Origin of the sequence: Helicobacter sp. CLO-3 (assembly GCF_001854545.1) — a bacterium.
In the GTDB taxonomy this organism is placed as follows: Bacteria; Campylobacterota; Campylobacteria; order Campylobacterales; family Helicobacteraceae; genus Helicobacter_B.
In genome coordinates, this window is the sequence record NZ_MLQN01000022.1 from 1 (window position 1) to 42,941 (window position 42,941).

The 42,941-nt window shown below is 44.5% G+C and carries 37 protein-coding genes and 2 pseudogenes; 21 read left to right on the forward strand and 18 right to left on the reverse strand.

Annotated features, from left to right (window positions below; all coding sequences use genetic code 11):
- The 6 genes and pseudogenes from BKN38_RS06675 to mrdA all read left to right on the forward strand — a co-directional run.
- Positions 1 to 1,052, forward strand: a 1,052-nt coding sequence (locus BKN38_RS06675; protein ID WP_083329096.1) for an SEL1-like repeat protein, incomplete at its 5' end; no start/stop codon positions are given.
- A gap of 542 nt (positions 1,053 to 1,594) precedes the next feature.
- Positions 1,595 to 2,266 (forward strand): LPP20 family lipoprotein, encoded by a 672-nt coding sequence (locus tag BKN38_RS06680; protein WP_082942671.1) that lies wholly within the window; start codon positions 1,595 to 1,597, stop codon positions 2,264 to 2,266.
- Positions 2,267 to 2,290: 24 nt separating this feature from the next.
- Positions 2,291 to 2,878, forward strand: a complete 588-nt coding sequence (locus BKN38_RS06685; RefSeq protein ID WP_066458021.1) for a hypothetical protein — start codon at positions 2,291 to 2,293, stop codon at positions 2,876 to 2,878.
- A 450-nt stretch (positions 2,879 to 3,328) separates the two neighbouring features.
- Positions 3,329 to 4,015, forward strand: a pseudogene (locus BKN38_RS06690) (GTP-binding protein); the annotation flags it as partial.
- Between the two features lie 436 nt (positions 4,016 to 4,451).
- The gene (locus tag BKN38_RS06695) at positions 4,452 to 4,937 is read left to right on the forward strand and encodes a hypothetical protein (RefSeq protein ID WP_066458017.1); all 486 of its coding nucleotides are present in this window, start codon (positions 4,452 to 4,454) and stop codon (positions 4,935 to 4,937) included.
- Positions 4,938 to 5,015: 78 nt separating this feature from the next.
- A complete protein-coding gene (gene mrdA / locus BKN38_RS06700; RefSeq protein ID WP_066458014.1) occupies positions 5,016 to 6,809 on the forward strand; it encodes a penicillin-binding protein 2 in 1,794 nt (597 codons plus the stop codon).
- An 883-nt stretch (positions 6,810 to 7,692) separates the two neighbouring features.
- On the opposite strand, the gene rpsI is transcribed toward mrdA, so the two are convergent.
- Together rpsI and rplM are read right to left on the reverse strand one after the other, a co-directional pair.
- Complete coding sequence (gene rpsI / locus BKN38_RS06710) at positions 7,693 to 8,082, reverse strand: 30S ribosomal protein S9 (protein WP_066458009.1); 390 nt, start codon at positions 8,080 to 8,082, stop codon at positions 7,693 to 7,695.
- 11 nt (positions 8,083 to 8,093) lie between these two features.
- Positions 8,094 to 8,513, reverse strand: a complete 420-nt coding sequence (gene rplM / locus BKN38_RS06715) for a 50S ribosomal protein L13 (protein ID WP_066458024.1) — start codon at positions 8,511 to 8,513, stop codon at positions 8,094 to 8,096.
- A gap of 596 nt (positions 8,514 to 9,109) precedes the next feature.
- Between rplM and BKN38_RS06720 the strand changes: the two genes are divergently transcribed.
- The 9 genes from BKN38_RS06720 to lspA all read left to right on the forward strand — a co-directional run bounded on the left by BKN38_RS06720 (position 9,110) and on the right by lspA (position 16,892).
- Entirely contained in the window at positions 9,110 to 10,099 is a 990-nt protein-coding gene (locus BKN38_RS06720) for a tRNA-dihydrouridine synthase (RefSeq protein ID WP_066458330.1), read from the forward strand.
- Between the two features lies 1 nt (position 10,100).
- Positions 10,101 to 11,420 carry a hypothetical protein gene (locus BKN38_RS06725; protein ID WP_066458319.1) on the forward strand — a complete coding sequence of 440 codons (1,320 nt, stop codon included), beginning with the start codon at positions 10,101 to 10,103 and terminating at the stop codon, positions 11,418 to 11,420.
- Between the two features lie 99 nt (positions 11,421 to 11,519).
- Positions 11,520 to 12,230, forward strand: coding sequence for a riboflavin synthase (gene ribE / locus BKN38_RS06730; RefSeq protein WP_066458320.1), 711 nt, complete (start codon positions 11,520 to 11,522; stop codon positions 12,228 to 12,230).
- A gap of 24 nt (positions 12,231 to 12,254) precedes the next feature.
- On the forward strand, positions 12,255 to 12,536 hold the full coding sequence (locus BKN38_RS06735; RefSeq protein ID WP_066458321.1) for an EscU/YscU/HrcU family type III secretion system export apparatus switch protein: 282 nt from the start codon (positions 12,255 to 12,257) through the stop codon (positions 12,534 to 12,536).
- 22 nt (positions 12,537 to 12,558) lie between these two features.
- Positions 12,559 to 13,371: a C40 family peptidase gene (locus tag BKN38_RS10665; RefSeq protein ID WP_158655918.1), complete on the forward strand. Its 813-nt coding sequence runs from the start codon at positions 12,559 to 12,561 to the stop codon at positions 13,369 to 13,371.
- Positions 13,372 to 13,654: 283 nt separating this feature from the next.
- Positions 13,655 to 13,885, forward strand: coding sequence for a hypothetical protein (locus BKN38_RS06750; protein ID WP_070957746.1), 231 nt, complete (start codon positions 13,655 to 13,657; stop codon positions 13,883 to 13,885).
- A 74-nt stretch (positions 13,886 to 13,959) separates the two neighbouring features.
- Entirely contained in the window at positions 13,960 to 14,991 is a 1,032-nt protein-coding gene (locus BKN38_RS06755; RefSeq protein ID WP_104720768.1) for a BspA family leucine-rich repeat surface protein, read from the forward strand.
- Between the two features lie 337 nt (positions 14,992 to 15,328).
- Complete coding sequence (locus BKN38_RS06765) at positions 15,329 to 16,051, forward strand: BspA family leucine-rich repeat surface protein (RefSeq protein ID WP_070957747.1); 723 nt, start codon at positions 15,329 to 15,331, stop codon at positions 16,049 to 16,051.
- Between the two features lie 379 nt (positions 16,052 to 16,430).
- Positions 16,431 to 16,892 (forward strand): signal peptidase II, encoded by a 462-nt coding sequence (gene lspA / locus BKN38_RS06770; protein ID WP_066455505.1) that lies wholly within the window; start codon positions 16,431 to 16,433, stop codon positions 16,890 to 16,892.
- 557 nt (positions 16,893 to 17,449) lie between these two features.
- On the opposite strand, the gene BKN38_RS06775 is transcribed toward lspA, so the two are convergent.
- Both BKN38_RS06775 and acnB read right to left on the reverse strand, forming a co-directional pair.
- A complete protein-coding gene (locus tag BKN38_RS06775) occupies positions 17,450 to 17,647 on the reverse strand; it encodes a hypothetical protein (protein ID WP_066455506.1) in 198 nt (65 codons plus the stop codon).
- Positions 17,648 to 17,987: 340 nt separating this feature from the next.
- On the reverse strand, positions 17,988 to 20,579 hold the full coding sequence (gene acnB, locus BKN38_RS06780; protein WP_066455508.1) for a bifunctional aconitate hydratase 2/2-methylisocitrate dehydratase: 2,592 nt from the start codon (positions 20,577 to 20,579) through the stop codon (positions 17,988 to 17,990).
- Between the two features lie 235 nt (positions 20,580 to 20,814).
- Between acnB and BKN38_RS11945 the strand changes: the two genes are divergently transcribed.
- A complete protein-coding gene (locus tag BKN38_RS11945; RefSeq protein WP_256325557.1) occupies positions 20,815 to 20,946 on the forward strand; it encodes a hypothetical protein in 132 nt (43 codons plus the stop codon).
- Here the strand turns inward: BKN38_RS11945 and BKN38_RS06785 are convergent.
- From BKN38_RS06785 to frr, 4 genes are all read right to left on the reverse strand, one after another.
- Positions 20,929 to 21,600, reverse strand: coding sequence for a response regulator transcription factor (locus tag BKN38_RS06785; RefSeq protein WP_066455510.1), 672 nt, complete (start codon positions 21,598 to 21,600; stop codon positions 20,929 to 20,931). The two genes, BKN38_RS11945 and BKN38_RS06785, sit on opposite strands and share 18 nt — an antisense overlap.
- 182 nt (positions 21,601 to 21,782) lie before the next feature.
- Positions 21,783 to 22,652 carry an RDD family protein gene (locus BKN38_RS06790; RefSeq protein WP_066455512.1) on the reverse strand — a complete coding sequence of 290 codons (870 nt, stop codon included), beginning with the start codon at positions 22,650 to 22,652 and terminating at the stop codon, positions 21,783 to 21,785.
- A 65-nt stretch (positions 22,653 to 22,717) separates the two neighbouring features.
- Positions 22,718 to 23,338, reverse strand: a complete 621-nt coding sequence (gene pyrE, locus BKN38_RS06795) for an orotate phosphoribosyltransferase (RefSeq protein WP_066455516.1) — start codon at positions 23,336 to 23,338, stop codon at positions 22,718 to 22,720.
- Positions 23,335 to 23,892: a ribosome recycling factor gene (gene frr / locus BKN38_RS06800; protein WP_066455519.1), complete on the reverse strand. Its 558-nt coding sequence runs from the start codon at positions 23,890 to 23,892 to the stop codon at positions 23,335 to 23,337. Before frr ends, pyrE begins: the two co-directional genes overlap by 4 nt.
- Before the next feature lie 204 nt (positions 23,893 to 24,096).
- On the opposite strand from frr, the gene BKN38_RS11950 reads away from it, so the two are divergent.
- Positions 24,097 to 24,231, forward strand: coding sequence for a hypothetical protein (locus BKN38_RS11950; protein WP_256325558.1), 135 nt, complete (start codon positions 24,097 to 24,099; stop codon positions 24,229 to 24,231).
- A gap of 55 nt (positions 24,232 to 24,286) precedes the next feature.
- Here BKN38_RS11950 and secG read toward each other — a convergent pair whose 3' ends face one another.
- A complete protein-coding gene (secG, locus tag BKN38_RS06805) occupies positions 24,287 to 24,712 on the reverse strand; it encodes a preprotein translocase subunit SecG (RefSeq protein WP_066455522.1) in 426 nt (141 codons plus the stop codon).
- 258 nt (positions 24,713 to 24,970) lie between these two features.
- Here secG and BKN38_RS06810 point away from each other — a divergent pair, with 258 nt between their 5' ends.
- Together BKN38_RS06810 and BKN38_RS06820 are read left to right on the forward strand one after the other, a co-directional pair.
- Positions 24,971 to 26,194 (forward strand): hypothetical protein, encoded by a 1,224-nt coding sequence (locus BKN38_RS06810; RefSeq protein ID WP_066455524.1) that lies wholly within the window; start codon positions 24,971 to 24,973, stop codon positions 26,192 to 26,194.
- Between the two features lie 519 nt (positions 26,195 to 26,713).
- Positions 26,714 to 28,159: a mannose-1-phosphate guanylyltransferase/mannose-6-phosphate isomerase gene (locus tag BKN38_RS06820; protein WP_070957749.1), complete on the forward strand. Its 1,446-nt coding sequence runs from the start codon at positions 26,714 to 26,716 to the stop codon at positions 28,157 to 28,159.
- Between the two features lie 75 nt (positions 28,160 to 28,234).
- On the opposite strand, the gene BKN38_RS11490 is transcribed toward BKN38_RS06820, so the two are convergent.
- From BKN38_RS11490 to purL, 9 genes and pseudogenes are all read right to left on the reverse strand, one after another.
- Positions 28,235 to 29,008 (reverse strand): BspA family leucine-rich repeat surface protein, encoded by a 774-nt coding sequence (locus tag BKN38_RS11490; RefSeq protein ID WP_082942527.1) that lies wholly within the window; start codon positions 29,006 to 29,008, stop codon positions 28,235 to 28,237.
- Positions 29,006 to 29,113, reverse strand: a pseudogene (locus BKN38_RS11955) (BspA family leucine-rich repeat surface protein); the annotation flags it as partial. The gene BKN38_RS11490 and the pseudogene BKN38_RS11955, both read right to left, overlap by 3 nt.
- A 15-nt stretch (positions 29,114 to 29,128) precedes the next feature.
- Positions 29,129 to 31,054 carry a BspA family leucine-rich repeat surface protein gene (locus BKN38_RS06830; protein WP_066455530.1) on the reverse strand — a complete coding sequence of 642 codons (1,926 nt, stop codon included), beginning with the start codon at positions 31,052 to 31,054 and terminating at the stop codon, positions 29,129 to 29,131.
- A 53-nt stretch (positions 31,055 to 31,107) separates the two neighbouring features.
- On the reverse strand, positions 31,108 to 32,436 hold the full coding sequence (locus BKN38_RS06835; protein ID WP_066455532.1) for a BspA family leucine-rich repeat surface protein: 1,329 nt from the start codon (positions 32,434 to 32,436) through the stop codon (positions 31,108 to 31,110).
- A 367-nt stretch (positions 32,437 to 32,803) separates the two neighbouring features.
- The gene (locus BKN38_RS06840) at positions 32,804 to 33,760 is read right to left on the reverse strand and encodes a BspA family leucine-rich repeat surface protein (protein WP_066455534.1); all 957 of its coding nucleotides are present in this window, start codon (positions 33,758 to 33,760) and stop codon (positions 32,804 to 32,806) included.
- A 75-nt stretch (positions 33,761 to 33,835) separates the two neighbouring features.
- Positions 33,836 to 34,390 (reverse strand): hypothetical protein, encoded by a 555-nt coding sequence (locus tag BKN38_RS06845; RefSeq protein WP_066455542.1) that lies wholly within the window; start codon positions 34,388 to 34,390, stop codon positions 33,836 to 33,838.
- A 312-nt stretch (positions 34,391 to 34,702) separates the two neighbouring features.
- Entirely contained in the window at positions 34,703 to 35,599 is an 897-nt protein-coding gene (locus BKN38_RS06850; RefSeq protein ID WP_172798602.1) for a BspA family leucine-rich repeat surface protein, read from the reverse strand.
- Between the two features lie 266 nt (positions 35,600 to 35,865).
- Positions 35,866 to 36,909, reverse strand: a complete 1,044-nt coding sequence (locus BKN38_RS06855) for a BspA family leucine-rich repeat surface protein (protein ID WP_104720769.1) — start codon at positions 36,907 to 36,909, stop codon at positions 35,866 to 35,868.
- A gap of 17 nt (positions 36,910 to 36,926) precedes the next feature.
- Entirely contained in the window at positions 36,927 to 39,233 is a 2,307-nt protein-coding gene (gene purL, locus BKN38_RS06860) for a phosphoribosylformylglycinamidine synthase subunit PurL (RefSeq protein ID WP_082942525.1), read from the reverse strand.
- 182 nt (positions 39,234 to 39,415) lie between these two features.
- On the opposite strand from purL, the gene ppsA reads away from it, so the two are divergent.
- Positions 39,416 to 41,845 carry a pyruvate, water dikinase gene (gene ppsA / locus BKN38_RS06865; RefSeq protein ID WP_066455545.1) on the forward strand — a complete coding sequence of 810 codons (2,430 nt, stop codon included), beginning with the start codon at positions 39,416 to 39,418 and terminating at the stop codon, positions 41,843 to 41,845.
- Positions 41,846 to 41,975: 130 nt separating this feature from the next.
- Positions 41,976 to 42,599, forward strand: coding sequence for a penicillin-binding protein activator LpoB (lpoB, locus tag BKN38_RS06870; RefSeq protein WP_066455547.1), 624 nt, complete (start codon positions 41,976 to 41,978; stop codon positions 42,597 to 42,599).
- The last annotated feature ends 342 nt before the right edge of the window (positions 42,600 to 42,941 follow it).

Below are 42,941 nucleotides of genomic sequence, written 5' to 3' on the forward strand. Positions count from 1 at the left end.
AAATAACCCAGCGCACCAAAACCATAGGCAAAAATAAGCGCATAGATTATCAGTTTCTCCTAGTGCTTACAGATCTCAAAAGCGGGCGAGTGGTATGGGATACCGATGAGACTATATCGAAGCTAGCGCAGATAAATGCAGGGGCAGAATCTATCGCGGATTCTAGCGCAAATGCCAATGCTAGCGATGCAAAATCCAGCATAGATGCCTCTCTAAAAGCGCTAGAGCGCAAATGTAATGGTGGTGATGTGGATTCTTGTAGCGAGTTGGCAAGTATGTATTATGAAGGTGAAAAAATAGCGCAAGATTATGTCAAAGCGGCAGAATATACCACGAAAGCATGCGATTTGGGACACGCTAGGGAATGCAGAAGGATTGGGTATTTGTATAACTATGGACAAGGAGTAAAACAAGATTATATCAAAGCCAGAGAACTCTATCAAAAAGCGTGCGATGGTGGAGATGCCGGAGGTTGTTTTAATCTTGGCAATTTATATGCTGAAGGGCAAGGGGTAAGGCAAGATTATGCAAAAGCTAGAGAATATTACCAAAAAGCGTGCGATGGTGGAGATGCTGGCGGATGCCTCAATCTTGGCAATTTATATAATGATGGACAAGGTGTAAAACAAAATTACCCCAAAGCAAGTGAATATTACCAAAGGGGCTGCGATGATGGAGATGCTGACGGCTGCTTCGGTCTTGGCCTTTTATATAAGAATGGACAAGGTGTAAAGCAAAATTACACCAAAGCAAGTGAATATTACCAAAGGGGCTGTGATGGTGGAAATGCTGGCGGTTGTTTTAATCTTGGCAATTTATATAATGATGGACAAGGTGTAAAGCAAAACTACACCAAAGCAAATGAATATTTTCAAAAAGCTTGCGATGGCGATATTGCCGGCGGCTGCTTCAATTTTGGTGTTTCATATTACAATGGCAGAGGCATCAGACAAGACTATACTAAAGCAAAAGAATTTATGGGCAAGGCATGTGATTTTGGGTATCAGCGAGGTTGTGATATATATAAAGACCTCCAAAACTGGGGCTACTAACCCTGCCCATAAATCGTCATTGCGAGGCTTGCGCCAGCAAGGCAAAGCAAAACGAGCACAGCGAGTTTCTTTAGTAATTCAAGCCCCCTTGTCCCCCTGCAATAAGGAAGGCGACGATAGATAAGGATTGATGGCAAAAGTCTGGCGACTAAAAACCAGAATCTAAAAATCATAAAAATACAAAGTTTGGATTCTAGCTTTTAATATAGATTGCTTCGGATTTTTCAAATCCTCGCAATGACGATTTGGCGATTTGGACTACCAAAGAAGCTGGGCTTTGCTTTGTGGGAAACTCGCTCGCAATGACAAAAAAGCTTTTGTCAAAATGCAGCCTTCTTTAGCAAAGCATAGCTTCTTCTTCAAGTAATGACAAACTAGATTTTGCCAAAATAGATTGCTTTGTCGCTTTGCTCCTCGCAATGACGGAAGTGAAAAGCTCCTAAAAATGTGTCGCGGTGCGCAAGATGCGCGATTTAAGACAAGGCATAAAACTTGGCACACCTTTTGCTTCATCCTAGCTAACTTTTAAAAAAGGATGTTTAATGACGAGCATAACACACAAAATCAAGGCAATGTCAGCTACGACTATCGCCGGGCTTACTTTGGTTGCATGCGCAGCGACTCAAGAGAGTGTAGGACTCACTCCACCAAGTGCAAACTACCAGCCAACAGGCATCGAGAATCCGGGCTTTGGCGCTGGGTTTGGCGCACCGGGCGTAAATGGCAATGCTATAGGCGGAAATATAGGGATGGTAAATCCCCCTATGGCAAACCCACTCCCAACCCCCATCATCAACAACAACCCCATCATAGAGGATGATGAAGACACCCGCTCTCCGCGCGGAAATGAGCCTATCATACAAAATAGCCCAAACCTCACTCCAAGCAACATCATCGAGCTGCAAGTGACAGGCACTGGCGTAGCACCGCAAAACTCCATCTCGCCAGCGCAATCTACCGCGCTTGCCAAACGCGCAGCGATGATAGATGCCTATAAACTGCTAGGTGAAAAAATGTATGGCGTGAAACTAAACGGCCAAGACACCGTCGAAAATATGGCAATCACCAGCTCTAGCGTAAAATCCAAAGTCCAAGCACTCGTGCGCGGCGCGGATGTCGTGAATGTCGATTGCAAAGCGGGACTTTGCCAAGTGACAATGGAGCTAAAACTAGATGGACGCGTGTGGTATCGCGCTCTTGGCGGACGACAATAACCCTGCTAAACACTAAGCGATTTTATGCGTAAGCTTGTTATATTCATCGCTTTTGCGCTCGCTTTTATGCTGGCGGGCTGCGCGCAGCTAGGCATCGCTGACTTGTTTTCTGACAAGCCTGTAAGCCAAGAAGCACGCAGCGAATACAACAAACAAAAGCAAGAAAACGCCCCCAAAAAAGAGGCTGGCAAGCGCCTATTATACATCAATGCAAAGACTTTCCGCTATTATGACTATGTGACATTTAGCACTAATAAAAAGCAAGAGATTTTCATCGAGCTTTTTGCCGCTGGCAAAACCATAGGCACGCTGGATGTGACAAAGCGCAAAATCTGCATATTGAAAGACTGCGCGCGCAAATGGCCTGCGGCGAAAAACTTCTTTGGCAAAGTGAGCTATGGTGATTTGTTTGATGACATATTTTTTGCTAGGGATATTTTCGGCGGTATTGGCAAAGTCATCGAGCCCGGCGGCGCGCTCGTGCAGAGATTTCAAAAAAATGGCGAAATCATTTACTATCGGCGCACAGATTCTGGCGTGCTTTTCAAAAATATGAGTAATGGCGTCACCATCTCGCTAGATAAATACCAAGAGCCAAAGGTTGTGGAGTAAAACGCGTTTGGTGCGTTTGTGCTTTTTGGGGCGCTTGCTTTTGGGCGCGTTTTGCTTTTGGTGTTTTGTTCTTGGTGCGCTCGCTTTTGGTGCGTTTGTGCGTAAGTGTTGCGTAATGCGTTCGCGTTTGATGTGAATTTGGCGCATGATTGGCTGATGCGCGACTGGGTTTCACAGCCTTGCTAACACCAAGCTAACACCAAAGATTTAGCCTAGAATCCAGAATCTGCTTTTATCTTTTTATCACTTTGCTATCTTGCATACCCAAAAATATCTCACTAAATTTTAAAGTCTTGGATTCTGCATTTATGTGCTAGAATCTGTTTTTATTTTGACTTTGTGACGCGGCTAAATCTAGCTAGATTCTGCTTGGATTCTAGCTGGGATTTTGGCTAGATTTTGGATTCTAGCTAGATTTTAGCTTTGCGTCGCGCGAGATTTGGAGGAAGGATGATAGAGATTTTTGGGGCGCGGTTTGTGACTTCTGCCAGCAACATCGCGCAATGCCCGCCAAGCACTGCCAGCGAGATAGTGATGCTGGGGCGCAGCAATGTAGGCAAAAGCACGCTGATAAACAAGCTGCTAGGCGCAAATCTCGCCAAAAGCTCATCGACTCCGGGCAAAACGCGGCTTATAAACTTTTTTTATTCGCAATGGCGGGATTTGTCGCAGGTGCAGGATTTGCCAGCTGGTTTGTCGCAAGCGGATTCTACACAATCCGCAGAATCTACGCGAATCACAGAATCCACACAGCCCGCGCAATCCATGCGCACTACAGATTCTACACAGCTCGCAGATTCTAGCATTTGCGCGCCGATTATGCTAATCGATCTGCCCGGCATCGGCTATGCAAAGGTGTCGAAAGAGGAGCAGAGGCGCTGGGAGCGGAATCTGTGGGATTTTTTGCAAAAGCGCAGTAGCATCAAGCTTTTTTTGCATCTCATTGATGCAAGGCATCCAAATATGCCAATAGACAGCGCGCTTGATGAGAGCACTCGCGCGATTTTGCGCGGCGATCAGCGACTGCTGTATATCTACACCAAGGGCGATAAACTCAAAAAAAACGATCTGGCAAAATTGCGCCAAAAAAAAGCGCTAATTATGTCAAATCACGATACAATTACGCCCAAAAATCCGCATCATCACGCGCGACAAATGCAGGCGCAAAATGTGGCACAAGATGTAGCTCAAAATAGAGCGCGAAGTGCAGAATCTAGCGTGGATTCTGGTGTGGATTTTGGCAGAGATTCTAGCTTGGATTCTAGCGCGCAAGCACCGCGCAAAACACAGCCACAAGCGCCGATACATCGCATAAGAAAAGCGATATTTGATGCGGTGATTTTGGGCGAAGTGGATTCTGGCGAAGGTGATTTTTTGTGAAGGTGGATTCTGGGCGAAGGTGATTTTTGCGAGGCATTTTTTTGCAAGGCGGATTCTAGCAGAATCTAAACTTGCGCCAAAAATGCCAAAAAAATGGAGCGAAACTGCAAAACATAGCATTTAGAAAAATATAGCATTTGGCAAAAAATGGATTCTCAATAAGCCAAATAAGTAAGAATAAACAAGGGGAAAAATGCGCATCATCAAAGAAATAAAGCACAATGACACTTATAGAGAGATTATCAAAGCGGTGGTGTTTTGCGCGATATTTTTTGTCTGGACGATGCTTAGTCATATTTTTTTATTTTTACCGCCGATGATTGGGCTACTTTTTATTATTTTTATCGATTTGTATCAGAAAAAAAACTTCATAGGAATCATCGCGATAATGTTTTGCCTAGTCGTGTTTGAGTCGGAAAATCAGCTGCCTTTGGGCGTGCTGGCATTGGTATTTTTGATAATCAACTATATAATATCAGAAAAATTCAATCTCATCTTCGGACATAATATATTTTTTATTTTTTGGTATGTAGGATTGCTTTATTTGGGATATTTTCTCGTGATTTATATTATCAAAATGTTTGGTTCTGGGCTTGGATTTAGCCTGCATTTTATTTTTATTTTTTATTTTTTGTGTGAATCTTGCATCGGGCTGTTTTATGAAAAGTTTAAATACTAAAAATGCTAGCGCGACAAATACCGCACGCGCTGCGACTACAGCCACAATCAAGCAAAATCCCACGCCACAAGAGCGCGCATGAAAAATCTTAGCATCCCTTACAAAATTGTCCTAGTCGTTTTTGTGCTGGTGTGGCTACTGCTTATTTTAAAAATCTTTATCATCACCATACAGCGCCACGACCACTACGACAGGATCGCCAAGCGCAACACGCTAAAGCAAGAAGTTTTGGTGCCAGCGCGGGGCTTTATATTTGATAGAAAAGGCGAGCCTTTGGCGGTGAATGAGCTGTTTTTCAGCGTGTATCTAGAGCCGCTGCTTAGTGGAAAAGAGCTAGAAAAAGCTGTCAGCAAGATAGTAGAAAACCTGCAAGGACAGGAGCGCGAGGCACTCATCCAAACCTATAAAAAGCAAAATTCTGCCTATAATCACGACCTCATAAAAGTCATAGATTATGTGTATGCTAATGAAATCCAAACCGCCTATCCTATGCTAATCCAAGAGGATAATATCCATGTAAAGCCGACATTTAGGCGCTTCTACCCGCACGACTCGCTGGCATCGCATGTGATAGGCTATGTGGGGATCGCGGATAAAAACGATGTGTTTTATGACCCCATCAGTAAATACACTTCAGTGATTGGCAAAGAAGGCATCGAGCGCGAGTATAACGCTGTGCTGCAAGGGCAGCTAGGCTATCGCAATAGCATCGTAAATGCCTACAATCAGCGCGTCTCTGAAGCAGATGAGTTCCTCCCGCAAACCCAAAACAACATCATGCTAACTATTGATGCCAATCTGCAAAAAGTCATCGATGATGAATACGCGGATAAAAATGGCTCTGTCATCGTGATGGATGCCAAAAATGGCGAGATTTTGGCAGCGGGCAGCTACCCAGAATACAATCTCAACGACTTCGTGGGCGGCATCAGCGTGGCAAAATGGAGCGCGCTTATCGACAATCCGCACACGCCTCTTATCAATCGCTTTGTCAATGGGCAATATCCGCCGGGCTCTGTTATCAAAATGGGCGTGGCGATGGCGATTTTGGAGTATGGCAATATCGATGAATACACCAAAATCGACACGCCCTATGCGGTGAAAATAGGCGAGTGGCAGTTTCGCGACTGGAAAGCGGGCGGGCATGGCAGCAGCGATGTTTTCAAAGCGATTGGCGAGTCTGTGGATGTGTATTTTTACAAACTATCACAAGCGATTGGGATTGAAAATATGGCGCAGGTGCTCGAGCAAATGGGCTTTGGGCTAAAAACAGGCGTGGATTTTCCCGGAGAATCCGCTGGCATCCTTCCCACGCCAAACTGGAAAGCCCAGCGCTATGGGCTCTCATGGTATGTGGGCGACACGGTGCAGACTTCTATCGGGCAGGGCTCATTCCTAGCTACACCTTTGCAAATCGCGCGCTACACAGCACTCATCGCTTCTGGCAAGCTTCCCACGCCGCATTTTCTCAAGAAAAAAAATAATGAGGATAGTGTATTTGAGCCAAAAGATGTGCTAAATGATTTTCAAAAATCCAAACTCTGGGCGCTGCAAAAGGGCATGATAGAGGCGTGCAACGCGCCCGGAGGCACTGGCACTAGGCGCGTATATGGCGCGAAAGTAAAAATCGCTTGCAAAACAGGCACCGCGCAAGTAACCTCTATCCCGCAAGAAACCAAAAAGCGCATCAAAGAAAGCGAGATGGCGTATTTTCAGCGCTCGCATGGCTGGATGACAGGCTTCATCCCTGCCAATAACCCGCAATACGCTATCACCATCCTAATCGAGCATGGGCAAAGCGGCGGGAATGCCGGTCCCATCATGGTGCGTATCGCCAATGAGCTCTATAATCTTGGGTATATAAAGCCATAAGTTTTGAATTTGCGCGCTTTGGCGGGTGGCACGGTTGGCGTGTGCTTTTGGTGTGTGCTTTGGTTGGTGGCGGTGCGTGCTTTGGCGCGCGGATTTTATTTGGATTCTAAAATCTGCAAGCGTCGCGAAAAAATGAATTGCCAAAAAGCAGTCGCGACATGATTAATATCCAATATGCAAAAAAATAGATTCTGGCAAATCTTTAAGAATCCGCGATTGTAGGGCGCAAATAATAAATCTTGCAAGATTGGCAATATTTGGCAAGCGCGAAAAAAGATAAAAAGCAAGATAAGCAAATGCTAAAGATTAGCAGAATCTAAAATATTCAGAATCTATTTTTGCATATTATATTGATAAAGGAGGGAGGGCGTTTAAAATAAGTTTGCAAAAAGCTAGGCAAATATAAAAAACTCAATCGCCAAAAGCCTTTGTAAATCAAAAACGCTAGCAAGACAAATATCAAGCCTGCCAGCAAAACTAGGCGGCGAGATGAGCAAGATGAGCCCAATAAACTTAAGCGTCACCAAACTCGCAAAAAACTAACAAGTCGTGCGCCCAAACCAAAGCCCAAGCAACAACGCCAGCCTTTCTAGCCATTTAGTGCTTAATATAGAAATGCCAAGCTTTTAAGCCTTTTTAAACCTAGCAAGCATTCAAGCAGGCATCAAGTCGCCCGCCTAGCCTAGCTGACACCACAAAGCAAAAGTATCGAGCTAAAAAGCACCTAAAAAGCCAAAAATCAATGCGGACTTTGCAAGCCACAACGATAAACCGCAAACCAAACAAACGCCCAAAAAGCCAAGAGCCAAAGCCCAGCGCCACCAAAAAACCCCAGCCAGCGCCACAAAGCAACAGCGCCAAGCCAGCCAGCGCCCAAAGCTTCTTAGCGTTTGGAGAATTGTGGGCTTCTGCGCGCTTTGCGTTTTCCGTATTTCTTGCGCTCTACCACGCGAGAATCACGAGTTAGCAAGCCTTTTGGTTTCAATATCGCGCGGAATGCTTTGTCATATTCATTGAGTGCTTTTGAGATTCCATGTCGCACCGCTTCAGCCTGCGCGGAATACCCGCCGCCAAACGCATCTGCCTTGATATCTACAGATTTTTCTTGTTTTGTTAGCACGAGTGGCTGAAGCACCTTTTTCTTTATCGCTTCATGCCCGCCTAGCCACGCATCTAGCGTCTCGCCATTTACGATGATTTTGCCGCTACCATTGCTTAGCCATACTTTTGCTATTGCTGTTTTTCTTTTGCCTGTCGCATACACTTTTGCCATAAGAAGTTCCTTTATTTACTTTTTGAGATTTGAGCGGTGTGTGGATGCTCATTTCCTTGATATACTTTTAGCTTTTTTATCATCGCTCTACCTAGCTTTGTTTTGGGTAGCATACCGCGCACAGCGAGATGATAGAGCTTTTCTGGGCTTTTTTGTAGCATTTCTTCTAGGGTTTTGGATTTGGTGCTGCCAAAGTAGCCAGAATGCGTGAAGTATTCTTTATCTTGGAGCTTTGTGCCGCTAAACTTCGCCTTTGTCGCGTTGATGATGACGACGAAATCGCCACAATCCACATTTGGCGTGTAGCAAGGCTTATGCTTACCGCGCAAAAGCGTCGCCACCTCGGTGATAAGCCGCCCAAAAGTCTTGTCTGTAGCGTCTATCAAGTGCCATTCGCGCACCACCTCGCTAGTCTTTATCGCTCGTGTCATATCTTGTGTTTTACTCATTTTATGCCTTAGATTGGGAAATTAAGTTGGCGATTATACAGGCTGTTTTATAAAATTAGGCTTAAATTAATAATATTTTAAAATATTTAGATTCTGGGTTTTGTGGCTTGGCGGGTGATTTGTGTGGTGATTTGTATTTTTGTGGTATAATCCATAAATTTGAGTCTAAAAAATCGCAAAATTATACCATAAAAAAATGGTGAGAAATGGTGAATGCCATAACCGGAGCAAAAATGAATCAAAGCTTTAGCGCATCGCAAGCGTCGCAAGTGCTGCAAGTGCCACAAGTCTTGCAAATGTCGCCAGCGCCCTTGTCGCTTTTATCGCTTTTATCGCCCTTGCCACCAAACCAAGCGCCAGAATCTAAAATATCAGAATCTAGCATACTAGAATCTAGCGTGCCAAAATCCGCCTTTTTAGATTCTATGGATTCTGGGCGTTTAGACTCTACGCGCTTAGATTCTATGCGTTTAGATTCTGGTGCGCTCTCTCCACTACCACACGCCAGCGCCCTATCACGCGCGCCACACGCCAACGCCCAAACAAACACCAAAACCAACGCCGACGACAACTCAAAAATCGACTTCGCCACCGCCCGCGAGCTTTTATTTTTGGCCCCGCTTGCAGGATATACAGATTTACCTTTTAGAAGCGTTGTGAAGCGCTTTGGCGTAGATGTCACAGTGAGTGAGATGATAAGCTCGCACGCGCTCGCCTTCGCCAGTGCCAAAACTTTGAAAATGGCAGAAAAATCACCGCTTGAGACGCCCTATAGCGTGCAGATAGCCGGCTCCAAGCCAGAAGTGATAAAGCGCGCGATAGAGATTCTAAACCAAAAAGAAGGCATTGATATTTTGGATTTCAACTGCGGCTGCCCCGCGCCAAAAGTCGCAAATCATGGCAATGGCAGCGGGCTTTTGCAGAATCTAACGCATCTTGTTTCCATGCTAAAACTCATCCGCGAGACCTCCACCACGCGCCACACCAGCGTCAAGGTGCGGCTAGGATTTGACAAAAAAATCCCCCTAGAGATAGCGCACGCGCTAAATGATGCGCCGGTGGATTTCGTCGTGGTGCATGGGCGCACGCGCAGTGATGGCTACAAAAAAGAGCGTATCGATTATGATGCGATCGCTGCTATGAGGCAGATCCTGCGCCACCCTGTGATTGCCAATGGCGAGATAGATTCTGCGCGCAAGGCGCATGAAGTCATGGAGCGCACAGGCGCAAATGGCGTGATGATAGGGCGCGCCGCGCTTAGTGCGCCTTGGATTTTCTGGCAGATAAGACATCGAAGTGACGAACTGCCAAACCTTATCAAAAAAGAGCTTGTATTGGAGCATTTTGATGCGATGGTGGGATTTTATGGTGAGCGGGGCGTGGTGATGTTTCGCAAAAATCTGCACGCCTATGCCAAGGGGCATGAGGGTGCGAGCGCGTTTCGCAATGTGGTAAATACTATCACTTCGCCAAAAGAGATGCGCGAGCGCATAGAGGCGTTTTTTGATGATTCTTTTGTGGCGTGGGCGAGCGAGCCCATAGTCGAGCTAAACAAAAAAAGTGTGTGAAATGCAAAAAATACGCGGCGCGAAACGATATTTTGCCAAATATTTTACTAGATGTTTTGCTAGATATCTTGCTAAATATTTTGAGGGGCGCTTTAAAAGGCACGCTACCAAATATTTCACAATGCACTGGGCTAGATTCTGCGCAGCACTTTTTGCTAGCCTGATATTTGCTAGCGCACTAGAATCTAGCCCGCTAGATTCTGCCCCTATAGATTCTAGGGATTCTAAGGATTCTAGCATCGCGACACTGGCAAAAGCGCCCACTAGAGCGATTTTGGGCGATATTTTGCATCCATACGCCAGCTTTGGCATCGTGAATGGCGGCGCGACACACACCGACAACACACAAAGCATGAGCAAAGAAGTCGCCACCTGCCCGAGCCAGCTTTGCTATGGCGACACCACCAGCGCGCGCTATGAAGGCAGTCTCAAAAGTGGCTACAACCTCGAAGTGGGCGCAGAATACTATTTTGACAAATGGCATATCGGCGGGATAAGGCTTTTTGGCGAGATGAGTAGCATCAGCGGCGGGCTTGGCGACAAAGTAGCTGGCAGCGATAGCCGCGATACGAGTATGAATAACATCCCAGCTGGCGGGATCGCCACCATAAAGCCCGGCAGTAGCGGTAGCACCACCGTCTATGATGAAAAATACACCTTCCGCACCACGCCAGACGCGCAGGCGCAAATCGCCAATAATGGCACATGGCAGACTATCGGCATAGGGCTTGATGGGATGCTAAATGTGCCGATAGACTCGATTTTGAAACGCTATGTGGGCGCGATAGCAGAGATAGATAATCGTTTTAGCAAAAATTGGTTTTTGCGAAGGCTGCTCTACTTGAAAGCGGGGGTTTTTGTGGGCGGTGGCGTGGAGTTTTCTAATTTCTCACAAGATAGCTACACCAATGAAGTCGCCGCCAAAGGCAGAAAAGATGACATCTCTGGCATCAAAGACAATGATGCGTTTTTGGCGGCAAACAGCGGGGGATTTTTGCGCTATGGCGTGCAGATATATCTGACGAGATTTTTCCGCGTGAATTTTGGCTACAAAAAAAGCTTCTATGAAATCACCTCCGAGCGCTGGTATGGATTCTATGGGAGAAATCTCACAACCGCTGAAGGCTGCACTGCTGGCGCAAATGGCTTGCCTCCGGCGTGTGATGGCGTGATAAGGGATGAGATATGGGCGCAAAATCAAGGCTTCACCGCCCAAAGCGACACAGATTCTGCGCCGGGCTGGAGCGAGGCGCTTTTGCGACAAAAATTTGTGCTAAGCAAGGGCGATGAGTGGTTTTTGACATTTGCGCTTAGTTTTTAGTGCGCCTAGATTCTGCGCCCTTAGCGCATTATTGCTACTTTTTTGCTACAATGCGCTTTTGTAACACCAGAATCTACAAATCCATATAAGCGAGCGAAAATGTTTAGCGGACTAGTCAGAGAGATAGCAAAAGTCAAAGAATATCAAAACAACATCCTATCCATAGAATCCGCCTACACCCCAAGCATCGGCGATAGCATCGCGGTAAATGGTATGTGCCTAACCGTGATAGAGACGCAAAAATGGGGCTTCAGGCTAGAAATCTCCGCGCATTCTGCCAAAAAAGTAGCGATAGAAAACTACAAGGGCATGGTGCATATCGAGCCGGCGTTGCGTGCGGATTCTCGGCTGGATGGGCATTTTGTCCAGGGGCATATCGACTACATCGGCGAGATAGTCGCCATCGCGCCGCAATCTAACCAAACGCTACTCACTATCAAACCGCCAAAGCACGCCCTCTCACTCATCATCCCGCAAGGCTCTATCACAATCGATGGTATAAGCCTAACAATAGCAAGCGTCACTAGCGAAAACTTCTCGCTCACCATCATCCCGCACACCATGCAAAACACGCTTTTTCACACATACAAAGTCGGGCGGCGCGTGAATATCGAAACAGATGTCATCGTGCGCTCTATCGCGCATGTGCTGCAAAAGCAGGGGCTGGTTGGCAGGGGCTTTGGCGCGGATTCTCGCGGGCTGGATTCTGCTATGTCGGATTCTCGCGCGAAAAATTTCCGCGCATCAGATTCTCATGCGCTAGAATCCGCTAGCTGGAGCGAGATAGATGACATCCTCATGCGATACTAAGGCGCAAAAAATAGCCAAGCAAAAATAAGGAAAACCATGCAAAAAGCCGCCGCACTAGCCTATGACTCCCAAAAAGACAGCGCGCCAAAGGTGCTCGCCAGCGGCAAAGGCGAGATCGCCAAGCGCATCATACAAAAGGCGGAGGAGTTTGACATACCGCTATTTGCGAATGAGGAGCTGGTGAATATGCTTTTGCAAGTCGAGATCGATGAGGAGATCCCGCGCGAGCTGTATGAGGCGGTGGTGGGCGTGTTTGTGTGGCTAAACAATATTGAGCGCAAGTCGCAGCTGAGCTTCAATGGCTAATGGGCTAGGGACTAGGTGGCAAATGCTTGCGATAAGACAGAATCTAGATTCTAAGCGCGCTTTTTGCGCTGGCTTTTGTGGTGTGAAGTTTACAAAAGCAGAATCTAAATGCATGGATTCTAGTGGCGCAGAATCTAAAAAACCAGAATCCTCGCGCGCCAGCCTCATCGCAAGCGCGCTTTTGGCATGCTTTGCTTTAGTGATGCTAAGCGGCTGCTTTATACAGGATTTCAACGCGCACGCAAGGCAGGCAGGCTATAGCCAATCCGGCAAAAGCGCGAGCGCTGGCAAAACCGCCAAAGCCACAAAATCCACAAAAAATACGCGCGCCTCTGGCACCGCATCAAAAGTGGATTCTCTATTTGACTCCGGAAGTAGCGCGGGAGGCGGCGCAAAAGCAGATTCCGCTTCCAAATCACGCATGCTAGGCGCGAGCGAGCGCCAAGTGCTAGATGAGCTACTGCGCCAGCAGAAGCGCTGGGGTGCTACGCCTTATGTCAGCGGCGGCGTGAGGCGCGAGGGTGCGGATTGTAGCGGGTTTGTGATGAGTGTGTTTAATGAAAGCTTTGGGCTTAGCGTGCCGCGCGTGACGGTCTCGCAGATGGAGCAGGGCAAAAAGCTGGGCGGCAAAAACATCGCCGCATCCAAGCTAAAAGCGGGCGATTTGATATTTTTCAAAACTGGGCGCGGGATGCATGGCTATCATGTGGGGATTTACCTGCAAGATGGCGAGTTTATGCACCTTTCCACCAAAGGCGGCGCCAAAATCGCCAGTATGTCAAATAGCTACTGGAAGCCAAAAATCATCAAAGCCGTGCGCTATCCGATAAAGTAAGCGGCGATGATTGTGGTGATGATGCGGCGCGCTTGATGTTTTCTGCGCGCTTGATGTTTTGTCACGCGCATTGTTTCCTGCGCGCATATTTTTCGCGCGCGTTTTGCACGCGCTTTTGTGATAAAGCACTTTTATTGAAGCGCAGAGCACTTTTAACGCTTTTGACACTTTTAATGCTTTTGACACTTTTAATATTTTAAGCATTTTTTGTCATTGCTAAAAAACTCGTTTTGCTGAAAAAACTCGCTGCGTTTGTTTTCTGAAGAAACTCGCAAAGCTCGTTTTGCTCGCTGCGCTTGACTTTGTTGTCATTGCGAGGAGCAAAGCGACGAAGCAATCCACAAGGCAAAACCGCGCAAGGCATAGATTACTAAAGAAGCTAGCGCTTTGCTTCGCAGGCAAGCCCGCTCGCAAAACGAACGAAGTGAGTTTCTTTAGTAAAACGAACGAAGTGAGTTTCTTTAGTAAAACGAACGAAGTGAGTTTCTTTAGTAATGACGATGACAAAACTTAAAAAGTGGCAAAAGCGCTAGAATCTAAAAAGCGTTTTTGAAGTATAATGCCAAAGCTAAATCGCAAGGAGTCAAAATGACAGCGCAGAATCTAAAAAAGCTAAATCTAAAAATGCCAAATCCAAAACAGCTAGTATTTATCGGCATAGCCGCGCTTGACTTAAATATCTGCCTAGCCAATACCAACCCTTTGACTGACAAATCAAAGCATATTTATCACCCGCAGACGCGCGATGAACTCGTGCAGCTGCTAAATGATGAAAATGTCAAACTTGACACGATAGATACGAGCAAAATAAAAGACATGAGCTATTTGTTTGCGAATACTCCTAGCGATGAGTGCGGTAAAATAATGGAGCAATATATAAAAAATTGCAAAAATTCCGCCAAAAGACGAAAGGATTTTAGCGGGATTGAGACTTGGGATGTCAGCAAGGTTACAGATATGAACAACATGTTTGATTCTGCAATATCTTTTAACCAGCCGCTAAATTCTTGGGATGTAGCTAAGGTCACAAATATGTCATTTATGTTTGATTCTGCAATATCTTTTAACCAACCACTTGATTCTTGGGATGTTGGCAATGTAAGAGATATGAGCGGTATGTTTGCCGATGCAAAATCCTTCAACCAGCCACTTAACTCTTGGAATGTAGCTAAGGTCACAGATATGGCATTTATGTTTGCTTCCGCGAAATCTTTCAATCAACCGCTTGATAAGTGGAATGTCAGCAAGGTAAAAAATATGAGCTGGATGTTTGCTTATACAGAATCTTTCAACCAGCCACTAGAATCTTGGAATGTCAGTAATGTTACAAATATGAGCTATATGTTTGTCAAAGCGCAATCTTTCAACCAGCCGCTAAATAAATGGAATGTAATCAAGGTAAAAAATATGTATGCTATGTTTCAAGGCACGAGCGCCTTCAACCAACCGCTAAATAAGTGGGATGTGTCTAATGTCAGAGATATGGAATTTATGTTTGCTTGGGCTGAATCTTTCAACCAACCGCTTAGTTCTTGGAAAGTAAAAACAAGCACAAAGCAGCAAGGTATGTTTTTTGGCTCGCTGCTAGGATCTAAACCGCCTAAGTGGCATAAGGAATAAGACAAAAGCGCTAGAATCTAAATTTGTCGTTGCTAAAAAAGCTGTGCCTTGCCAAATAACTCTCGCCCTTCTTTCGTCATTGCGAGCGTTAGCGAAGCAATCCACTTGCATTTTTATAGATTACTAAAGAAGCTAGCGCTTTGCCAAAAACCTCCCTCGTCATTGCGAGCCGACTTGTCGGCGAAGCAATCCATTTAAGCAGATTTTGTAGTTTTTGTGGATTGCTTCGTCGCTTCCGCTCCTCGCAATGACGATAAGGCAATATTTTTGGCAAAACAAGCAAAGTGCTAGCTTCTTTTAGTAAAATGACGATGACAAAACTTAAAAGGAGCCAAAAATGAAACACATAAATCAGAATCTAAAAAACCTAGCCTTTATCAGCATAGCTGCGCTTGGCTTAAATATCTGCCTAGCAAACACCAACCCTTTGACCGACACATCAAAGCACATTTACCACCCGCAGACATACGATGAGCTCGTAGAACTACTGCGCAATGAAAACATCAAACTAGACACGATAGATACCAGCAAAATCACAGATATGGACTCTTTGTTTGAAGATAGCGAGCGCAAGGATTTTGGCGGGATTGAGACTTGGGATGTCAGCAATGTTACAAATATGGAGAGTATGTTTTGGGGTGCAAAATCCTTCAACCAGCCACTAGAATCTTGGGATGTAAGTAGCGTTACAGATATGGGTGGTATGTTTTATGAAGCAGAATCCTTTAATCAACCACTGGATTCTTGGGATGTAAGTAGCGTTACAGATATGGGTGGTATGTTTTGGGGTGCAAAATCTTTCAACCAACCACTAGATTCTTGGGATGTTAGCAAGGTGAGAAATATGAGTAGTATATTTGCTGGTGCAGAATCTTTCAACCAACCGCTAGATAAGTGGAATGTTAGTAATGTTATGGATATGCGAGGTATGTTTGCCGGTGCGAAATCTTTCAAGCAGAATCTAAATTCTTGGCAAATAAATAAAGATGCAAAGCAAGAAGATATGTTTAAAAACTCGCCGCTAGAATCTAAACCGCCGAAGTGGTATAAAAAGCGCTAATGCAGGATAAAGTGGCAAAGTGTGGCTAGATTTTAGATTCTGGTAAAATCTAGCAGAATCTAAATGCGAGCTTTGGCTTGCAGATATCTAAAATCCAAGTCAAAATCCGGGCAAAAATCAGAATCCAAAATCCAAATCTAAAATTAAAGCCCACAAATTTCAAGCTTGCGATTTTTTAAGCTCTTGCATCAATCGATATAAAAATATATTAAAATATCAAAATCATAATCCACAGCAAGCACAAAACACAAACAGGCACAAATAAACATCAACAAACATGGGCAAAAAGCAAACACAGGCAAGCACCAACCAACACGAACAAACATCAACCAACACGAACAAACATCAACAAACGCGACACCCAAAACAAGGAGAATCCATGCGACAAAAAATATTTTGGCTTTTGCTAGTTATCGCCGTCATCGCGCTAGACCAGCTTATCAAATCCATAATCCTTGGCGGATTCCGCTGGCATAGCGAGGCGCTATCCATCGTGCTAGTGTATAATGATGGCGTGGCGTTTTCGATGCTGGCGTTTTTGCAGGGCTATCTCAAGTGGCTGCAGATTGGCTTCATCGCGCTGATTGTGGGCTATATTTTCACGCAGCGCGAGATTTTTGCGCGGTATTGGCTGGGCTTTGGCTTGATGATTGGCGGGGGGATTTCCAATGTCATCGATCGCTTCGTGCATGGCGGGGTGGTTGATTATGTGTATTGGCATTATTGGTTTGATTTTGCGATTTTCAACTTTGCTGATGTGATGATAGATATTGGCGTGGCGTGCCTTATCATAGCATGGCTCATCCACGAGCGGCGACAAAGGCGCGCGGTGTGTGAGTGAAAATATAGTGCAAAATAAAGTCGTGGGTGGAGAAAATCGCAGGCAGACTTGATTTTGCGTTTTAGATTCTATAATGTTGGATTTTGCATATTGGATTTTGTAATGCTAGATTTTTGATAAATTGGATTTTATAATGCTAGATTTTGCATTGGATTTTGTGATATTGGATTCTGCAATATTGCGTTTTGCGATACTGGATTCTGCGATTCGCTAGTCAAAATATTTTGACTAGAATCTGGGATGCTTGACTTATTTTGTCGGCTTGTTTGCTGGAGAATCTAAATCTTGTTGGGCTAAAGATTCTCGCTTGACTTGTTTTGGCAAACCCCGCCACTTGTTTGGCTAGAGATTTTGCTTGACTTATTTTGGCTTTTGGTGTAGTATTTCACTCGACTAGGCGATGAAAGCATCCTTTGAGGTGCCAGCGCGGCTGCCCCACTTTATGTGAGGGAGTGTTGGGGAGTGTGCCGCTCCCAACCATCGCCGAGTCTCATATTAGATTCTATCCACTTTTTTATCAAAATTACTTTTTCAAAAATTACTTTTCGCTCACAAAGTTACTTTTCTTTTTGATAGCTTTGCATTTCTGATTCTAGCTCCCTATCTATTTCTGCCACTTCTTGCGGGTGCTGTTTTTCCCACTCCTCAATTTTCTTTATTGCTGGGCAGTTCTCTAGCGTGTAATATTCCGGCTCGTTTGCGTTTTCTGCGATTTTTACTTTTAAATTTGAGTATTTGTGAAAATCAGTTTTCATCGTTTTCCTTTTTTGACAAGTTTTTAGGCAATCAAACTATGTGAGATTGTAGCAAAACATTGCAAAACGCCAAAATAAAAGTAGCAAATAAAAGATAAGCCAAACAAAGATTTGAGGCGAAATGAAGATTTGAGGCAGGTCAAAGATTGAAGCAAGATAAAGATTTGGATTCTAGCTTGGGTGGCCTTGTAAGCGAGAATCCGCCCGCCACAAAGCCTACACAAAGCCACCAATCTAGCGCAAAACATCCAAGCACCAGAATCTAAGGTGTTAAATATTTGCGACACAAAATATTTGCGACACAAAATATCTGTAGCGCCAAAATCCGCAGAGTCAAAATCTACAGCGCAAAATCCTTGATTTTATCAAACTCTAGGTAGCGATACACTTTTGCAGCATTATCACCCAGCTTTTGTGGGACGATTTGCAGATATTCCTCCACACTTGGCAATCGCCCGAGCTTCGCACACACAGCGCCCAGCTCCGCGCTTCCTAGATACACTTGCGCGCCTTTACCCATGCGGTTATCGAAGTTTCTAGTCGAGGTAGAAAACACCACCGCATTATCGCGCACGCGCGCTTGGTTGCCCATACAGAGGCTGCATCCGGGCACCTCTATACGCGCACCCGCCGCACCAAATAGGCTGAAATACCCCTCATCGCTAAGCTCTTTGGCATCCATTTTGGTAGGTGGCACTAGCCATGTGCGCGTCGCACTTTGCCCTTCGTTTTTCATGATCTCGCCAAACGCTCTAAAATGCCCGATATTTGTCATACAGCTACCGATAAACACCTCATCGATATGCTTTGGTCGCTTAGGATCTGCCAAAATCTCGCTCAAAGTCGCGACATCATCCGGATCATTCGGGCAAGCCAAAATCGGCTCTTTTATCTCGGCTAGATCGATTTCTATCACCGCTGCATATTCTGCATCTTTGTCCGCGCGCAAAAGCTCTGGCTTGTTTATCCACTCACGCATTTTTTCTGCGCGGCGTTTCAAGGTAGTGGCGCTTTGATAGCCATCTTTTATCATCGCCTCGATTAGCGTGATATTGGATTCTAGGTATTCGATGATTGGCTCTTTGTTTAGCGCTATGGTGCAAGCCGCAGCACTTCGCTCCGCGCTCGCATCAGATAGCTCAAACGCCTGCTCGACTTTGATATCTTCCAGCCCCTCGATTTCTAGAATCTTGCCGCTAAAGATATTTTTCTTGTTTTGTTTTGGCACGGTGAGCAAGCCCTTTTTTATCGCATAGTAGGGGATCGCATTTACGAGATCTCTTAGCGTGATGCCCGGATTCATCTTGCCTTTGAAGCGCACAAGCACAGATTCTGGCATATTTAGCGGCATGCTTCCAGTCACCGCTGCAAACGCCACAAGCCCGCTCCCCGCTGGGAAGCTGATGCCTATAGGGAAGCGCGTATGTGAGTCGCCGCCCGTGCCTACGGTGTCTGGGAGGCAGAATCTATTTAGCCAAGAGTGGATGACGCCATCTTTTGGGCGCAGTGCCACGCCGCCGCGACTTGTCATAAAATCTGGCAGCGTCGCTTGCAGGCTAACATCCGCTGGCTTTGGATAGGCTGCTGTGTGGCAGAAGCTTTGCATCACAAAATCAGCGCTATAACTAAGGCTTGCTAGCTCTTTTACCTCATCGCGAGTCATAGCGCCGGTGGTGTCTTGGCTACCCACGGTGGTGGCTATTGGCTCGCAGTATTCGCCAGCCCTCACGCCCTCTTTGCCACATGCGCGCCCTACCATTTTTTGCGCTAGGGTGTAGCCTTTGTTGCTGGGTGCTGGTTGTTGTGGTTTGGCAAATAGTTCAGATTCTCCGAGTCCTAGGAATTTGCGCGCTTTGTTGGTAAGCCCGCGCCCGATGATAAGCGGTATCCGCCCGCCCGCGCGAATCTCATCAAAAATCGTATTTGGCGTGAGGCTAAATTTACTCACCACCGCACCATTTTTGACTATCTCGCCATCATAAGGCTTTAGCGTGATGATATCGCCTTCTTTTAGCTCATCTACATTGGCGATAACCGGCAGACAGCCGCTATCCTCGCATGTCGCGAAAAATATAGGCGCAATGATCCCGCCGATGACAAAGCCGCCGCTTTTTTTGTTTGGCACATAGGGGATCTCATCGCCAAAATGCCATACGATAGAGTTGCACGCGGATTTTCTACTACTCCCTGTCCCTACAACATCGCCGACATAAACCACGGTGGCGTCATTGTCTTTGGCGATTTTTTTGATATTTTCTAGACGCGCTTCATAGTTTTCTACGCGAGATTTTAGCATGGCTTTTGCATGCAGTGGTATGTCGCTTCTGGTGAAAGCATCGCTTGCTGGGCTTAAATCATCGGTGTTTGTCTCGCCATCGATTTTTAAAACCGCTAGTTTGATTTCTTGTGGCAATGCCTTTTTGCGCTCAAACCACTCTGCATTCGCCCAAGATTCTACTATCTCTTTGGCAAGCGTGGCGGATTTGCCGCTGCCTTTACTCATATTGGCGATAGTGTCAAAATCGCCATACACCAAAAGCGTGTTTTTTAGCCCCTCTGCGGCGATTTTTGCCACGCTTTCATTGCTAGATTCTAATGCTTTGATGAGATAGGGGACATTATACCCGCCAAGCATCGTGCCTAGAAGCTCGATAGCAAGCTCGGGGCTTATGAGATCGCATTTTTTGCTGCCATCCACGATAGCACCCAAAAACTCCGCCTTGACTTTTGCGCCATCATCCACGCCGGGGCTTACGCGATTGATAAGCAAATCTTTGGCAAACTCTTTCTCCTCTTTTGAGCTAGCAGAATCTAGCAGTATTTGGACGACTTCCTCTACCGCGCTTTTGTTTAGCGCAAGCGGTGGGATGCCCTCATTCGCGCGCTCTTGCTTGGCGTTTTTGTAGTTTGTGATAAAAGTCTGTGTTTGCATGGTAACTCTCCTTTTGGCTATGCTTTCTTGATGCTCTTCCTTACGCTATACGCTATCCAAACGCGCCCAAATCCCGATAAACTAAAGCTACCAGAATCTAAATGCGGCTTGGTTTGAAGTGCTTAGTATAGCAAATCTTAGGCTATCATAAGTTTAATTATTTCTTAACTTTTTGCATTTTTGATGCTTTTTGATATTTTGGCAGGTGTTTATGTGGTGATTTGGCGTGGTTTGTGTGGCGTTTTGGCTAAATTTGCGCGCGATTCTGGCGGATTCTAGCGCGATTTTGTGGCTAGGATTCAAGCAGATTCCGCGCGCATTTTGGCTAGATTCTAGCGCGGATTCTACGCTATATATGCGCGTTTAGCTTATAGCCTACACCGCGCACCGTCTCTATGCGCGCGCCAAAAGATTCTAGCTTGTTTCTAAGCGTATTTATATGCATATCTATGGTGCGCGTCTCGCTGCTATACTCATAGCCCCACACGATTTCTAGCAGCTCCTCGCGGCTAAAAGTCCTATCCGGATTTTTCATCAAAAACGCGAGCAGCTCAAACTCTTTTAGCGTGAGTTTTATCTCTTTGCCTTGAAGCGTTATCATATGCCGCTTTGGCGAAAGCGTAAGCTCGCCTAGCACCAAATCACCAAAATCTAGGCTATCGCAGCGCCTAAGCAGCGCGCGGATTCTGGCTAGCAGCTCTAGCGCGCTAAAGGGCTTTGAGAGATAATCATCCGCGCCAAAATCAAGTCCCTTTATCTTGTCATACTCGCTGCCAAGCGCGCTTAGGATGATGATGGGGATGTTTCTTGTTTTGGATTTTTCTTTGAGGCGCTTTAGGATGCTTAGCCCATTTTCATTAGGCAGCATGATATCTAGCACGATGAGGGAAGGCAGCTTTTGGCTCATCGCCTTATCAAAATCTCTGGCATTGTCAAAGCCTTGCGCCTCCATTTTCTGCGAGGAGAGCGCGTATAGCACGAGCTCCAAAATACTGCTATCATCTTCTAGCACATAAATCACTTTTGCTCCTCTGTTTTGGTTGTATTGTTGGTATAGAATCTAGGTTTAAAGTAGAATCTAGATTCTGCTAGAATCCAAACTTTTCGCAAACTAACCCTTGGCGGATTCTTGGGCTTTTGTAGATTCTGCGTTTTTATAGATTTTGCATTTTTGGCAGAATCTAGTTTTGCTTATCTTTTTGGCTACCTTTGTGGCGGGCGCGGGCGCGGTGCCTGCAAATGCGAAACATCGCACATTTTTGTATCTGCTACAAAATCATGCAAAAAGCGATGATTGCGACTGAAAAACACACTTACAAGCCCCACCACTAGCCCCGTGCTAGCCACCCACATCATCACGCGTAGCCACGCACGCCAGAATCCGACTTTGTCGCTGTTTTTGTCATTTGTGGTGCTAGATTCTGCGCTGTTTTTTACATCATCGCTTTTGGCGCTAGATTCTGCGTGCGCTGGCGCGCTGGGGCTAGAATCTAGATTTTTGGATTCTATATTTTTAGATTCTGCGCTTTTAGATTCTACATTTTGGCTATTTTTCACAAGCTTTAGCCCGACAAATCGCAGCCCGGGCGTCTGCCCAGACACCGCGATAAACACCGCGCACACCACCGCATAAATCATAATACACACAAAAATCGCCGCCTGATTCTCGCGAAAATTCTGCGCGCCGCCCAGCACCACATAAGTGGCGATGTATAAAATAGGCGTGTAAATCATAAAAAGATCGGTAATAAAAGCCTTGATACGCCGCGTGATAAACTCGACTTTCCACACATATTTGCACCACGCCAAAAAACTCATATCGCGCGGATTTTGACGCGGATTTAGCGCGGTTTGTGCGCTGGTGGATTCTAGATTTTTGGATTCTCTATTTTTAGATTCTGTGCTTTTTGCGCTTTTTTTGGCATTTGTGCTTTTTGCGCTAGAATCTGATTTGTGCGTGATATTTTGCTTTAGTTTGCGCCATTTTGGCGCTCTAGCGTCTCTTGTGGCGTCTTTGGCATTGGTAGTATTTGAAGTATTTTTGCTTGATTTATCACGCATTTTTGGCTTCACTTTATGCTTTTAGATTCTGCTTTTTGGCAGGCGCAAATTTAGGGTGCAAACTTCTAGTTTCCTCGTTAATTCCCTCTAGAGCCCGGTTTTATCGCTTTTGAGTGATTTTGTGCGCAAAGCGGGCATTCGCTTGGCTCATACATCGCAAAGATAAAATCCTCAAGCGCAAAAAGCGGCAGATTATCCGGCAGTCTGCATTCTGCCTTGCGCGACACGCTAGAGCCCACGCGCGCGCAAAATCCTCGATTGGCAAGCCCTGCATAAGCCACCACATCACCACCGGCAAACTCCACACATCTTGCAGATTCTAGTGCTGAGCCGCCTGTAGTTATGATATCCTCGCACACGATTATTTTCTCACCCTCTTTCACGCCAAATCCGCGCCTAAGCTGCATCTCGCCATCCACGCGCTCGGTAAATATAAATCGCACGCCAAGCGCACGCGCTAGCTCATACCCCGCGAGAATCCCGCCAAGTGCTGGCGAGCAGACGCATTGCACCTCTAGCCCAGCTTCTTTTATCTGCATAGCCAGCGCTTCTCCTAGAATCTGCGCCGTGCGCGGGTTTTCTAGGACTTTGGCAGATTGCAGATAGTGGTCAGAGTGGTTGCCGCTGCTTAGCAGAAAATGCCCTTTTAAAAGCGCGTGCGCGTCCTCATAGATTTTTTTGATATCTAGCTGGCTCATACTTTCATCACCTCTTCTTCTTTGTGGCGCACCATTTCATCGATTTTTTTGGTAAATTCATCAGTCAGCTTTTGGATGTCATCTTGGGATTTTTTGCTGATGTCTTCGGTGATTTCTTTGTCTTTTTCGAGGCGTTTTATGTGGTTGTTGGCGTCTTGGCGGATGTTTCGTATCGCGACTTTTGCCTTCTCGCCCATCGCCTTTGCTTCTTTGGCGCTTTCTTTGCGCTGGTCTTGCGTCATCGGCGGGAAAAATAGCTTCACGCATTCGCTATCAGAATTTGGATTTACTCCGATATTTGCCTCTTGTATCGCGCGCTCGACATCTTTGATGAGTCCCTTTTCCCAAGGCGTGATGACGATGGTTGTCGCATCTTGGGCTATCACAGAGCCGATTTGGTTTAGCGGGGTTGGCGTGTCGTAGTAGCTTACGCGGATGTGATCTAGCACGGAGAGCGAGACTTTGCCGCTTCGTATCGTGCCAAAATCGCGTTTGAGCGCATCGATAGATTTTTCCATGTGTGCTTTGGTGTTTGTGAGTATTTCTTGTGTCATTGTTTTCCTTTTGTCTGGTGTCGTGTCGTGCTTGTTTGTGCCTATTTGCGTTTGTTTGTGCGTGGCTGGCGCAAATACTAGAATCTAGATTCTAGCCAAAATTCTAGCTAAATCTTTGACGCACTCCCAAATCTTTAATAAGCGCAAATCGTAGCAAATCTAGATTCTGCCTAAAACCCCTAGAATCTTGGGGGCTTAAGAATCTTGGAATCCCAAAATCTTAGAATCCAAGTCGCAGAATCTAAAGAACCCGCCCTTTATGGAATCTTTTGCGAAATCTTTAGAATCCGCGCGTTTGGATTCCAACTTTTAGATTCTGCCAGATTCTGCGCTTTGTAGATTCTGATAGATTCTAGATTCTAGCGCGCTTTCCTCATTATGCGCGCGCATCGCTTTATTTTGCAGAATCCACCGGCGCAGTGCTTGCCCCGCTATTTGCAGGCGCAGAATCTGCTGGCGCGCTATTTAGATTCCAGTTTGGCACGCCAGCAGTGCCAGCCGGTGCGCCTAGCGGTGCGTTTAGCGGGCGATTTAGCGGCGCGCCGCTTTGCGTGCTGCCCTCTATCGCTTGGCTGTCAAATACGCTTTTTTGCTGCTTGGTATTAAACTGATAGCCTAGAAATATCGTATTTGCCAAAAACACCAGCGCCAAAAACATCGTAAATTTCGCCAAAAATCCCGCCGGACCCTTCGCGCCAAAAAGCGATTCATTGCTCCCGCTATACACGCCAAGCCCCATGCTGCTGGATTTTTGAAGCAGCACCACGCCCACAATAGCAATCGCCAAAATAATCTCGATAACAACAAAAAGTGTGCTCATCGCATCTCCTAGATTTCATAAAATAAACTTAGGATTTTACCATATTTTTGAGAAACTGCAATTTAAGCTGACAAAAATAAATGCTACCAAAATCCACAAAACAAATCCGCGCAAAAAATCTCAATCGTAACAAATCTAAACAATCCGCGCCCCAACACCCGCATAAATCACAAAATCACCAAAATAAACCATTTTGACAAGGTAGCTTTAAGTTTGCTTGGCTACAATGCGCCCTACAAACCACATAAAAGGAACTCGATGAAGACTTTGACAAAACTAAGTAGCGTAGCACTGCTAGGACTAGGGCTTATCTCCTCTGCAAATGCAGTAGAGATCAATGTAAACCCTTATGGTAAGCTAGGTGGCATCGCGTCACTAGATTTTACCAACTCAAAACAAAGCTATGGCGGCGTGCTAGCAAATGCTGGAGCGGATTTTTCTTTGACAAATGGCTTAAGATGGGGGCTTGGCGCTATCGGTGCATGGACTCCATGGGAGCAGACAAACAATATTAGCTCGCCATACGCAAGCGCAGGTGATGCATCAGAAGCATACATAGGATACAAAAACAAGCTAATCGAATTCTATGCTGGACGCTTCAAAAATGGCTTTACCAACTTCGACTGGCTACAAGGCAATGTGCAAGGCGCGTCTATCCGCTTCACTACTTATGAATCTAAAATGATTTATTGGCTAACCTATGCCAACTCCTATCTTTACAATGGCAAACAACACAACTACATCCAAGGCGACAGAATCGCAGCAGACCTTACTAGCCTAACAAGCTACAACACAACAGGCGGCAAGAAAAACTCTATGGTAGGCGGTGAAATCATCGCTGGTGGTGTGGATTTTGCCTACAACAATTTCTGGCTAAAGCCTTATGTGCTGTTTAATACCAATGCAGCGGGCACAAAGTCTATCTTGCTACAAGGTGGGCTAAAAGCTGGCATTAGCTTTGATATTTCCAAGTTTAAATCCACTACCATATTCCAAGCCATGTATCAATATTGGGATTTGCCAACTTTGGCAGCAAATGACTCTGCAAGCTCGATTTTGCTCTGGGCTGATCAGACATTCCGATACCAAAATTTCTTGATGTTTGGTGCTGGTATAGTGGGAATACCCGGCAATGAAAAAAGCACGATATATGCACTAAGCGATTCTTCTAAATTCTATGGAAGAATGTTTGCTAGTGGCATGTCAGGTCCGCTAAGCGGCTTTGCGCCATATTTTGCAGGGACTTCACTCTATGGCTATGTCTTTGGCGGGCTAGATATGAAATGGGTGCGCGTCGATGGAATGGTGAGCTTTGGGACATACAACGAATACTCTATCATGTCAAACTTCCCTGTATGGCAGCAAAAAAATATGAAGCTTAGCCTAGGCGTAGGATATGCGTATATCAAAGGTGATTTTGGCGGTGGGACAGATAATGTAAGTGGCAACTCGCTAAAAGCATTTGCTAAATTCTCTTACTAGCCAACGCTAAGCTAGGCGCTTTTGGCCTTAAACCTAGAATCCACTTTTGGATTCTAGGTTTTCTTATTTTGGATTTTCTCCACTTTGGCTTTTTGCTTGAGATTTTCTCCACTAGATTCTTTAGGATTCTACGCTTTTTAGATTCTCGTTTGGATTCTGGCTTTTTGCCAGCTTTATGAAGCTTCTTGATTTTTGCTTTTTGTTGCTTTTTATTTTTGCAATCCACCAAAATTTTAGTTTTTATTTTTTACATTTTTCGCTTTTGATTTTTTACTTTTGCGCGCGTGTATCAAATAGATTCTGCTAATTTATGCTATAATGCGCGCTTGTGTAAGGCTACAGCAAAACGCAGAATCCAAAATTACAAAAAGGCTTGCATTTTTCGTCATTGCGAGGAAGTCGCAGGCTGACGAAGCAATCCATAATAAATGGATTACCAAAGAAAGACATTTTGCTTTTTAAAGACATTTTGCTTCTTGAGGTAGGCCATACAAACACCCCTAAACCACGGAGGCTTTTATGACTATCAGTATTTTGTGCGGCGGCTCTGGCACGCGGCTTTTCCCTATCTCGCGCGAGCTTATGCCAAAGCAGTTCGCACACATCCTGCCTAGCACGCAAGGCGCACCGCTCTCACTTTTTCAAGAAACGCTAAAGCGCAACACCACCCTGCTAGAATCCCACGCGCCCCAAATCCAAGTCATCACCAACGAATCACTTTACTTCATCGCCAAAGACCAAGCCCAAGAAATAGGCGCAAAAATCGATAGCTTCATCCTAGAATCTTGTGGCAAAAACACAACCCCAGCGCTTGCTTTCGCCGCACTTCAAGCGAGCAAAAGCGCCTCTAGCGATAAAATTGATGGAGGCGATGAAATCATTTTGGCACTGCCAAGCGACCATCTCATCGCGCATGAAAATTATCAAGCATGCATAGATGAGGCGATAAAACTAGCAGAGCAAGGCTATCTAGTGACTTTTGGCATCGCACCAAGCTCCGCACACACCGGCTATGGATACATAAAAGTAGATTCTAGCGACAAGCACAAAGTGCTAGGATTTTACGAAAAGCCAGATAGCAAAAAAGCGCAAGAGTTTTTAAACGCGGGCAATTATTACTGGAATAGCGGGATGTTTTGTTTCAAAGCAAGCACCATGCTTGAAGGCTTGCAAAAGCATTGCAGCGATATTTACGCGCAATGTGTGGAGGTGTTTGAGAAAAGCGATAATGTGATTATAGATAATCAACAATGCCTGCGCCTAGATAGAGAATCTAGCGAGAATCTGCGCGCGGAGAGCATCGACTATGCACTTATGGAAAAGGTGGATAATATCGCTTGTGTGGCGAGCGCACTAAAATGGAGTGATGTAGGCAGCTTTGAATCGCTAAGCCAAGAATACCCAAAAGATATGCAAGACAACACCTCAAACACCCACTTCATCGCCAAAAACAGCAAAAACAACTTCATCCTATCATCGCGCCCAGTCGTTGGCGTGGAGATAAACGACCTCATCGTGATAGATAGCGATGACTGCCTTTTGATAAGCAAAAAAGGCGAATCCGCGCAAATCAAAGAAATCCTGCCAATTTTGCGCGAGACCTACCCAGAGCTTACGCGCACGCACCGCACGACATATCGCCCATGGGGAAGCTACAGCGTGCTACTAGAATCTAAATACTACAAAATCAAACAAATCGTCGTCAAACCAAAAGCGCGCCTAAGCCTGCAAAAGCACTTCCACCGCAACGAACACTGGATAATCGTCAATGGCTCTGCTATCGTGCGCGTGGGCGACCAAGAGATATTTCTGCAAAGCAACCAATCCACCTACATCCCCATGGGGCAGGCACATAGACTTGAAAATCCGGGTAAAATCCCGCTAGTGGTGATAGAAGTGCAGATGGGCGAATATCTAGGCGAGGATGACATCGTGCGCATGGAGGATGACTATCTAAGGAAATAATTTTAGAATCCAAAGAGGAGCAAAGCGACGAAGCGCGGCTTCTTTAGTAATGACAAAAAAAGTTTTTTGGCAGTTTTAAATTCCCTGCTTTTTGGATTCTAGCGCTTGAATTTTTTGTGTTACATCCCACAATCTGTCCTTTAGATTTCGGCTATTTTTATACCATTTCGGCGGTTTGGATTCTAGTGGCGAGCCATTAAACACATATGCTGTGTTCGCGCCTTTATTTATTTTCCAAGAATTGAGATTTTGATTGAAAAAATCTGCGCCATTAAACATAAAATTCATATTTGTAACCCTGCCAACATTCCATTTATCTAGCGGTTGGTTGAATGATTTTGCATAATCAAACATAGATTTCATATCTTTTACCTTGCTGACATTCCAAGAGTTTAGCGGCTGGTTAAAAGATGTCGCGCCCCAAAACATACCGCTCATATCTATCACATTACTCACATTCCAAGATTCTAGAGGCTCGTTAAAGGATTCTGCTACATAAAACATACCGCTCATATCTATCACATTACTCACATCCCAAGTCTCTAGCCCGCTAAGGTCTTTTCGCGCGTTAGCGGCATTTTTGCAATTTTGTATATATGGCGCAAAGCCTTCGTATTCTGCCAATACATCACAATCAGCGCTAAAAGCATCTGTAAATAAAAAGCTCATATCTGTAACCATGCTAACATCAATAGAATCTAGCTTTATAGATTCATCCCATAGTAGCTTCACTAGCTCATCGCGATTTTGCGGGCGGTATTTATGCCCTGTTTTGTTAGGTGAGTCATGCCGCTTAGACGCGTCATGCCACCTAGGCGGGTTAGATTCTAGTGGCGAGTTTTCAAACATACCACTTGTTTCTGTCCTTTTATTTACTTTCCAAGAATCTAGATTCTGGTTAAAGGATTTTGCGCCATTAAACATACCATACATCTTGTTTACATTGCCGACATCCCATTTATCAAGCGGCTAGTTGAAAGATTCTGCTTTGGCAAACATATAAGCTATTTCCCTTGCATTGCTAATATTCCAATTATCTAGCGGTTGGTTGAAAGATTTTGCACCATAAAACATACTATACATATTTGTAACCCTACTCACATCCCAAGAGTTTAGCGGCTGGTTAAACGATATTGCATAATTAAACATTTCTTCCATATCTTTCACCCTGCCAACATTCCAAGAATCTAGATTCTGGTTGAAAGATTCTGCGCCATAAAACATCTGGCTCATATCTGTAACCTTGCTAACATCCCACTTATCTAGCGGCTGGTTAAAGGATTCTGCACCATTAAACATGCGGCGCATAGTCCTCACATTGCCTGTATTCCAAGAATTTAGCGGTTGGTTAAAAGACACCGCATTAAAAAACATAGATTTCATATTTTCCACCTTGCTGACATTCCAAGAATCTAGCGGTTGGTTGAAGGATTTTGCAATGCAAAACATATCACGCATATCCACAACATTACCCACATCCCATTTATCCAAAGGCTGGTTAAATGTGCGCGCTTCTTCAAACATGCTAACCATGATTTCTACCTTGCTTACATTCCAAGAGCCTATCGGATAATTAAAGGATTCTGCACGATAAAACATACTTCGCATATCTCGGACATTACTCACATCCCAAGTCTCTAGCCCGCTAAAGTCTTTTCGCGCGTTAGCGGGATTTTGGCAATTTTTGATATATGGCTCAAGTCTTAACTCATCGCACCCATAGTAAATATCCGCAAACAAAAAGCTCATATCTGTGATTTTGCTGACATCAATGGTTTCTAGCTTTATATTTTCATCTTTTAGCAATTCCACTAATTCATCTCGGTTTTGTGGGTGGTATTTATGCTTTGATTCATTGGATGGGTCATACCACTTAGGCAGGCTAGATTTTTGCAGTGCATAATTAAACATATCTTTTTGCTTTGTGTCTTTATTTACCTTCCAAGAATCTAGATTTTGGTTGAAAGATTTTGCATAATTAAACATAGATTTCATATCTTTTACCTTGCCAACATCCCAAGAATCAAGCGGCTGGTTAAATGATATCGCGCGAGAAAACATTTCTGTCATATCTGCGACATTGCTGACATCCCAAGAGTTTAGCGGCTGATTGAAGGATTTTGCATTGGCAAACATATAGCGCATATTTTCCACCTTGCTGACATTCCAAGAGTTTAGATTCTGGTTAAAAGATTGCGCATCATAAAACATATAGCCCATATCTATAGCATTACTCACATTCCAAGATTCTAGTGGCTGGTTGAAAGATTTCGCGCCAAGAAACATAGCATTCATATTTGTAGCATTGCCGACATTCCAAGAATCAAGCGGCTGGTTGAAAGATTGCGCTTGCGCAAATATGCCACGCATATTTTTTACATTGCTGACATCCCATTTATCCAAAGGCTGATTAAAAGATAGCGCTCCAAAAAACATAGAATCCATACTTTCTACCTTGCTGACATTCCACTTATTTAGCGGCTGATTGAAGGATTTTGCGTGGCTAAACATACTATTCATATCTTTCACATTACTCACATCCCAAGTCTCAATCCCGCTAAAATCTTCTCGTTTGCCAGCATTATTTTTGCAATTTTGTATATATGGCGCAAGGTATTTGTCCGATGATAATTTATCGCATTTATCTCTAGGAAAATCCGCAAACAACAAACTCATATCTGTAATCTTGCTAGTATCAATAGAACTTAGCTTTATAGATTCATCTCTCAATAACTCCACTAATTCATCGCGATTTTGCGGATGATGCTTTCCGCAAGCGCTAAATAATAAGCCAAGCGCGGCTATGCTGATAAGGGCTAGTTTTTTGGGATTTGGTATTTTTAGATTCTGCGCTTCGCTCGCGTTTTGTGGCATTTTTAGATTCTGGATTGGCATTTTGACTCCTTAGCAATTAGCTTTGGCATTATACTTTAAGCCGCTTTTAGATTCTATCGCTTTTTATACCATTTGGGTGGCTTAGATTCTAGCAGCGAGTCTTTAAACATATTATTTGTGTTTGCCTCTTTATTTACATTCCAAGAATCGAGATTCTGGTTAAAGGATTTTGCGCCCAAAAACATTTCTCTCATATCTATGACATTACTCACATCCCACTTATCTAATGGCTGGTTAAAAGACTTTGTCTCACCAAACATGCCAAGCATTTTTTCAACCTTGCCTACATTCCATTTATTCAGCGGTTGGTTAAAAGATTTTGTTTCTGAAAACATAAATGTCATATCTTTTGCATTACTCATATCCCAAGATTCTAGCGGTTGGTTAAAAGAGTATGCGAAACAAAACATACAGCTCATATCTTTTGCATTACTCATATCCCAAGATTCTAGCGGTTGGTTAAAAGATTCTGCTCCGCTAAACATACCATGCATATTTGCAACCTTGCTGACATTCCATTTATCAAGTGGCTGGTTAAAAGATTTTGCATCAGAAAACATAAATTCCATATTATTCACATTAGAGACATCCCAAGAATCTAGTGGCTGGTTAAAGGATTTTGCATCTCGAAACATCCCAACCATATTTTCTGCTTTGCTGACATCCCAAGATTCTAGCAGTTGATTGAAAGATTTTGCTTCATAAAACATATAACTCATATCTTTGACATTGCCAACATTCCAAGAGTTAAGGGATTGATTAAAGGATTCTGCGCCACGAAACATATAGCTCATATTTTCTACCTTGCTAACATTCCAAGAATTTAGTGGCTGGTTGAAGGATTTTGCTTCTACAAACATACTACTCATATCTTTTACATTGCTGACATTCCACTTATCTAGCGGTTGGTTAAAGGATGTTGCCCTATAAAACATATTATTCATATCTGTTACCTTGCTGACATCCCAAAATTCTAGTGGGTGATTAAAGTATTCTGCGCTTTCAAACATTTTATGCATATCTGTCACATTACTCACATCCCAAGTCTCAATCCCGCTAAAATCCTCGCGCCTGCTTAGCGCAAACACAAAGCTCATATCAGTGACTTTGCTCGTGTCAATAGTTTCTAGCTTTATGCTTTTATTTCTTACAAGATTCATGAGTTCATCGCGCGTCTGCGGGTGGTAAATGTGCTTTGATTTATCAGTGAGCGGGTTTGTGCCTGCTGTGTTTAAAAAAATATTACAAGCGCCAAATATCAAGCCAAACGCAGCTATGCCGATAAAGGCTAGCTGTTTTAGATTTAGCTTTTTGAGATTTGGCATTTTTAGATTCTGCGCCTTGCTGGTGTTTTTTGGCGTTTTTAGATTCCGGGTTGGCATTTTGACTCCTTGCGATTTAGCTTTGGCATTATACTTTAAGCCGCTTTTAGATTCTAGCGGTTTTGCCACTTTTTAAGTTTTGTCGTCGTCATTTTACTAAAAAATGGCGCTTCTTTCGTCATTGCGAGGAAGCCAAAGGCTGACGAAGCAATCCACAAAGCGAAATAAAAACTACGCATAAATGGATTGCTTCGTCGCTTCGCTCCTCGCAATGACGAAAGAAGCGCGAGATTTGTTTAGCGAAGCGTTGTTTTCTTTAGATTGCTTCGCGGGCAAGCCCGCTCGCAATGACGACAAGGCGAGTTTCTTTAGCAAAGCGAAGCTTCTTTAGCAAAGCACAGCTTTTCAGCGGCGACAGATTTAGATTCTACCGCTTTTTATACCATTTAGGCGCTGATATTAGCCAGCCCTCAAACATCCTATCCATATTTTTTACCTTACTGACATCCCATTTATCTAGCGATTGCTCGTAGTTCTTTGCATAATAAAACATCCCCTCCATATTCTCCACACTAGAGATATCCCAAGATTCTAGGGGCTGATTGTATATGGTTATCACATCAGCCCCACCAAATCCGCCAAAAGTATAGCTCATATCCACGATATTGCTTGTATCCCAAGCTTGCAGATTTTGATTAAAGGACACTGCGCCATGAAACATATAGCTGATACTCTTTACATTACGCATATCCCATTTATCCAATGGTTGGTCAAAATCAAGAGCCTCCATAAATGCGCCTTCCATATTCTCTACCTTACTGACATTCCAATCATTGATATTTTCGCTAAAACTTGTGCGGAAAAAGATATAGCTCATATCGCGCAAACTCGAAGTATCCCATTGCTCTATTTTTAGATTATCTTTTATGTAATGAAGGCTCCAATAAAACATACCACGCATAGATTCGACTTTGCTGACATTCCAATGCGATAGATTATCTTTTAAAACCCATTCAATAGGATGAGACCATGTCATATAATCTGCAAACATATAGCTCATATCCCTTACATTGCCTACATCCCAAAAATCAATATATCCGAGATTTTTGTGAAGCTCTTGCAAGGTGGATTCTGCGATTTCTTTTTGTTGTTTAAATATGTCTAATTTACTCAAGCACTCTCTATCTTGCGTATGTATGCAGGATTGATTTTCTTTTATGACCTTTTCTCGCACTTCTGCTTTTTGCTTAGAATCTAGCGTTCTTTTTTTGACATATTTTCCAAAGTGCTCATCAAAATACCCTTCCAAATATTTGATTTGGTGTTTAATTTCAGGCTCGATATATTTTTGAAAGTCGCTTCTGCATCTATTTTCGCTATCCAAAATAGCATTAATATCGCCAATTTCCCGCTCTAGCTCGAGTATCTCAATGTAGAGTTTTTCTATTTTTTCTAAACGCTATCTCGCATTATTTTTGCACTTTTTGCGCTCTTCGTCATTGAAATCATTAATCTCGCATTCGCTATTTGTCGTAAATAAAAAGCTCATATCAGTAATTTTGCTCGTGTCAATCTCATCTAATCGCACAGATTCATTATTGATAATCTTAACTAGCTCATCGCGTGTTTTTGGGTGGTATTTGTATTTTGGCTTGCTGGTGGGTGCTTTGGCGTTTATAGAGTCCAAACGAGAATCCGGGCTGGAATCCAAACTAGAATCCGAGTTGGAATCCAAACTAGAATCCGAGTTTGCGTTGCTAGAATCTAGGCTGGTGTTAAGCTTGGCGCTGGGTTTGGAATCTGGGCTGGCGTTAGGCTTGGCGTTGATTTTGGAGTCAAAGCAGGCGCTAAACATCAACCCAAACGCCGCTACGCTAATAAAGGCTAGCTGTTTTAGATTTGGCATTTTTGATTTTAGCGTTTTTAGATTCTGTGCTTCGCTCGCGTTTTGTGGCAATTTTAGATTCCGCGCACTGCTCGCGTTTTGCGGATTTTTTAGATTCTGCGCTGTCATTTTGACTCCTTGTAAGTTTTGTCATTGTCATTTTACTAAAAGAAGCTAGCGCTTTGCTTGTTTTACTAAAGAAACTCGCTATGCTCGTTTTGCCAAAAATATTGCCTTATCGTCATTACTAAAGAAGCTACGCTTTGCGAGCGAGAGCGAAGCAATCCATTGTCGGCACTTGTGGCTTGCGCTGTTTGGATTGCTTCGTCGCTTCGCTCCTCGCAATGACGAAAGAAGGGCGAGAGTTATTTGGCAAGGCACAGCTTTTTTAGCAACGACAAATCTAGATTCCAGCACTTTTGGATTCTGGGCAATCTTGCCTTATTCCTTATACCACTTTGGTGGATTAGATTCCAGTGGAGACTCATTAAACATGCCTTCTGCGTGCGCGCCTTTATTTATTTTCCAAGAATTGAGATTTTGGTTAAACGATTCTGCTTCGACAAACATATAGTCCATATCTACAACATTGCTAACATCCCACTTATCAAGCGGCTGATTAAATGATGCTGCACGAGAAAATATGCCTTTCATATTTTTTACTTTAGAAACATTCCATTTATCTAGCGGCTGGTTGAAGGATTCTGCATAACAAAACATAAGGCTCATATCTTCTACCTTGCCGACATTCCAGCTATTAAGCGGTTGGTCAAAGGATGCCGCACCAAAAAACATACCAATCATATTTTTTACTTTAGAAACATTCCATTTATCTAGCGGCTGGTTGAAAGATTCTGTGAAGCAAAACATACAGCTCATATCTGTAACCTTACCAACATCCCAAGAATTTAGCGGCTGGTTGAAAGAGTCTGCGCCACCAAACATACCGGTCATATCTTTCACATTACTCACATCCCAAGTCTCAATCCCATCAAAGTCTTCTCGCGCGCCAGCGGAATTTTTACAATTTTTTATATATGGCGCAAGATGTGGTGTAAAGATTTTGCTTGCTTCTGCTAATTCATCGCAGTCATCGCTAGAGACATTCACAAACAAAAAGCTCATGTCTTTTATCTTGCTGGTGTCTATGGTGTCGAGTTTGATGCATTCATCATTTAGCAGTTTCACGAGTTCATCGCGATTTTTTGGGTGGTATTTATGCTTTGATTTGTCGGTAAGTGGGTTGGTGTTGGCTAGGCAGATATTTAAGCTAAACGCGGCTATGCCGATAAAGGCTAGGTTTTTTAGATTTGGTATTTTTAGATTCTGCATTGTCATTTTTGACTCCTTGTAAGTTTTGTCGTCGTCATTTTACTAAAAAACTTGCTTTTTCGTCATTGCGAGGATTTAAAAAATCCGAAGCAAAGCATAGCTTCTTTAGTAATCTATAAAAATACAAGTGGATTGCTTCGTCGCTTCGCTCCTCGCAAAACGAATGAAGTGAGTTTCTTTAGTAATGACAAAGAAGGTTTTTGGCAAAGAGGAGATTCTTTAGCAACGACAAATTTAGATTCTGGCACTTTCAGATTCTGCGCTTTTGGATTCTATCGCTTTTTATACCACTTCGGCGGATTGGATTGTAGCGGCGAGCTTTTAAACATATATTCTCGTTTTGTGCCTTTATTTACATTCCAAGAATCTAGATTCTGGTTAAAAGATTCTGCATCATAAAACATTGCATGCATATCTTTTACCTTGCTAACATCCCAAGAATCTAGTGGTTGGTTAAAAGATTCTGCATCATAAAACATTGCATGCATATCTTTTACCTTGCTAACATCCCAAGAATCTAGTGGTTGGTTAAAAGATATTGCTCTTGCAAACATATATTTCATATCCGCAACATTACCAACATTCCACTTATTAAGCGGTTGATTAAAAGATATTGCTGTCGCAAACATAAATTTCATGCTTTCTACTTTGCTGACATCCCAAGAATCTAGGGGCTGGTTGAAGGATTTTGCGAAACAAAACATACCGCTCATATCTGCGACATTGCTGACATCCCAAGAATCTAGGGGCTGGTTAAAGGATTCTGCGCGATAAAACATACTTTTCATATTTGTAACATTGCTGACACTCCAAGAATCTAGGGGTTTGTTGAAGGATTTTGCACCCGAAAACATATTATCCATATTTGTAGCATTACTGACATCCCAAGTCTCAATCCCACTAAAATCTTTTCGCGTCCTAGCGGTGTTTTTGCCATTTTTTATATATGGCGCACAGTCTCTATTTTTTGTCATTTTATCGCACTCTTCATCAGAAATATCTGAGAACAAAAAGCTCATGTCTTTTATCTTGCTTGTGTCTATCGTGTCGAGTTTGATGTTTTCATCTTTTAATAACGCTACCAATTCATCGCGGTTTTGCGGGTGGTATTTGTGCTTTGATTTGTCAGTCAAAGGGTTTGTATTGATAGCACAAGCGCTAAACATCAAGCCAAGCGCGGCTATGCTGATAAAGGCTAGGTTTTTTAGATTTAGTTTTTTGAGATTTGGCATTTTTAGATTCCACGCTTCGCTAGTGTTTTGCAGATTTTTTGGATTCTGCATTGTTGTTTGCCCTGTAAGTTTTGTCGTCGTCATTACCAAAGGACAACCCCTTACAAATCCTTTTTTAGCACCTCTGCAAAGCTTTCAAAAAAGAGTTTTCTAGCCTGCGCAAAATCTAGCGATAGAGAATCTATGCATATTTTATCGCCCTGCACGATGCCTATTTGGCGCGCTTCTAGCCCTTGCGCGCGCGCGGATTCTAGCAAACTTGCCACATCGCTAGAATCCACACTAGAATCCACCTCCACCACCACGCAGCTAGGCGTCTGCGCAAAAAGCATATATGCATCCGCCAGCGCGCTTTGCACTTCTATGCCCTTATTTCCTAGCAGAGCCATTTTGGCAAGTGCGATAGCTAGCCCGCCTTGCCCCACATTTTTGGCGCTCAAAATCTTGGATTTTGTATTTGTAGATTCTATTTGCGCGCAGAGGAAGTCCCATAGGCGCGCTTCTTTGGCTAGGTCGATGCGCGAAAGCTTGCCATAGATTCTGCCTTCACAGAGTTTTTGCGCGAGGCTGGCGCTGAAATTTGCCTCGATATCACCTAGCAGCACTAGCGCGCTTCCTTCGCGCTGCAGTGCGCTTCCTATCACTTTGGCGCTGTCTTTTATCACGCCCACACCCACGATGCTAGGCGTAGGATAGATGTCTTTGCCATTGCTTTGGTTATGCAAGCTTACATTGCCGCTGACTACGGGCGTGCTTAGCGCTTTGCACGCTTCTTTTATGCCTTCGCATGACTCTTTAAACTCCCACATCACTTCTGCATTATTTGGCGAGCCAAAGTTCAGACAATCGCTAATCGCCCGCGCGCGCACGCCGCGTGTCGCACAGTCGCGCCCCACATGCGCTACGCTTAGTTTCGCGCCTTCTTTGGGGTTTAGATAGCATGCGCGCACATCGCAATACACGCTCATCCCGACTCCCGCCCCGCTATCTTTGATACGCACCACGCTAGCATCGCATTCGCCAGAGCCTATGATGGTGTTTGTCTGCACGCTAGAATCATACTGGCTATACACCCATTTTTTATCGCTCACTTCAAGCGAGCCTAGCAGCTTTTCAAACACTGCTTGCGCGCTTAGCGAGGTTTGCAGAGTCTTTGCGGGTGTGGATTCTCGATTGGCTTCTTTTACTTCTCTATCTAGCATGGGGGCGTTTGAGCTAAGCTCGGCTATCGGCAGGCACGCGCACAAATCGCCATGCCAATAAAGCTCCATAAGCCCGCTATCGCTCACCTCGCCAATCACCGCGCAATCCACCTCCCATTTTGCAAAAATCTCTAGCACTTTGGCTTCATAGCCCTTTTTGGCACATATCAGCATGCGCTCTTGCGATTCGCTAAGCATGAGTTCATAAGGATTCATCCCGGATTCTCGCATCGGCACTTTATCAAGGTCTAGTCGCATACCAGCGCCGCTTTTGCCCGCCATCTCAAAGCTAGAGCTCGTAAGCCCCGCCGCGCCCATATCCTGAATCCCCACGATATAATCCGTCTTAAAAAGCTCCAAGCACGCTTCTAGCAGCAGTTTTTCAGCAAATGGATCACCCACTTGCACGGTGGGGCGCAAAGATTTGGAGTCATCATCAAAGCTATCACTACTCATCACCGCTCCGCCCAAGCCATCGCGCCCGGTTTTTGAGCCGACATAAATCACCGGATTCCCCACACCTTCAGCTTTGGCGTAGAAAATCTCCTCTTTTTTGGCAAGCCCCAAGCAAAAGGCATTTACCAAAATATTGCCATTGTAGCAGGACTCAAAGCTTGTCTCCCCGCCAATAGTTGGCACGCCCATGCAGTTGCCATACCCGCCGATACCCTCCACCACGCCGCGCAAAAGATAGCGATGCTTTTTGCCAATCTCGCCAGAATCCGCCACATCGCCAAATCGTATAGAATCTAGGCTTGCAATAGGGCGCGCGCCCATGGTGAAAATATCGCGCATGATGCCACCCACTCCTGTCGCAGCACCTGCATGTGGTTCGATGAAGCTTGGGTGGTTGTGTGATTCGATTTTAAACACCGCTACATTTTTGCCATCTATGTCTATCACGCCCGCATTTTCGCCCGGTCCTTGCACTACCCAAGGCGCGCTTGTGGGAAATCCATTGAGATATTTTTTGCTTGATTTGTAGCTGCAGTGCTCGCTCCACATAGCAGAAAAAATGCCTAGCTCTATGAGGTTTGGCTCGCGTCCTAGAATCTGACAAATCACTTTGTAGTCTTGTTTGTCTAGCTTGTGTGAAGAAAGCGCAGAATCTATGTTGTCAAAATGCTTATCCAGCGCGAATTTCTCGGCATTTTTGTGTGGCGTTTTGGGTTGCTTGGTGGCGGATTGTTGTTTTATTGATGGCATAGTAATCCTTTTATGTTAAACTTTTGGGCTTTTGGCTTTGAGGCAAAATTGTAGCAAATAGATTTTTGCATTTGCATTAAGTTGCAAATAAAGATTTATAAAATACAATTATGCTTTTTATGCTTTGTGAGCGCGCTATTGGCGATATTTGCCTTAAAATCTTGCGAGAATTAGGAGAGAGGATGAAGTATATCAAGTTTTTCAAAGAGCTAAATAACAAAGATGTCCCACTAGTAGGTGGCAAAAATGCAAGCATTGGCGAGATGTTTCAAGAGCTTGTGCCGGTGGGGATAAAAGTCCCAAATGGCTTTGCTATCACGAGTGAGGCGTATTGGTATTTGCTAGATTCTGGCGGGATTCGCGAAAAAATCAGAGAGCTGCTAGAAGGTGTGGATGTCACTGAAATCGATGTGCTAAAAACGCGCTCCAAAAAAATCCGCGAGCTAATCTTTGGCACGCCTTTCCCGGAGGATTTGCGAAAAGAAATCTTTGAAGCGTATAAGATTCTAAGCGAAGAGTATGGTATGAAAGAGGCAGATGTCGCGGTGCGAAGCTCGGCGACTGCGGAGGATTTGCCAGATGCTAGCTTTGCTGGACAGCAAGATACTTATCTAAGCGTCAAAGGGCAAACCGAGCTTATACACTATATCAAGTCTTGTTTGGCGTCGCTTTTTACAGATAGAGCGGTGAGCTATCGTGCATCAAGGGGATTTGATCATTTTAAAGTCGCGCTTTCTGTAGGTGTGCAAAAAATGGTGCGCGCGGATAAGGGAAGCGCTGGCGTTATGTTTAGTATCGACACGGAGACGGGATTTAAAGATGCGGTGTTTATCACTTCTTCTTGGGGGCTTGGTGAAAATGTCGTGGGCGGGACGGTGAATCCTGATGAGTTTTATGTGTTTAAACCCACACTTAAAGAAGGCAAACGCCCTATCATCAAGCGCCAGCTAGGACATAAACACCAAAAAATGGTATATGCGCCAAAAGGTAGCGATCATCCCACCAAAAACATAAAAACCACGCAAAAAGAGATGAAGACATTTTCTATCACTGATGCGGATATATTGACCCTCGCACGATATGCGATAAAGATAGAAGAGCACTACACCAAAGAAGCTGGCGAATATCGCCCTATGGATATGGAGTGGTCTAAAGATGGCGAGAGTGGAGAGATATTTATCGTGCAAGCGCGCCCAGAAACCGTGCAAAGCCAAAAAGACAAGCAAAAAGATAGCGGGCAAAAGCTAGAAACTTTTAGCTTCAAAGACAAAAATGCAGAGCGCGAAGTGCTGCTAACCGGGCGTGCTATCGGCGGGAAAATAGGGCATGGAAAAGTGCGGATTATCAATGATCTTGAGCATATGAATACCTTTAAAGATGGCGAGATTCTAGTAACTGACAACACCGACCCAGACTGGGAACCCGTGATGAAAAAGGCGTCCGCTGTCATCACAAACCGAGGCGGGCGCACATGTCATGCGGCAATCGTCGCGCGCGAGATCGGCGTGCCAGCGATAGTGGGCGCTATCGGCTCGACTGATAGGCTCTATACCGGCATGGAAGTGACCGTTTCTTGTGCGGAGGGCGAAGAGGGGTATATTTATGCGGGAATCCATCCTTTTGAAATCGAGACTATCGAGCTAAGCAACCTTGGCAAGCCAAAGACAAAGATTTATATGAATATCGGGAATCCAGAAAAGGCGTTTGGATTCTCGCAACTCCCAAATGATGGCGTGGGGCTAGCAAGAATGGAGCATATTATCCTAAATCAGATAAAAGCGCACCCGCTAGCCCTGCTAGATCTGCAAAATGGCAAAAAAGACATAAAAGATCGCGCTGAAATCGAGAAGCTAATCTCTGGCTATGAGAGCCCCAAAGACTTTTTCATCAAAAAAATCGCAGAAGGCATGGGTATGATATCTGCGGCGTTTTATCCAAAGCCTGTCATCGTGCGAACAAGTGACTTCAAATCAAACGAGTATCGCGGGATGATCGGCGGTGCGGCGTATGAGCCTATGGAAGAAAATCCGATGCTTGGCTATCGCGGGGCGAGCAGGTATTATTCTGATTTGTATCGCGTGGCGTTTGAGTGGGAATGCGAGGCGCTGGCAATGGTGCGCGAGGAGATGGGGCTTACCAATATGAAGGTGATGGTGCCATTTTTACGCACGCCAGAAGAGGGCAAAAAGGTGCTAGAAATCATGCGCCGCAATGGGCTAGAATCCGGCAAAAATGGGCTAGAAATCTATGTGATGTGCGAGCTGCCGGTGAATGTGATTTTGGCTGATGACTTTTTGAGTATGTTTGATGGATTCTCTATCGGCTCAAACGACCTCACACAGCTCACACTTGGTGTAGATCGCGATGGGCAGCTGGTGAGCCATATATTTGATGAGCGCAATCCGGCGATGCTAGAGATGTTTAAACGCGCGATAGATTCTTGCAAAAAGCATAAAAAATACTGCGGAATCTGCGGGCAAGCGCCTAGCGATTATCCAGAAGTCGCGGAGTTTTTGGTAGAGCATGACATCACTTCCATCTCGCTAAATCCGGATTCTGTCATCTCGACATGGAGTAGGGTGGTAGAGCTAGAAAAGAGGCTGAAAAGCTAGGCAAAATCAAAAAATATAGTAGAATCCGGCAGGCAAAGCAGGCGGCAAATAACGCCAATCAGGCAAAGCGGCAGGCTAAAGGTAGGCTAAAAGTGGCAGGCTTAAAGTGACTTGCTAAAAAGGAGCAAATATGAAAACAAACAACGCGGCATTTTTTGCCCTTTCCGCGCTGGCTATGCTGATGCTAGCAGGCTGTCCGGGCAAGGTGGAGTATGTGGATAATGCGGATTCTAAAGAGTATGCGTCCATGGGGCTTGACTATCATGACCTAGAGAGCGCGGCTAGCAAAAATGTAGCCTCGCTGCTTGAGAGTGGCTATGTCAAGGGGCTTGCCGGGCTAGAAAAACCAAAGGTGCTAGCTATCTCTGATGTGGTGAATGACACGATGCAGCACTTCTCCACCGAGGAGCTGACGCGCAAAATCACGCGCGATATGCGAAATAGTGGCAAATTTATCCTTACGATGGCGTTTGCTGGAAGTGGCGGGAGCGAGGATAAAATGCTAGACAAAGTGCGACAAGCGCGCGAAAATGAAGAGGTAAATCAATATAGTGTGCCAGAAAAAGGCAATATCATTGCGCCCGAGCTCTCTCTCTCTGGCAAAATCATCCAGCGCAACACCAAAGTAAAATCCAAGCAGCGCACGGATTATTTTTTCTTGCTGACACTGACGGATCTCAAAAGCGGGCTTGTCGTGTGGGATAATGAAGTAAATATCATAAAAGTAGGTAGTGGCAAAGCATCCGCGTGGTGATTTAGCGGCGGGGGTTTGCTTTTAGGCTCTAGTTGAAGGTGTGTTTGGATTTTGGTTTTTGTCATTGCGAGCAACGAAGTTGCGAAGCAATCCAAAGAATAAAAATCCGCAAGGATTTTTATAAAACAAAAAAGGCGCGTCAGCGCCAAACCTAGATTCTAGTTTTCTCAAAACTAGAATCCAAAATTTGCAAAGCAAATTTTCAATAAAATCAAATCTTCGCGCGTAAGCGCGGCACCTTGAAAGCGTCGTCGGGGGCTTGGGGGTGCAGGGGGATAAGGGGAGCGACTTCGCAAAACGAAGTTTCTTTAGCAATTCAAGCCCCCTTGTCCCCCTGCGAAA

Excerpts from the sequence above, each read along its gene's own strand:
- acnB (WP_066455508.1), bottom strand. The coding sequence starts at position 20,579 with ATGCAAACACAGACTTTTATCACAAACTACAAAAACGCCAAGCAAGAG.
- BKN38_RS06695 (WP_066458017.1), top strand. The coding sequence starts at position 4,452 with ATGCGCATCATCAAAGAAATAAAGCACAATGACACTTATAGAGAGATT.
- BKN38_RS06765 (WP_070957747.1), top strand. The coding sequence starts at position 15,329 with ATGAAACACATAAATCAGAATCTAAAAAACCTAGCCTTTATCAGCATA.
- BKN38_RS10665 (WP_158655918.1), top strand. The coding sequence starts at position 12,559 with ATGCTTGCGATAAGACAGAATCTAGATTCTAAGCGCGCTTTTTGCGCT.
- purL (WP_082942525.1), bottom strand. The coding sequence starts at position 39,233 with ATGCCATCAATAAAACAACAATCCGCCACCAAGCAACCCAAAACGCCA.
- BKN38_RS06755 (WP_104720768.1), top strand. The coding sequence starts at position 13,960 with ATGACAGCGCAGAATCTAAAAAAGCTAAATCTAAAAATGCCAAATCCA.
- BKN38_RS06775 (WP_066455506.1), bottom strand. The coding sequence starts at position 17,647 with ATGAAAACTGATTTTCACAAATACTCAAATTTAAAAGTAAAAATCGCA.
- BKN38_RS06725 (WP_066458319.1), top strand. The coding sequence starts at position 10,101 with ATGCAAAAAATACGCGGCGCGAAACGATATTTTGCCAAATATTTTACT.
- lspA (WP_066455505.1), top strand. The coding sequence starts at position 16,431 with ATGCGACAAAAAATATTTTGGCTTTTGCTAGTTATCGCCGTCATCGCG.
- BKN38_RS06835 (WP_066455532.1), bottom strand. The coding sequence starts at position 32,436 with ATGCCAACCCGGAATCTAAAAACGCCAAAAAACACCAGCAAGGCGCAG.
- ribE (WP_066458320.1), top strand. The coding sequence starts at position 11,520 with ATGTTTAGCGGACTAGTCAGAGAGATAGCAAAAGTCAAAGAATATCAA.
- BKN38_RS06685 (WP_066458021.1), top strand. The coding sequence starts at position 2,291 with ATGCGTAAGCTTGTTATATTCATCGCTTTTGCGCTCGCTTTTATGCTG.
- BKN38_RS11490 (WP_082942527.1), bottom strand. The coding sequence starts at position 29,008 with ATGTTTGAAAACTCGCCACTAGAATCTAACCCGCCTAGGTGGCATGAC.
- BKN38_RS06820 (WP_070957749.1), top strand. The coding sequence starts at position 26,714 with ATGACTATCAGTATTTTGTGCGGCGGCTCTGGCACGCGGCTTTTCCCT.
- BKN38_RS06810 (WP_066455524.1), top strand. The coding sequence starts at position 24,971 with ATGAAGACTTTGACAAAACTAAGTAGCGTAGCACTGCTAGGACTAGGG.
- frr (WP_066455519.1), bottom strand. The coding sequence starts at position 23,892 with ATGACACAAGAAATACTCACAAACACCAAAGCACACATGGAAAAATCT.
- BKN38_RS06845 (WP_066455542.1), bottom strand. The coding sequence starts at position 34,390 with ATGACAGCGCAGAATCTAAAAAATCCGCAAAACGCGAGCAGTGCGCGG.
- rplM (WP_066458024.1), bottom strand. The coding sequence starts at position 8,513 with ATGACACGAGCGATAAAGACTAGCGAGGTGGTGCGCGAATGGCACTTG.
- BKN38_RS06680 (WP_082942671.1), top strand. The coding sequence starts at position 1,595 with ATGACGAGCATAACACACAAAATCAAGGCAATGTCAGCTACGACTATC.
- pyrE (WP_066455516.1), bottom strand. The coding sequence starts at position 23,338 with ATGAGCCAGCTAGATATCAAAAAAATCTATGAGGACGCGCACGCGCTT.
- rpsI (WP_066458009.1), bottom strand. The coding sequence starts at position 8,082 with ATGGCAAAAGTGTATGCGACAGGCAAAAGAAAAACAGCAATAGCAAAA.
- BKN38_RS06855 (WP_104720769.1), bottom strand. The coding sequence starts at position 36,909 with ATGACGACGACAAAACTTACAGGGCAAACAACAATGCAGAATCCAAAA.
- lpoB (WP_066455547.1), top strand. The coding sequence starts at position 41,976 with ATGAAAACAAACAACGCGGCATTTTTTGCCCTTTCCGCGCTGGCTATG.
- BKN38_RS06850 (WP_172798602.1), bottom strand. The coding sequence starts at position 35,599 with ATGACAATGCAGAATCTAAAAATACCAAATCTAAAAAACCTAGCCTTT.
- ppsA (WP_066455545.1), top strand. The coding sequence starts at position 39,416 with ATGAAGTATATCAAGTTTTTCAAAGAGCTAAATAACAAAGATGTCCCA.
- secG (WP_066455522.1), bottom strand. The coding sequence starts at position 24,712 with ATGAGCACACTTTTTGTTGTTATCGAGATTATTTTGGCGATTGCTATT.
- mrdA (WP_066458014.1), top strand. The coding sequence starts at position 5,016 with ATGAAAAATCTTAGCATCCCTTACAAAATTGTCCTAGTCGTTTTTGTG.
- BKN38_RS06830 (WP_066455530.1), bottom strand. The coding sequence starts at position 31,054 with ATGCCAATCCAGAATCTAAAAATGCCACAAAACGCGAGCGAAGCGCAG.